At 55.0% G+C, this 48,443-nt stretch carries 44 protein-coding genes, 1 tRNA gene and 2 pseudogenes (1 of these 47 only partly in view); 25 read left to right on the forward strand and 22 right to left on the reverse strand.

Going from position 1 to position 48,443, the window contains the following annotated elements; translation table 11 throughout:
• The 3 genes from pdxR to map form a co-directional block, all read left to right on the forward strand.
• On the forward strand, positions 1 to 25 hold the end of the coding sequence (pdxR, locus tag ACT3T6_RS11900; RefSeq protein WP_193054133.1) for a MocR-like pyridoxine biosynthesis transcription factor PdxR. The gene continues 1,382 nt to the left of window position 1, outside the view; the window shows 25 of its 1,407 coding nt (coding positions 1,383-1,407); its start codon lies beyond the left edge, outside the window; its stop codon occupies positions 23 to 25.
• Between the two features lie 113 nt (positions 26 to 138).
• The gene (locus ACT3T6_RS11905) at positions 139 to 345 is read left to right on the forward strand and encodes a ParD-like family protein (RefSeq protein ID WP_087105660.1); all 207 of its coding nucleotides are present in this window, start codon (positions 139 to 141) and stop codon (positions 343 to 345) included.
• Positions 338 to 1,111 carry a type I methionyl aminopeptidase gene (gene map, locus ACT3T6_RS11910; protein WP_172116455.1) on the forward strand — a complete coding sequence of 258 codons (774 nt, stop codon included), beginning with the start codon at positions 338 to 340 and terminating at the stop codon, positions 1,109 to 1,111. Before ACT3T6_RS11905 ends, map begins: the two co-directional genes overlap by 8 nt.
• A 153-nt stretch (positions 1,112 to 1,264) precedes the next feature.
• Here the strand turns inward: map and ACT3T6_RS11915 are convergent, their stop codons facing one another.
• The 4 genes from ACT3T6_RS11915 to ACT3T6_RS11930 all read right to left on the reverse strand — a co-directional run bounded on the left by ACT3T6_RS11915 (position 1,265) and on the right by ACT3T6_RS11930 (position 5,610).
• Positions 1,265 to 2,026 (reverse strand): alpha/beta hydrolase, encoded by a 762-nt coding sequence (locus ACT3T6_RS11915; protein WP_193054134.1) that lies wholly within the window; start codon positions 2,024 to 2,026, stop codon positions 1,265 to 1,267.
• Positions 2,027 to 2,038: 12 nt separating this feature from the next.
• Entirely contained in the window at positions 2,039 to 3,268 is a 1,230-nt protein-coding gene (gene kynU, locus ACT3T6_RS11920) for a kynureninase (protein ID WP_193054135.1), read from the reverse strand.
• 68 nt (positions 3,269 to 3,336) lie between these two features.
• The gene (gene kynA, locus ACT3T6_RS11925; protein ID WP_193054136.1) at positions 3,337 to 4,173 is read right to left on the reverse strand and encodes a tryptophan 2,3-dioxygenase; all 837 of its coding nucleotides are present in this window, start codon (positions 4,171 to 4,173) and stop codon (positions 3,337 to 3,339) included.
• 3 nt (positions 4,174 to 4,176) lie between these two features.
• Positions 4,177 to 5,610: a M20 family metallopeptidase gene (locus ACT3T6_RS11930; protein WP_193054137.1), complete on the reverse strand. Its 1,434-nt coding sequence runs from the start codon at positions 5,608 to 5,610 to the stop codon at positions 4,177 to 4,179.
• A gap of 357 nt (positions 5,611 to 5,967) precedes the next feature.
• Here ACT3T6_RS11930 and ACT3T6_RS11935 point away from each other — a divergent pair, with 357 nt between their 5' ends.
• Positions 5,968 to 6,870, forward strand: coding sequence for a LysR family transcriptional regulator (locus tag ACT3T6_RS11935; protein WP_193054138.1), 903 nt, complete (start codon positions 5,968 to 5,970; stop codon positions 6,868 to 6,870).
• A 57-nt stretch (positions 6,871 to 6,927) separates the two neighbouring features.
• Here ACT3T6_RS11935 and ACT3T6_RS11940 read toward each other — a convergent pair whose 3' ends face one another.
• Positions 6,928 to 8,361 (reverse strand): YfcC family protein, encoded by a 1,434-nt coding sequence (locus tag ACT3T6_RS11940; RefSeq protein WP_193054139.1) that lies wholly within the window; start codon positions 8,359 to 8,361, stop codon positions 6,928 to 6,930.
• 616 nt (positions 8,362 to 8,977) lie between these two features.
• On the opposite strand from ACT3T6_RS11940, the gene ACT3T6_RS11945 reads away from it, so the two are divergent.
• The 11 genes from ACT3T6_RS11945 (at position 8,978) to ACT3T6_RS11995 (ending at position 18,680) form a co-directional block, all read left to right on the forward strand.
• On the forward strand, positions 8,978 to 9,400 hold the full coding sequence (locus tag ACT3T6_RS11945) for a GFA family protein (RefSeq protein WP_193054140.1): 423 nt from the start codon (positions 8,978 to 8,980) through the stop codon (positions 9,398 to 9,400).
• Positions 9,401 to 9,463: 63 nt separating this feature from the next.
• Complete coding sequence (locus ACT3T6_RS11950; RefSeq protein ID WP_193054141.1) at positions 9,464 to 9,877, forward strand: DUF2784 domain-containing protein; 414 nt, start codon at positions 9,464 to 9,466, stop codon at positions 9,875 to 9,877.
• Entirely contained in the window at positions 9,870 to 11,189 is a 1,320-nt protein-coding gene (locus ACT3T6_RS11955) for a S8 family serine peptidase (protein WP_193054142.1), read from the forward strand. The genes ACT3T6_RS11950 and ACT3T6_RS11955 overlap by 8 nt, the downstream gene beginning before the upstream one ends.
• A gap of 13 nt (positions 11,190 to 11,202) precedes the next feature.
• The gene (locus ACT3T6_RS11960) at positions 11,203 to 11,442 is read left to right on the forward strand and encodes a hypothetical protein (RefSeq protein ID WP_193054143.1); all 240 of its coding nucleotides are present in this window, start codon (positions 11,203 to 11,205) and stop codon (positions 11,440 to 11,442) included.
• A gap of 104 nt (positions 11,443 to 11,546) precedes the next feature.
• Positions 11,547 to 12,032, forward strand: a complete 486-nt coding sequence (locus ACT3T6_RS11965) for a VOC family protein (protein WP_193054144.1) — start codon at positions 11,547 to 11,549, stop codon at positions 12,030 to 12,032.
• Between the two features lie 50 nt (positions 12,033 to 12,082).
• Positions 12,083 to 12,601 carry an MgtC/SapB family protein gene (locus tag ACT3T6_RS11970; RefSeq protein ID WP_193054145.1) on the forward strand — a complete coding sequence of 173 codons (519 nt, stop codon included), beginning with the start codon at positions 12,083 to 12,085 and terminating at the stop codon, positions 12,599 to 12,601.
• 179 nt (positions 12,602 to 12,780) lie between these two features.
• Entirely contained in the window at positions 12,781 to 13,503 is a 723-nt protein-coding gene (locus ACT3T6_RS11975; protein ID WP_193054146.1) for a ZIP family metal transporter, read from the forward strand.
• Positions 13,504 to 13,677: 174 nt separating this feature from the next.
• A complete protein-coding gene (locus ACT3T6_RS11980) occupies positions 13,678 to 14,988 on the forward strand; it encodes a DUF945 family protein (RefSeq protein ID WP_193054147.1) in 1,311 nt (436 codons plus the stop codon).
• 362 nt (positions 14,989 to 15,350) lie between these two features.
• Positions 15,351 to 15,944: a LemA family protein gene (locus tag ACT3T6_RS11985; protein WP_172116468.1), complete on the forward strand. Its 594-nt coding sequence runs from the start codon at positions 15,351 to 15,353 to the stop codon at positions 15,942 to 15,944.
• Between the two features lie 31 nt (positions 15,945 to 15,975).
• Positions 15,976 to 17,928 (forward strand): M48 family metallopeptidase, encoded by a 1,953-nt coding sequence (locus ACT3T6_RS11990; protein ID WP_193054148.1) that lies wholly within the window; start codon positions 15,976 to 15,978, stop codon positions 17,926 to 17,928.
• Between the two features lie 431 nt (positions 17,929 to 18,359).
• A complete protein-coding gene (locus ACT3T6_RS11995; protein ID WP_193054149.1) occupies positions 18,360 to 18,680 on the forward strand; it encodes a DUF1330 domain-containing protein in 321 nt (106 codons plus the stop codon).
• 53 nt (positions 18,681 to 18,733) lie between these two features.
• Here the strand turns inward: ACT3T6_RS11995 and ACT3T6_RS12000 are convergent, their stop codons facing one another.
• Positions 18,734 to 19,555 carry an FMN-dependent NADH-azoreductase gene (locus tag ACT3T6_RS12000; protein WP_412767872.1) on the reverse strand — a complete coding sequence of 274 codons (822 nt, stop codon included), beginning with the start codon at positions 19,553 to 19,555 and terminating at the stop codon, positions 18,734 to 18,736.
• Between the two features lie 2 nt (positions 19,556 to 19,557).
• Between ACT3T6_RS12000 and ACT3T6_RS12005 the strand changes: the two genes are divergently transcribed.
• Positions 19,558 to 20,463, forward strand: coding sequence for a LysR substrate-binding domain-containing protein (locus ACT3T6_RS12005; RefSeq protein ID WP_193054150.1), 906 nt, complete (start codon positions 19,558 to 19,560; stop codon positions 20,461 to 20,463).
• A gap of 115 nt (positions 20,464 to 20,578) precedes the next feature.
• Here ACT3T6_RS12005 and ACT3T6_RS12010 read toward each other — a convergent pair.
• From ACT3T6_RS12010 to tnpC, 13 genes and pseudogenes are all read right to left on the reverse strand, one after another.
• Positions 20,579 to 20,674: transfer RNA gene (locus ACT3T6_RS12010), tRNA-Sec, on the reverse strand.
• A 51-nt stretch (positions 20,675 to 20,725) separates the two neighbouring features.
• A pseudogene (selB, locus tag ACT3T6_RS12015) lies at positions 20,726 to 22,615 on the reverse strand (selenocysteine-specific translation elongation factor); the annotation flags it as partial.
• Positions 22,612 to 24,087 carry an L-seryl-tRNA(Sec) selenium transferase gene (selA, locus tag ACT3T6_RS12020; RefSeq protein ID WP_193054151.1) on the reverse strand — a complete coding sequence of 492 codons (1,476 nt, stop codon included), beginning with the start codon at positions 24,085 to 24,087 and terminating at the stop codon, positions 22,612 to 22,614. The gene selA and the pseudogene selB, both read right to left, overlap by 4 nt.
• Positions 24,088 to 24,172: 85 nt before the next feature.
• Complete coding sequence (gene fdhE, locus ACT3T6_RS12025; protein ID WP_287076750.1) at positions 24,173 to 25,099, reverse strand: formate dehydrogenase accessory protein FdhE; 927 nt, start codon at positions 25,097 to 25,099, stop codon at positions 24,173 to 24,175.
• Positions 25,096 to 25,803, reverse strand: coding sequence for a formate dehydrogenase subunit gamma (locus tag ACT3T6_RS12030; RefSeq protein WP_172116475.1), 708 nt, complete (start codon positions 25,801 to 25,803; stop codon positions 25,096 to 25,098). The genes fdhE and ACT3T6_RS12030 overlap by 4 nt, the downstream gene beginning before the upstream one ends.
• On the reverse strand, positions 25,800 to 26,717 hold the full coding sequence (gene fdxH, locus ACT3T6_RS12035; RefSeq protein WP_193054152.1) for a formate dehydrogenase subunit beta: 918 nt from the start codon (positions 26,715 to 26,717) through the stop codon (positions 25,800 to 25,802). Before fdxH ends, ACT3T6_RS12030 begins: the two co-directional genes overlap by 4 nt.
• Positions 26,718 to 26,732: 15 nt before the next feature.
• Positions 26,733 to 29,795, reverse strand: coding sequence for a formate dehydrogenase-N subunit alpha (fdnG, locus tag ACT3T6_RS12040; protein WP_193054169.1), 3,063 nt, complete (start codon positions 29,793 to 29,795; stop codon positions 26,733 to 26,735).
• Between the two features lie 153 nt (positions 29,796 to 29,948).
• Positions 29,949 to 30,347 carry a hypothetical protein gene (locus tag ACT3T6_RS12045; protein ID WP_226913519.1) on the reverse strand — a complete coding sequence of 133 codons (399 nt, stop codon included), beginning with the start codon at positions 30,345 to 30,347 and terminating at the stop codon, positions 29,949 to 29,951.
• Positions 30,348 to 30,525: 178 nt separating this feature from the next.
• Positions 30,526 to 31,485, reverse strand: a complete 960-nt coding sequence (locus ACT3T6_RS12050) for a nucleotidyl transferase AbiEii/AbiGii toxin family protein (protein WP_193054153.1) — start codon at positions 31,483 to 31,485, stop codon at positions 30,526 to 30,528.
• A 46-nt stretch (positions 31,486 to 31,531) separates the two neighbouring features.
• Entirely contained in the window at positions 31,532 to 32,152 is a 621-nt protein-coding gene (locus ACT3T6_RS12055; protein WP_226913521.1) for a type IV toxin-antitoxin system AbiEi family antitoxin domain-containing protein, read from the reverse strand.
• A gap of 281 nt (positions 32,153 to 32,433) precedes the next feature.
• Positions 32,434 to 34,092 (reverse strand): DNA topoisomerase, encoded by a 1,659-nt coding sequence (locus tag ACT3T6_RS12060; RefSeq protein ID WP_226913527.1) that lies wholly within the window; start codon positions 34,090 to 34,092, stop codon positions 32,434 to 32,436.
• A 267-nt stretch (positions 34,093 to 34,359) separates the two neighbouring features.
• Entirely contained in the window at positions 34,360 to 35,721 is a 1,362-nt protein-coding gene (locus ACT3T6_RS12065) for an IS1380 family transposase (RefSeq protein ID WP_193054154.1), read from the reverse strand.
• A 174-nt stretch (positions 35,722 to 35,895) separates the two neighbouring features.
• Positions 35,896 to 37,335 carry an IS66 family transposase gene (gene tnpC / locus ACT3T6_RS12070; RefSeq protein ID WP_193054155.1) on the reverse strand — a complete coding sequence of 480 codons (1,440 nt, stop codon included), beginning with the start codon at positions 37,333 to 37,335 and terminating at the stop codon, positions 35,896 to 35,898.
• 266 nt (positions 37,336 to 37,601) lie between these two features.
• Between tnpC and ACT3T6_RS12075 the strand changes: the two genes are divergently transcribed.
• The 8 genes from ACT3T6_RS12075 to ACT3T6_RS12110 all read left to right on the forward strand — a co-directional run bounded on the left by ACT3T6_RS12075 (position 37,602) and on the right by ACT3T6_RS12110 (position 44,790).
• Positions 37,602 to 38,639 carry an ABC transporter substrate-binding protein gene (locus ACT3T6_RS12075; protein ID WP_193054156.1) on the forward strand — a complete coding sequence of 346 codons (1,038 nt, stop codon included), beginning with the start codon at positions 37,602 to 37,604 and terminating at the stop codon, positions 38,637 to 38,639.
• Between the two features lie 104 nt (positions 38,640 to 38,743).
• Complete coding sequence (locus ACT3T6_RS12080) at positions 38,744 to 39,817, forward strand: ABC transporter ATP-binding protein (RefSeq protein WP_193054157.1); 1,074 nt, start codon at positions 38,744 to 38,746, stop codon at positions 39,815 to 39,817.
• Entirely contained in the window at positions 39,810 to 40,679 is an 870-nt protein-coding gene (locus ACT3T6_RS12085; protein WP_193054158.1) for an ABC transporter permease, read from the forward strand. Before ACT3T6_RS12080 ends, ACT3T6_RS12085 begins: the two co-directional genes overlap by 8 nt.
• A complete protein-coding gene (locus tag ACT3T6_RS12090) occupies positions 40,676 to 41,485 on the forward strand; it encodes an ABC transporter permease (RefSeq protein WP_193054159.1) in 810 nt (269 codons plus the stop codon). The genes ACT3T6_RS12085 and ACT3T6_RS12090 overlap by 4 nt, the downstream gene beginning before the upstream one ends.
• A gap of 92 nt (positions 41,486 to 41,577) precedes the next feature.
• Complete coding sequence (locus ACT3T6_RS12095) at positions 41,578 to 42,714, forward strand: NAD(P)/FAD-dependent oxidoreductase (protein ID WP_193054160.1); 1,137 nt, start codon at positions 41,578 to 41,580, stop codon at positions 42,712 to 42,714.
• A gap of 37 nt (positions 42,715 to 42,751) precedes the next feature.
• Complete coding sequence (locus ACT3T6_RS12100; protein ID WP_193054172.1) at positions 42,752 to 43,042, forward strand: (2Fe-2S)-binding protein; 291 nt, start codon at positions 42,752 to 42,754, stop codon at positions 43,040 to 43,042.
• Complete coding sequence (locus ACT3T6_RS12105; RefSeq protein WP_193054161.1) at positions 43,032 to 44,396, forward strand: FAD/NAD(P)-dependent oxidoreductase; 1,365 nt, start codon at positions 43,032 to 43,034, stop codon at positions 44,394 to 44,396. The genes ACT3T6_RS12100 and ACT3T6_RS12105 overlap by 11 nt, the downstream gene beginning before the upstream one ends.
• Positions 44,397 to 44,430: 34 nt before the next feature.
• Positions 44,431 to 44,790, forward strand: coding sequence for a RidA family protein (locus ACT3T6_RS12110; protein WP_193054162.1), 360 nt, complete (start codon positions 44,431 to 44,433; stop codon positions 44,788 to 44,790).
• Between the two features lie 131 nt (positions 44,791 to 44,921).
• On the opposite strand, the pseudogene ACT3T6_RS12115 reads toward ACT3T6_RS12110, so the two are convergent.
• Positions 44,922 to 45,108: pseudogene (locus ACT3T6_RS12115) on the reverse strand (IS630 family transposase); the annotation flags it as partial.
• A 488-nt stretch (positions 45,109 to 45,596) separates the two neighbouring features.
• Here ACT3T6_RS12115 and ACT3T6_RS12120 point away from each other — a divergent pair.
• A complete protein-coding gene (locus ACT3T6_RS12120; RefSeq protein ID WP_193054163.1) occupies positions 45,597 to 46,511 on the forward strand; it encodes a LysR substrate-binding domain-containing protein in 915 nt (304 codons plus the stop codon).
• A 64-nt stretch (positions 46,512 to 46,575) separates the two neighbouring features.
• Here the strand turns inward: ACT3T6_RS12120 and ACT3T6_RS12125 are convergent, their stop codons facing one another.
• Both ACT3T6_RS12125 and ACT3T6_RS12130 read right to left on the reverse strand, forming a co-directional pair.
• A complete protein-coding gene (locus ACT3T6_RS12125) occupies positions 46,576 to 47,544 on the reverse strand; it encodes a site-specific DNA-methyltransferase (RefSeq protein ID WP_287076739.1) in 969 nt (322 codons plus the stop codon).
• A 38-nt stretch (positions 47,545 to 47,582) separates the two neighbouring features.
• The coding region (locus tag ACT3T6_RS12130; RefSeq protein ID WP_444625950.1) for a DUF4391 domain-containing protein at positions 47,583 to 48,443 on the reverse strand (861 nt) is incomplete at its 5' end.

Raw genomic sequence — 48,443 nt, forward strand, 5'->3', positions numbered from 1 at the left:
ACTGATTGCTCGTCATCGCCAATAGTGTGCCTGCAGTTGAAAAACCACTCTTATTGAACGTCGGCTTCGCCAGGTCGCTTGCTGCGTGTTCTTATCTTAATATATGCTTTATATACGTTTCATATATCAAGGCATTCCATGGGTATCGTAAAAATCAACGACCAGCTACACGAAGATATTCGTAAAGCCAGCTCGGTCATGGTGCGTTCGATCAACGCACAGGCGGAGTATTGGATTAAAGTGGGCATGCTGGCAGAGGCTAATCCAGGCATGACCTTCACCGACATTATGCGCGAGCAGATGCAACAGGCAGACATTGAAGTAAGGCAGGTGATCGGTGGATAACGTACCGCTGAAAAGTGCAGAAGAGTTGACGCTGATGCGCGAAGCAGGACGCTTGCTGGCTCAGGTGTTTGGTTATCTTGATACGTTAATCGAGCCGGGTGTCACCACCATGCAGATCAACGATTGGGCCGAGCGTTATATCGTTGATGAGCTAAAGGCTCGCCCGGCCAGCAAAGGGCAATACGATTATCAATATGTGCTGAATGCGTCTGTGAACCAGGTGGTGTGTCATGGCGTTCCCTCCGAGACACTCACGCTAAAATCGGGCGATATTGTTAACATTGATATCACGCTTGAGAAGAATGGCTATATTGCCGATTCAAGCAAGATGTACATGTTGGGTGAGGTAAAGCCCATTGCCAAGCGCCTGGTCGATAAAACCTATGAGGCGCTGTGGAAGGGCATTCACGCGGTTAAGCCGGGGGCAACGCTGGGTGATGTAGGCCATGCGATCCAGCGGCATGCGGAACAGAACGGCTACTCGGTGGTGCGTGAATATTGCGGCCACGGCATCGGCCAGGAGATGCATGAAGAGCCGGAAGTCGTGCACTACGGAAAGCCAGGGCACGGCGTGGTATTGAAAGAGGGCATGGTATTCACCATCGAACCCATGATTAACCAAGGCAAAGCCAAGGTAAAAATCAAAAAAGATGGCTGGACAGTCGTGACCAGTGACAAGTCGTTATCCGCGCAGTGGGAGCATACAGTGGCAGTGACGGCCGAGGGTGTTGAGGTGCTTACTTTGCGTGATGAAGAGCGTGTTTAATTTTAACCAGTTAGGCGATGCAAGGTGACCTATCAAGTCATCTGAAAACTAGCCGGGCGGACGTGAAAGCAGGCTTTTGAGAGACAGTGGTATTAAAAACTCCATGCCGTCGCTAGAAAGTAACGGCGTGGTTATTGTGAGCTCGGCTAGCGCTTACAAATACTCCAGCACATCAAAGTGATCGCACCCCGGCAGCTCAATTAGCTCTGCTTGGACGTTGGCTGCGCGTAGCAGCGCTATAAAATTGTGTCCCTGCTGATGAAACGCGGGCGGGTCGTTTTCGGCAATCACAACCTGGCAGGTGGGCAGCGCGGTCAGCTCGCCAAACTGAGGGCTAAGTGCGCGTGCCTGTGATTTGGTCAGCTTTAGAGGGTCGTTAACGTAGGTTTCTACCAGCGGCGTAAGGTCATAAACACCGCTGACCAGCACCAGCTTATCAATAGGAACCCTGCCGCTAACGGCTACCCAGTAAGCCAGTTGGGCGCCCGCGCTATGGCCTCCCAGGGTGATGGACCACACGCCGCCGCTTTCTGCCAGCGCGTGGTAGGCCGCTTCTAGCCCCTGAATGCACTGAGTCATCATGTTTTCAATGGTGTGGGTCGGGGCCAGGCCATAGCCAATTGAGGCGAAGGCTATTCCCCGTGCCAGATAGCGCTCGGCCAGAAAATCCGTGGCAGTGTGGTCAAGCTCCTGCCAGTAGCCACCGTGAATGAATACCATCAAAGGCCACGGGCCTTCTCCCTGCGGAATAAACAGGTTAAGGCACGCCGCCGGGTGGTCGCCATAGGCGACCGTTATCGGTGGGTGGCGGTCCCTTAGCGTGCGTCCGGCATCCGCCTGACGTGTAAGAGTGGATTCAAACTCTGACGCAAAATGGCTCGGTGAGTAGGCCAGATCCGGCGTTAGCTTTGTCATGCGTGCTCTCTATCAGGTGACGGCGCTAAGCACGTGAAATTCAGGATTTTGATACTCGCCGCTTTCGACTACCTCGCGGAAGTGCTGCGCGGCCTGCCACACATCTTCGTAGCTTAAATAGAGCGGGGTGAAGCCGAAGCGCATCAAGCCCGGCTCCCGATAATCACCAATCACGCCACGCGCGATCAGCGCTTGCACAATGGCGTAACCGTTTTGGGCATCTACCAGTGATACCTGGCTGCCACGCTGGTCGGCTTTCGGGGTAATGTCCTCGATACCGTGGGCCTCAAAAATATCTGCCAGGCACTCGCGGAACAGATTGCTCATGGCCAGGCTTTTTTCACGCACGGCCTGCATATCGACGTCAGCCCAGATAGCTAACGACGCTTCGAGGGCTGCGTAAATAATCGCTGAGTGTGTACCGGTACGAAAACGCGAGATGTCATCGGCGGGTGCGTAGTCGGCCTGAAAGGCGAAAGGTGAGGTATGGCCATGCCAGCCCGAGAGCGGTTGCCACGTGCTATCCAGGTGGTCGCGGTGCACGTAAAGAAAAGCGGGCGCACCGGGGCCGCCGTTCAGGTATTTATAGGTACAACCTACAGCATAGCGTGCGCCCACGCCGTTAAGATCGACAGGTAGCGCGCCAGCAGAGTGGGCTAAATCCCAAATGACCTCGGCGCCATGTTCATGAACCAGTTGAGTAGTGGCTGCCATGTCGCGCAGTTTGCCCGTGCGATAGTTGACCTGGCTAAGCACCACCACAGCCACGCCTTCCAGGTGCGCAGCCAGGTCGTCACCTTCGGGCATAAAGCGATGTTCACAGCCGCTAACCCGGCAGTAGCCTTGGGCAATGTAGCCGTCAGTGGGGAAGTTGCCGCCTTCACTGAGTACCGTGCGGCAATCATCCTGGCGCTTGTCGAGGATATAGCCCAATAGTTTGAAAATATTGAGCGTGATGTTGTCCGTGACCACCACTTCACCGTGCTGAGCACCAAGCACCGGGGCGAGCAGGTGTCCCAGCCGTTCGGGCGCATCAAACCAGCCCTGGTTCCAGCCTTTAATCAGTTGGGTACGCCACTGCTCCATGGTGTCATCAACCGCTTGCTTGGCCGCGACCGGTTGCGCACCAAGCGAGTTGCCATCCAGGTAGAGAACACCTTCTGGCAGGGCAAAGTGGCGTTTGAAATCTGCCAGTGGGTCTTGGCGGTCCAGCTCACGAACGGTATCCAGGCTCACGCGCATATCGGTACTCCAGCAAAAATGTCGTCACACAGGTGAAAAGTGGGGTAAGGCTTATTGGGCTCTTGCTGTTAAATAGATGTCCTTACGCTCCAGAGTTCCGGGAAGAACTGCAGGTCGAGTGCCTTGACCAGGTAGCTCACGCCCGACGAACCACCGGTGCCACGCCGGTAGCCAATAATGCGCTCCACCGTTTTCATGTGGTTAAAGCGCCAGCGCTGGAAGTTGAATTCGACATCCACCAGCTTTTCGGCCAGTTCGTATAGGTCCCAGTACTTTTCACTGTTGCGATAGATCTCCATCCACACCGCTTCGACGTCGCTACTCGCGGTGTAGGGAATGCTCCAGTCGCGCTGGGTGATGTTGTCTGGAATATCAAAACCCCGGCGGGCCAGTAGCTGCAGCGAGACGTCATAAAGGCTGGGCGAATTAAGCGCATGCTGGAGTTTTTGGTAGTGCTTGGGCTTTGAACGGTGAGCTTCGATCAATTTGGCGTTTTTGTTACCCAGCAAAAACTCAATTTCCCGGTACTGATAGGACTGAAAGCCCGAGCTTTGCCCAAGGCTGTCCCGAAAGCTCAAGTAATCGGCGGGCGTCATCGTTACCAGCACTTCCCAGGCGTTGATGAGCTGTTCCTGGATGCGAGATACGCGTGAGAGCATTTTGAACGCAGGGCTCAGGTTGTCATCGGCAATATGCCTGGCCGCCGCGTGGGCTTCGTGCAAGCAGAGCTTGATCCATAGCTCCGACACTTGATGAATCATGATAAAGAGTAGTTCATCGTGCTCTTCAGAGGCCGGGTTCTGGCAAGCCAGCAAGGGCTCAAGGTCAAGGTATTGGCCGTAGCTGATATCCTGGTCCCAGTGGATGGCTTCGTTATCAACGCTGTTCTTTTTTGGAGTTTCCATCACTTAATATGCCTTTGCCGCGTCATGAGTGGTTAGCGCTTGTGCTTGAGGTTCGCCTAAATCCCAGAAGATCCCGGCGGCTAGTTTTAGCCCTTGCTCGACAATGGTTTCCAGCAAGTGCTCATCGGGGGCGTGCTGATTGCATGACGGGTAGGAGTGGGGCAGCCAAACGGTGGGCAGATTAAGCACGTCTGAAAAGCAGTGATTGGGAATCGTGCCGCCCAGGTTGGGTAAAATATGGGGCGCTTCATTCAGGCTGTTCTCGGCCGATTGAGCAACAAAATTCACCCATGGGTGATTGGGGTCCAACCGAGTCGCCGCGTAACCGCCTAAGAACGTCAGTTGGATATCGTTAAAGCCATGGGCATCCAGGTGCTGGCGCAGGTTACTCTCCACCGCTTGCCAGTCGGTGCCTTTTACAAAGCGCAGCTGTAGTACCGCTTCCGCGTGCTCTGGAATCGCACCGACAGGCTTGTCGGTTCTGCCCGCACTTAAGCCAAGAATTTCAAACGTGTTGGCCCCGTATAAACGCTCGCCATCCGCCAGGGTTTCTTCACCCCACGCTGGGTTAATCGTGGGGTCGGAGGCACCGCCGCCTACCGGCAAGTCGCGCACTAACCGGGAGACGTCTTCTGTAATAGACGGTGCCTTGAGAAAGTCGGCCAGAATTTTGCCACTTGGGGAAAGTAGCGTGGCGAGCGCATTGCACAGCACAACCGCCGGGTTGGTAATAACCCCTCCCCAGTTACCAGAATGGCGGCCGCCATTGCCGGTGTTAAGCGACAGTTTGAGCTGAACAACGCCGCGAGAACCCAAAAAGAGGGTAGGCATGTCGTGGCGGATTCTGGGGCCATCAGAGGCCAGAAAAAGGTCGGATTTAAGCGCTTGCTGATAGGCAGCACAGGTTTCTTCCAAACCCGGTGAGCCTATCTCCTCGCTCATTTCAAACAGCATTTTTACGTTGTAGCCTAACCGACCCTTACGAGCGTTAATCACAGCTTCCAACGCGGTTAAATTGACGCTGTGCTGGCCCTTGTTATCGGCGGTGCCGCGACCATAAACACGGCCTTCTTTAAAGGTTAGCGTCCATGGGTCAATACCGTTCGCCCATTGCTCTTCCTGGCCATCGGTAACGTCACCATGGCCATAAAGCAACAACGTGGAGCAGGCGGGGTCCTCAATGCGCTCCCCAATCAGCAGGGGAGGAAAGCCGGGTTTCGGGTTCTCGATAATCTGGCAGGTGAAGCCCAGCCTTGAAAGCAGCGGGCCAATTTCTTGTTCAAGGTACGCGTTGAGTGTATCGGCACAGGCGGGGTCCTGGCTGACCGTGCGCATGGCAATACGTTTTGCCAGCGTCTTATAAAAATTACCGTTTGAAAGCTCATCACTCGCTAGCTGAATCGCCTGTTCCCGTTTTGAACGCTGCGGTGTTGTCATGGTGCGCCTTTTTATCATTGGGCTTTTAGTGGTCGTTGAGGTGAGCCTAGCCCTTGCTCTTGTTTGCAGCAATCATTAAGATTTCAAACTACCTTTCTAACTATTAGAAATCACCGGTAGATGTTTGAACCGCTACCGATAGTGCTTTCACCCTGCCAGGGTTTGTACGAAAAGTCGCTGAGCGAAGGCCAGACAAGGCAAAAATCAGTAAAAAACGGACCGGGCTCGCGCACGAGTTTACATGTGTAAATGAGTATTTTGATCGGACTCGCGCACGAGCTGGTTTTTAACGCCGTATGGGCGAGCGTAAGCAGTTTTCGTACAAAGCCTAACAGGCAGGTCATCAATGAGGCCGTTATGCAGGATCTCCACTTGCGCTACTTTCAAAGCGTTGCGAAAACGGGCTCGTTGTCCGCTGCCGCTGAAGAGCTGCACGTCGCTGTTTCAGCGGTTAGCCGCCAAATCACCAATCTTGAGCAGCGCCTGGATATCAAGCTGTTCAACCGCCAGCCGCGGGGTATGCAGTTAACCGAAGCAGGCAAACTGCTGAACGCCTATGCACTGCGTAACCAGTTAGAAGTTAATAGCGTTATCGATGAGATGCAGGATGCAATGACACGCCAACGCCAAACCATTGTGGTGGCTTGCCCTGATGGCATGGCGTGGCACTTTCTTCCCAGTGTTATTTCGCGCTTTATTACTCAGCATCCTGATATTCGGTTTGATCTGCAGATGGCCGATTCAGCGCGTGCTTCTGAATTGGTAAAAGAAGGCAGTGCTGATATCGCCTTAACCTTTAGCCTCTCGCCGGATATTGGCGTAAAGGTGGTTTCAAGCCATAACGCCGCGATTAGTGCCCTTATGTCGAGTGAGCACCCGTTGGCAGTTAATGACGTTTTGTATGTAAAGGATTTATGCGACTACCCGCTTACCATGTCGCTTAATGGCTCGACAATGCGCTATCTGTTTGATGTCGCCTGTAGCTTGTCCGGTATTAAGGTATTCCCAAGCTTCTCCTGCGATTCACTTGGCGCGACCTATACCATGGTCAGCGAGCATCCCAATATGATCGGGTTGTGTAGTGCCGTGGCGGTAAGCGGTAAAATGCATAAGGATGGGCTGGTTTTAAAGCCGCTACACGAGCCCCAGCTTTCTCAGCGAAGCCTTCAGGTACAGGTGATGGCTGAACGCTATCTGCCTGCTCATATCGAGGCGTTTTTAGTTGTTCTGGAAGAGAAGCTGACGGCCGTTGTCTGTTGAGCGCATACCCGTTAGATGCCAAGCCACCCATTATGGGTGGCTTGGAAGCGAACCTGCTTAAAACGGACCGTAGTTAATCGCAACGGCAACCCCGACAAACGCGCCGCCGATGACAATCCAAATCAATACCAGTGGTAGCACGAATTTGAACCACTCCACGTAAGAAACGCGGGCGATCGCCAGGCACGCCATCAAGGTGCCAGAAAGCGGAGTAATAATATTGGTAACGGCATCGCCCAGCTTGAAGGTGATGAAGGTCGACTGGCGGGTGACTTCCAGCATATCGCCAATGGGAACCATAATTGGCATCACGATAGCGGCCTGGCCGGTACCCGAAGTAATCAATCCGTTAAATACCAGGTTAAACACGTATAAAAGCTCCATGGCGACAATCTTGCCATGACCATCTAAAGAGCTTGCGACGCTATGTACGAGGGTGTCGATGAGCTGTGCTTGTCTAAGCAACACGATGACAGCGGCGGCGACACCCACCACCAATGCACCGTACATGACTTCGCTTGCGCCATTCATCAGGCGTTTTACAAAATCGTTGGGAGACATTCTGCCGATCAGTGCCGTGGCGATCCCCACCATTAAAAACGTGGCAGAGAGTTCGGTGATTCCCCATCCGAAGTTAAAACCGCCGTACAGGAAAAACACAAAGGAAGCGGCAAATATCAGCAGCACTAACTTATGAGAAAAGGTAAAGGGCGGCAGAGCGCCAGGCTCATGTGTGGCTTCGGTGTTATCAAAGGCGTCTGCTCCCATCACGCTATGGGCCGGGTTCTGCTTGATACGTTTGGCATAGCGGCAGATGTACACCGTGGTAACGGTCAAAAAGACAATAAAGATAACGCCACGGTATATAAATCCGGAAAACAGCGGTAGCTCGGCAATGGTTTGCCCGGCAACGGTAACGGTCGGGTCAAAAACGCCTGCACCGAAGCCTGCGTAGGAGCCTAAAAAGATAATGGCCACGCCTACAACGGGGTCAAGCTTCATTGAGCGGGCAAGAAACAGTCCGATAGGAATAAAGGCAATGGCCAAGTTGGCACCTACCCCAACCGATGCAAGCGTTGAGAACGTAGCGCAAAAGATAAAAATAAGAACATTTCGACGGCCATTGGCCTTGCTAATGAGTTGGTGAATACCTGCGCTGATGGCGCCTGTTGACTCAATCACCTTGAGCACGCCGCCGACCATCATGATTAAGAAGATCAGTGGAGCCGCCGCCACCAGGCCTTTTTGAATAGCGGTAAACAGGTCCATTACGTTCAGGGGCGCTGCAGTAATGTACTGAAAGCTATCGGTGGCGACCTGCGTCAGGCCATTGTTGTTGGTTCTTTCGTAGCTTCCTGCGGGGATTATATAAGAGGCGAGCAGTACCAGTACCATAAAGCTAAACAGGATGATGAACACATCCGGCATAGGGCGTTTTTTCTTCATTGTTTGTGCCTTTTCTGGCGCGCCTTTACTCAGCTTCGTTGTCATATTCGTCTTCGCGGTCAGAGGGTTATCGTTTTATTGGTGGCGCTACTCTAGGCAGTATGTGCGACTCAAACGCTCAACGACAAGCGATACGGGTAGTTATCACTGTCGTATTTTTTAAACCGTGTGCATGGCCGAGGGGGTAGGTAGGCCGAAGCGGTTTAGTGTGAGGCGTAGCATCGGGTGGTGACGTTTTGTGTACTTCCACGAAATAGGTTAGGTAGAAGGTCCATAGCGCCTGGTTCGCAGGTGGTGAAAGGGCCACCTTTATGTTGTTTTAAATCAACCTACCAAGGAAGCCCATGGCTAACAATTGTGCATTTATCAAATGTGTTTTCTATTTTAGGCAAGCACGCTTGGCAGTCAGAAGGAAGCATCCGAGCAACCCAATAAAGCCGCTAAACGGTCGATTCAAAATGCCCGCTCAACGATGTTTTATGTCGCTGTAGATAACAGGTCTGCGGGCCATATCGCGCAATTTTACGCGTTAACAGCGCATAGCCAAGCGGCCTGCTACTGTCTATATAGAACCTGCTACTGTCTATATAGAAAAGGTGGGGTTTAGGGTTCGCTCTATTAAGCATGAATAGACGGTGTTACGTATCTAACGGAGGATCATATGCAATCCAACATTGAGCATCGGGGTAGCTGTCTCTGCGGTGAAGTGCAGCTTTTAACTCATTTAGACAGTCATCATGTGGCGGTTTGCCACTGCAGCCTTTGTAGAAAGTGGGGTGGAGGGCCGCTGTTTGCGGTTGAGTCCCAAAACGAGGTGGATTTCCAGGGGGCTGAGCATATTGCTATCTTCAGCTCCTCAGAGTGGGCCGAACGCGGTTTCTGCAAGCAGTGTGGGACGCATCTGTTTTATCGGTTAAAAGAGGGCGGGCACTATGCTATCCCTGTGGGGCTTCTGGAGGATAACGGCCAGTGGCAGCTTGAGGAGCAGATATTTATTGAGCAAAAACCAGCGTTTTACTCGTTTTCTCAAGCCACCAGAGACTTAACCGGCGAGGAGGTTTTTGCTCAGCATACTGGCAATTAAGAGGTTTCGTGGCCACTGCAAACACTGGCTACCTCCTCTGCCTATGCTTCACTTGGGAGAGATATGGCCCCTTCACTACTTCTGCTCATGGCGGATACGATATTAGTCGTTCATGTGCTGTTTGTTGTCTTTGTCGTCTTCGGGTTGCTGGCTATTTATGCCGGTTATTTTTTAAGGTGGCGATGGGTGCGAAATAAGAGATTTCGTATTTTGCATTTGTCCGCTATTGGGTATGTAGTGGTGCAGTCCTGGTTGGGCGCGGTTTGCCCGCTTACTACGTGGGAAATGGCCTTGAGAGAAGAGGCCGGCACAGCAACCTATACGGGATCCTTCATTCAGTACTGGTTGCAAAGCCTGCTTTACTACACGGCGCCGGAGTGGGTGTTTGTGCTGCTTTATACGGTTTTTGGTAGCTTGGTGTTATGCAGCTGGTTTTTAGCGCGGCCAAACCAACAGAAAGGAAGCGATGATGGCTAATAAATCTAAAAGCAACGGAAGCGAAAGCAATCCCTCTGGCAAGAGTGACTCATTAGCCACAATTTCGTGCGGTGCTGAACAGCTGCTTGTGGCTGCTCTTGAGCGAGGCGTTAATTGTCTTGAAACCGGGCGTTTTCTTATCAGTTATCGTGAAGGGCGAATGGAAGAGGGCATTAAGTCTCTCAAAGCTCAGATGTTTCGAGTGGCCGACGCGCGTGACTTTGCTGACCAAGCCGTCAGTTTGGAAGACGTCGGTGATGCGGAGGTTGTGGTGTTCCCAGAGCTTGGGGTTGCGCTTGTTGGTAGTGACGCTTTACAGCTGCATGGGATGAGTCTCAAAGACCCTATTTCAGCCGATAGCCCAATAGAAATTATTGAGCCAGAGTATTTTGCCTTTTCCGAAAATTCAGAGTATCTGCGAGGCTTTTTGCGGGCCGCGAGTACGATTGCTCGCGATCTTGGCGCTGATGTTGATCTGGATGAAGCCCAAGACAAGCCTGAGCCAGGCAAGCCAGAAACGACCTGGGGATTGATTCAATGCAATGTGTTGCAAAGCCGGTGGAGTGGGGCTGGGATTAAAGTAGCCGTGCTGGATACCGGGATGGACCTTGGCCATCCTGACTTTGTAGGTAGGGAGTTTATTACCCGCTCATTCGTAGGAGAGCCGGTTCAAGATATCAATGGTCACGGAACACACTGTATCGGCACGGCCTGCGGCCCCAGGATGCCTTTCGAAAATGCTCCTCGCTACGGTATCGCATCCGATTCACAGGTGCTCGTTGGAAAGGTGCTCACCAACTCGGGTAGCAGTACGGGGGCGGGAGTACTTGCGGGAATGAATTGGGCGATCGCCAATCGATGTGACGTCATTTCGATGTCGCTGGGCAGTCAAAGTCCTGTGCAAGCTGCCTACACCCACGCGGGTGCTGCGGCTCTGCGTAAAGGGTGCCTGATTATTGCTGCCGCAGGAAACTCTTCTGCCCATACGGGAGCGCCTGCCAACTCATCTACTATCATGTCGGTTGCATCTATTGACGCCAACTTAAAGCCTTCGAGCTTTTCTAACGCAGGCAAAATCGAAATTGCCGCGCCGGGCGGCGACATTTTTTCGTCCTGGCCCCGGCCGGTACACCATAAAACGATTAGCGGAACCAGTATGGCGACGCCCCACGTTGCAGGCTGCGCCGCTCTTTGGGCTGAGTCAGATGCCTCGCTGCGCGGTATGAAACTCTGGCAACGGCTGTTGGATTCTGCAAAGCCTTTACCATTCTCTGGTTCCCGTGTTGGGGCCGGATTGTTACGGGCACCTTAGATGAGGATGATCGATGCCGACAATAGCGCTTTGGATAATCACTATTTCTGAAGATCAATCGATCAATGACATAGCCTCGCGCCTTAGTGACGAAGGGCTCACCATCAGAGAGGTGTTTGAGGAGATTGGGTGCATCACCGGGGCGGCAGATGACGTTACCGTTGAGCGGCTTAAAAAGGTCAACGGAGTGGTGGATATTGCCCCTGATATGCAGCTCGATATAGGCCCGCCAGGTGCTGATAAGACTTGGTGATTCCTCAGCAATCATCTTGGGAGGAGCTGTTAAAGGAGAGTGGGTGCGCCGCATTAAAGTGTCATACCCATCATTGGCTGTTTCGTTTTCATTGGAGAAGTGTCATGGCAACACCAGCAAAGAATACGGTTTGTCTTTGGTTCGATGGTCGTGCAGAAGAAGCCGCACGCTTTTATGCAGATACCTTTCCTGATTCGTTTGTTAGTGCCGTTCACCGCGCGCCGGGAGACTTTCCATCCGGTAAGGAAGGGGATGTGTTGACCGTTGAGTTTACCGTGCTGGGCATTCCTTGCCTGGGGCTTAACGGTGGGTCTGGGGTTACGCATAGCGAAGCGTTTTCCTTTCAGGTCTCAACCAATGATCAGGCCGAAACGGACCGCTATTGGAACGCGATAGTGGGTAATGGCGGGCAAGAAAGCGCGTGTGGTTGGTGTAAAGATAAATGGGGCGTGTCTTGGCAGGTAACGCCTGTGGCGCTGATTGAAGCGATCACTGCCGCGGACCCTGCCGCTGCTAAGCGCGCGTTTGCAGCGATGATGCAGATGAAAAAAATCGATATTGCCACCATTGAGGCAGCACGTAACGGTTGAATTAGATAAAAGATGTTCACTCATCGCGCTTTAACGACAGGGCTGAGGCAATGGAGTCAGTGAGTAATATTGTTATTTCTGAATTTTCTGATTTTAATGACCTAAGTGAATTTATTATTGTAGTGACTCGATTGCTAATGGCTGCTTTTCTCGGTGGTCTCTTGGGGCTTGAGCGTGAACAGAGCGGTAAGCCAGCTGGAATACGTACCCACATGCTTGTGTGCATGGGGGCGGCGTTATTTATATTAATTCCGCAGCATGCAGGCATTTCAGATGCAGAGATGAGCCGGGTCATTCAAGGTGTTATTAGCGGCATTGGTTTTTTATGCGCTGGAAGTATTATCACCCGTAAGAATGATCTATTTGCTACCGGGCTTACCACGGCGGCTGGTATTTGGTTTACAGCGGCTATAGGTGTCGCCGTTGGACTTGGGCGTGAGCAAACGGCCGTTTTGTGTACCGTGCTGGCCTGGACAGTGCTGTATGTGGTGCCTTTCTTCTCACGCGCAATAACCAAGAAAAGGCCTGTGGCTTCAGGATCGAAAGAAGATGATTCTGGTAACAAATAAGCGTGAGACGCACCCCGTTAATTTGCGGCATTCATGGCCTTATGGACCTTCATAAGCTGAACAAACGCAAGGGACGAAAAAGACACGGCTCGGTCCTCTGAAACGCTTGGGAGGCAGCGAGAAATACCGGACAAACCGGTGAAGCAACGATGGTTGAAAAGAGGCTAATCTGACATTTTATGGCTGAAATTATCACTATCCTTCTTTTATCATTAATGGCAGGTGCCGCAATGCCCATCGGGGCATTATTAGCTAAGTTTGACCTGGTTCATCCCTCCCTTTTAGGGGATTCCTGGCGACATTTTATTATTGCTTTTGGTGGTGGAGCGCTGATGTCAGCGGTCGCTCTGGTATTGGTACCTGAAGGTGCTAGTAAGTTACCGCTTGTACCGGCCGCCTTGTGTTTTGCTGCTGGTGGGGTATGTTTTTACTTCCTTGATGCCTACTTAAAAAAACTCAATAGCTCGGTAGGCCAAATGGTGGCAATGTTATCTGATTTTATCCCTGAAGCGATTGCCTTGGGTGCTGCCTTTGCAGCAGGCGAAGGCACAGGGTTGCTGCTTGCACTATTAATGATTTTACAAAATCTGCCTGAGGGTTTTAACGCTTACGAAGAACTGAGCAATAATAATACTCAACTATCTTCCAATAAAATCATACTGGCATTTAGCGGTTTGGCATTAGTGGGGCCCATCTCAGCAGCAACCGGCTATTACGTATTGGCACAGTACGATGTGTTAATGGGAGCGCTAATGCTATTTGCGAGTGCAGGTATTTTGTACCTTGTTTTTCAGGATATTGCCCCCGGGTCCAAGCTCGAACAACATGGAATGCCGGCAATCGGTGCTGTCGCTGGGTTTCTGCTTGGGTTGATGGGTAACATGGTACTTCTTGCTTCCTGATGGCAAATAACCGCAAGCAGCGCAATGTATATGACTATGCGGTTTAATGGCGAAGAATAAGAGTCTTCGCCTCGCTTTTTCTTTCTTTAATAGCTAGCCATGAACTGAATTAACAGTGGGTTTTTATTCTTAAATACAGGATAATTAATAATCATTTTTATTAAGGATAGTGATATGCCCGCAACTTCCAAGACGTTAATTTTGACCGCTGCTGGTGTTGTAGTGCTCGGGGCAGGGGGATATATAGGCGCCCAAGCGGTGGTGGGTAATGAGGTGGAAAAAGCGCTAGCCCAAACCTTTGCGCAGTTGGATGATTCTGTTTCCTGGTATGCAAGCGACGTAACGATTGATAAATCGTTGTTCAATACAACGGCGACGGCAACGATCGGTATGGAAGGTGTTGAAAATGCCAATGCCCAGGTAAATCTGCTGGTGGATCACGGCATTATTAATAGCCCGATTACCGGCACGATTCATCCCAACGAGCAGTTTCTAAGCGGGGATATCGACGTTGATTTGGTCGCTACTCGCAGCGCCGTCACGGGGCAGTTGACGGCCGGTTCGTTAAGCGGCGTTGAGTTTGACGGCACTCTGCACGACCTGGTAGTGGATCTTGATCTTGAAGATGAAGACGTTTGGAAGGTAGACGGCCAGGCACGTGAAATTGTTGTCAATGACGAGAACGACTCGTTTCGGATCGTCTCGCCACGCTTTGAAAATAGCTCCCAGGAAGCGTCGAGCCTGATACATCAACGTCTGGAAATACCCAAAATTGAGTTTTTGGCGGAGGGCGTCAATGTTTATATAGATGGCATTGAGCTTGAGGCCGAGTCTGAATCCGTAGGTGATAGCCAAATCGTCAATTCAGGCGGCCGTTTTAAGATAGCCGATATCGGCGCCGACGGCACCTCAATGGGCAGCCTGTCACTTGATATCGATGCCAAGAACTGGGATATGTCAGCATTTCAGGCGCTTCAGGAAGCCTATGCACCGCTGGAAAGCATGCGTGCAGAGTATGAAGAGACCGGTGTACGCGGCGATGAGCAGGAAGAGCGTGAACTACTGATTCAGTCTATCGAACGAGGCTATGATGTCCTGATTGCGAGTCCCTCAATGGCGTTCCAGCCGCTGGAAGCGCACGTCACCCTGCCCATGCTGGGTATCGATTTTAATCCCCGCATTACGGCGGATATCCGCTTTGATGGTGAAGAACTTTCCAAGGAGGCGCTATACAGCGCTTTATGGGATAACCGTTTGCCGTTACCCGAGCAGCTTCAGGCATCGCAAGATAGGATGAGCACACCGGAGGCGCAAGAGTACCTCCAAAACCGCTTGAGCCTGGATATTGGCGTAACGACACCTCCCCAGATGGTACTTTCACTCATTCCCATGCCTTATGCTCTGTTAATCGATCCGGACTTTGAAGAGCAGACGTTGACCTGGCAAGACGGCGTCCTGACGGTTAATGGTGAAGAAGTGATGTAAGCAAGGCTTGTATCATAAGCACTACGCCATATGGAGTGGCGTAGTGTTAAATCAAAGGTATTAAGGTCACTGCACTAAACAAATTTGTACCGTATTGAAACTTTCGGTCAATGGAAAACATCCTTATCAGGTGATAACGCAGTGGTTGAATCCCGCTACCATGCAAGTACATGTGTTTAAAAGCCAGAATATCTGGTTTGATCCCTCGCCTTATATCAATACGAATACGATTGCTGTCTTTATCGAGCAGAATGATCCCCAGAAATATCACATGGATATAGAGTTTTTGCCTAAACTCGCCAAGTAAAGCCGTCAGGTCGTGATGCGTAATAGTTTTTTATTAACCACAGGAAGGATCAATTATGGTTTTAACTATCATTATCGTAGCGATAATAGCGGTTATCGCGTTCTACCTTATCGGTGTGTACAACCGACTTGTCTCACTGCGAAACCGTTTTCAAAACGCCTTTGCTCAAATTGAAGTGCAGCTAAAGCGCCGTCACGACTTGATACCTAACCTGGTCGAAACCGCCAAAGGGTATCTCAGCCACGAACGCGAAACGCTTCAGTCGGTGATTGAAGCGCGCAATTCAGCAGCGGCGGGGCTCAAAGCGGCGGCTGCCAACCCAGGGAGCGCCAAAGCGATGGCCGAATTGGGCGGGGCAGAAGGTGCGCTAAGCCAAGCGATGGGGCGGCTTAATGTGGTGATGGAAGCTTACCCGGACCTCAAGGCCTCTGAAAACATGCAGCAGCTCTCTGAAGAGCTTACCAGTACCGAAAACAAGGTCGCTTTTGCCCGCCAGGCGTTCAACGACGCTGTCATGCAATACAACACTTACCGCCAGAGCTTCCCTCCGGTGGCCGTAGCTGGCCTGTTGGGGCATGGCGAGGACGCCTCCTTCCTGGAATTCGAGGACAGCGCCCAGATTCAGTCAGCGCCTAAAATATCGTTTTGAAGCGTTCTTGAACCCACAAGGATAGGTGTGCATGGATTTCTTTACGGCTCAGGACAACGCCCGGCGTAAAACCGGGCAGCTGGTTGTTTTATTGATAGCGGCGGTAATCGCCCTGATAGCGGTCACCACTGTCGTGATCGCAATCGTCGTGCATTTCATGAGAGATGACCGAGGCAGCGTGACAGCGAATAACCTGTTGGCTGCGCTATCCCCAGAACTGGTAGCCGTGGTTGCGCTTGGCGTGGTGGCGTTAGTGGGGCTCGGCGGGCTTTTCAAGCGCTCTCAGCTGCGTCGCGGCGGCGGTAAAGTAGTGGCCGAGGCGCTGGGCGGACGAGAAATCAGCCCCAGCACCGAAAACGCTAACGAGCGCCGTATTCTCAACGTGGTGGAAGAAATGGCAATTGCCTCGGGCACGCCGGTTCCACCGGTTTACCTGCTTCAGGAAGCGGGTATTAACGCTTTCGCCGCCGGGTATGATACCAGCGATGCAGTGATCGGGATCACCCAAGGGGCGATCGATCACCTCAACCGCGAGGAGCTACAAGGCGTGGTTGCCCATGAATTTAGCCACATTCTGCATGGCGATATGCGCTTGAATATGCGTTTGATCAGCGTACTTCACGGTGTGCTTTTGATCGGTCTTTTAGGCTATATTCTGCTGCGCAGTACGGCGACGCGTGGTCGAGCTGTGCGGCGCAACAATTCAAATGGCAAAGGCGCTGTCGTCGTACTTGCCCTGGGTGTTGCCCTGGCCGTCATTGGCTATGCGGGCACGTTTTTTGGCAACTGGATCAAGGCGGCAGTGAGCCGCCAGCGAGAATACCTGGCCGACGCCTCCGCTGTTCAATATACGCGTAACCCCAATGGCATCGGCCAAGCGTTAATCAAGATTGGCTCCCTTACGCAGGGGGCCAGAATAGAAGCCTCCCAAGCGAGCGAATATAGCCACCTGTTTTTCGGCCAGGGCATGAAGCTTGGCTTCACTCGCTTATTGGCGACCCACCCGCCGATACGCCAGCGCATCAAACGCGTTATGCCAAGCTGGAACGGTGAATTTAACGCGCCGCTCAGTGCGCCTTTTGACGGTGACGTGGAAAAAGCGGGAGGTGAGTCAACGGTTGGCTTTGCAGACACCCCCTCCGCCCACGCTTACTCCAGCGCAGCAACCATGAACGGCACCTCGGCCCGCATGGCGATTGCCTCAATGGGGCAACCCGGCCCACGCCATTTGGCCCAGGCACGTACCATGCTCAATGCATTGCCTACGCGGCTCGTCGATGCCGCCCACGATCCTTACGCAGTACGCGCATTAATGTACGCACTGCTGCTGAGCCAGAATATCGAGGTGCGTAAGCAGCAACTGGCATCACTTCAGCAGACAGCCTTGCCGGATGTGTATCGTGAAGTCATGAATCATGCTGGCGACGTGTTAATGCTTAGAGACCAGCTTCGCCTGCCGTTGATGGAATTGGCGTTGCCAGCGTTAAAAAACCTGTCAGTGGATCAGGCCACGCATTTTCGATACTGCATGGTAGAACTGATCAATGCGGATAGTCAGGTCAGCCTGTTTGAGTGGACGCTGTATCACTGGCTGGTTCATCACCTGGGCCTGGGCAAGAAAGGTAGTGGCTCTGCTGTTCGTAAGCTGAGCGATTTACAGCAAGAGTGCCAGCGGCTGCTCAACGTGCTGGCCTGGGCAGGGCAGAGTGACCCCGAAAAGGTAAGCGCTGCGCTAGATGCCGCTGAAAAAGAACTGCCGTTTGCACTAAACGTAAAAAGAGAGGCCCCTAATATCAAAACGCTGGGCCCCGTAGTCAGCCGCTTGCGTCGTTTACGACCGCAACAGAAGCCTGCTGTTCTGCAGGCCATGGCCCGCTGTATTGAGCATAGCGGGCAAATAAAGCCCGCAGAGGCCGAGCTGTTTCGCGTCATCGCCGATATGCTGGAATGCCCCATGCCGCCGCTGTTGATAGAGAGTGATTGAGCGTCGCCATTCTCAAGGCGGAGAGTATCCATAGTATGAATGAGGCAGAGTCCTTGAACCGAGCGACTAACGAGAAGATAGTGCTCTGCTCATACAGTACTGATTGGCCAACTCTGTTTGAAGAGGAACGGGCTCGGCTGCTGCCTCTTTTCAACTTCCATGGAATATAACGCCTCTCTGATCGATAGGCGTTGGGCGGCGAAATATAGGTTGGATAGAGAAGCGTATACAGTAGCAAAAAGGGACTTTATTTGCGAAACACTGAATGGTGGCCTCTAACCAGTGCAGCGTCATTGGTTTAATCAAAATTAAATTTCTGGAAAGTTATTGTCAGTTAAATTGATATAGTGATAAGTGGGTTCGTTATTTAAAGTGTTTGCTCTAGGCTTTCGTTGTTTAGAAAATTATTTCGTCTAATCAAGGGGGGGATGATGCCTGCCTACGCTGTTGCTCTCATTCGAGAAACTCGATTCGATCCTGAGGTTAAACAATATTTAGAGCGTATCGACGCAACGCTCGCTCCTTTTTCAGGTAAATACCTCGTGCATGGGGGGCCATACACGCCACTTGAGGGCTCGTGGGCTGGCGATATGGTCGTCATTGAGTTTCCTACTATGGAACAAGCTCAAGGGTGGTATGACTCTGATGCTTATAAGGCGATTCGCCCATTTCGTACCCGGCATACCGAGGGCGATGTGCTGTTGGTTCAGGGCGTGCCAGAGGGGCATAAAGGTGCGGATATCCTGGGTTAGCGATACCCGCACCTAACGCGCCGACCTTGATAGTAAGAAGCTGCTTCCTGCTTTTAAGCCGGTTCAGATATTTGTGTGTCTCGCCATGTCATCACCTGCAACTCATCAACGAGCCGTTCGACTTTACTTATTGCGTCAGCAACTGACTTCGCCAATACCTCCCCGCCCACTTCCTGTCCTTCAATGGCGATATAGTGAATTTGAGTGATGCCAATAAACTTCAGTGCAGTGGCTAAATTGGGCTCCAGGTGGTTGATGTGCGCCATCTTTCCACCGATATCAAAGCCTATCCCGCCTCTGGCGGTAAGAACAACCGCATGCCTTGGCCGGTCAGCAAGCTTTGGAACGTAAGGATCAGTCGGGTTACTCTCATCGATATCCACCGTTCGACCAGGGCGCACTACCTGATCGACCCATGCTTTTAGGGCGGCAGGCATGCCGAAGTTATAGAACGGCGTGCCGATCACTACGACATCTGCGGCGATTAATTCATCAACCAGCTGGTCGCTTTCTGCTAATGCACCCCTCATCCAGGGTGCCCGCTGTTCTCCAGGCGTGAAAGCCGACGCGATCCAGTCGTGGTTAAGAAAGGATGGCGGGTGTTGGCCTATATCTCGATAGGTGATCATGTCTTGCGGGCGGCGTAATTGCCATTGTTTGGCAAACTGATCGGTAAGGTGACGGCTGTGAGAGCCATGATTGTCTGTTCCTGCAATACCCGGGCGGGCGCTGGCGTCTATATGTAGGATATGTGGCATGATAGTCTCCTGTTCTGAGATGAACTCATCTATGATTAACAACAGACGTAGCTTAGACTTGGCTTGTGAGCCGTAACAAACGATCTTTTCTTGCAGGTATAGATGAGTAAAACTCATTCATGAATTCTCGACGATTACCCTCGCTTTCGGCACTTCGCGCTTTTGAAGCGGCTGCTCGCCATGAAAGTGCTAAACAGGCGGCGCTGGAACTTTCAGTTACCGCCACCGCCATTAGCCATCAGGTTCGCGGGCTTGAAGAGGCTCTGGGCATTGCGCTGTTTGTACGCAGGCCCAGGCAACTGGAATTGACGCCGCAAGGCCGCGAGCTGCAGCAGGTGCTGGAATCTTCATTCGACAATATCAGCAACACCATTGAGCGCTTGAGTACCATGCCCGAGCGCAGGGGCATTACGCTGACAACCACACCGGTGGTGGCCGTGCGTTGGTTGTTGCCCTGGGTTTGCATACTGCGCGAATCTCACCCAAACATTGACCTGCGAATCCATGCGTCCCACGAGCCCGTTGCGTTAGATGGGGTAACCGCCGACCTTGCCATTCGGCATGGCGATGGACGCTGGCCAGGGTTAGTAGCCGAGAAGCTGTTTGATACCACGTTGATTCCGGCGTGTAGCCCACAGCTTGTTCAGCATGCAGGGGAGGATCTATCGAAGTATCCGTTGATTCACTTTCGACCCCAGGGAGTAATTATATCGCCCATGGATTGGCCGGGTTACCAGAAAACCGCCCAGATTCCAGGGTTGAATGTCGGCGCCGGGCTGGCTTTTTCTGACGAAAGCCACGCTATTTCAGCGGCTGTGGGAGGGCAGGGTGTCATGCTGATGAGCCGTCAACTGATTGAAGATGAGCTGGCCGAAGGGCGCCTGGTACACCCTTTTGGCCCTGAACTTGAAGACCGAGCCTTCTTTTTGGCCTACCCGGAAAACCGCCGCAACGATCCAGCGATGTTGGCGCTTCGCGACTGGGTGATGGCAGTGCCTGGCAGGCTATCAACGCCTTCGGCTTGATAGTATCGTATTTTATACCGTTATCTTGCGTGACCTGATGCTTCGCCGTCTGTGAGTTTCATGGCGGAGTCTGATTTGGCTCAAATAGCGAGGCTGGGGGAAGCGTCAAAAAGAGTGGCGGAAGAGCGTGGGAGTCGAACCCACCAAAGACTGCTGGCAGCCCCTGCCAGATTTGAAGTCTGGCCGCCCCACCGGGGGTCGATCCTCTTCCTTGAGCGGTTGCCTGGTTCCACAGGGCAGTACGGCGAATGTAGCGTTCATCTTGCACCCGGCGTGTAAAACCTATCCTATCAAAGAATTCGAGAATATGAATGGCCAATTTGCGTCCGGTACCGATGCGGTTGCGGAATTCTGCGACGCGAATAGTGCCGTGCTCGTCCATCAGCTTACGCGCGATATTGGCCAGTTCATGTGTCGCTGAGGCGAGGTAGAAGTGGTCCTTGCGTACCTGGTAGAGCCTGCCGAGGCGAGCGCAGGCTGTTAGCACCTGGCGAACACGCTGTTCATCAAGCCCACCGCTTGCTGCCAGGTCGCGAACCCGGGGTGGCTGGAAGGGGGCTTCCGCGAGAAGAGGTTCGAGCCGTTGCCAGAGCGCCTCGTCATGTTCATTAAGTGCTGCGCGATGGCCAGGCAGAGAAATGAAGGGCCCATTGCTATCAAGCTGGCCCGCCTCGATCAGTTGTTTCAGCAGGCCGCGGAAGAGGGGAGCCGGTAACCGAGGGGCGGCCTGGCGATTTAGTCGCTCGCGCTCGGTCCCCAGCATGGCGGGTTCGTTCTGGTGATTACTGGCGACTACTTGGATAATCCGCTCTCTAAGCGATTCGATGGCTTCCCGGGAGAAAGCACTAACTTCGCCTTCGGCAGTGAGGACTTGACCTGCGGATGCCTCGACCAGCGGCGCTAGACCCTGAACGCTGATATTAAGATTACGCGCCATGCCAGAAAGATCCAAGCCTTCGGGATGGAGATCAAGCGCAGCACTCAGCGGTTCATGAAGATCATAAGGGGGCTTGGTGTTTGCGCATTCCGCCAGTGCCGCCAACCAGGCCAGGCGAGCGGGAGCGCGCTGACCACGGCGGGGTGGTTCGCCGTCCAGTGCGATTCCGCCGCCGAGAGTAATATGCCCACCATGATCACGGATGACGAAACGATCCCCCAGGCAGGCGTGTACCGGGCTATCACAGACCAGTTGCCCCAGCATGCTTTTGCCTGGTTCGAGTCGTTGCCCTTCGAGAAGCGAGACCCGCCCCATGAGATGGGCGGCCCCCAGGTGTATATGGACTGGCGTCCAGTGCTTGAGCGGTGGGGTAGAGTCGAGCAACCTTAGCTGGACGTCGAGGCGTTTGATGGGCGGCGTTTCCAGTGCATCGGCGACCACCCAGTCGCCGCGACGGATGCGATCTCGTTCCACCCCAGTGCCTGAAAGGTTGAGCGCTACCCGGTCACCCTGGTGTGCCTGATCGCTCTCGCGGTGCTGGCGCCGCAGCTGGCGTACTCTGGCCTTATGGCCGTCGGGTACCAGGCGCACCATGTCACCTTTGGCAATGTAGCCGCTGAGTGCGGTGCCGGTCACTACCAGGCCGGCTCCCGGCAGCGCAAAGACGCGGTCCACGCTAAGGCGGAAATGCCCATAAGCAGAGAGCGCATGCTGTTCGGCCGCCTGGGACCATAGCGTGTCACGCAGTGCCGCTACGCCTTCACCGCTATGGCTCGAGACGTCATACAGCGGCGCCTTGGCGAGCTGGGTACCTGCCAGCAGTTGGATGATCTCTTGTCTGACTTCCTGTCGCCGTAGTTCGTCGACTCGGTCGATCTTGGTCAGTGCTACCACGCCGCGGTCGACGCCGAGCAGGTCGAGAATTTGGACATGTTCGATTGTCTGGGGCATTACTCCATCGTCGGCGGCCACCACCAGCAGGGCCGTGTCGATGCCAGCACTGCCCGCGAGCATGTTATGCAGGAACCGATGGTGCCCGGGCACGTCGACAAAGCCGAGCTCGACGCCTGACGCGACTTCGGGATAAGCGAAACCAGCTTCGATGGTCAGCCCACGGGCTTTTTCCTCTTTGAGGCGGTCGGTATCGATACCGGTCAGTTGCTGGATCAAAGCGGTCTTACCATGATCGACATGGCCAGCCGTGCCGATGATCATGACGGGCCCTCTTTGTGCACGTCCTGCTGCAGGGCATGGTGGTTCTCGTAGCGCTGCTTCAATATCGAGAGTTGTGACGCGAAGGCGTCGACGTCTTCAGGACGGTATAGGCAGCGCAGATCGAGATAGAGGGCGCCTTCGCTAAGGCGGCCGATGACCGGACGGGGGAGTTGTCGAAACGCTGTCTCGATGCGTTTGAGGCACCGTTCCCTGGCGCGGCGGTCACCGTTTAGTGGGCGCCAGACCAGCGCGTAGCTTGGCAACCGGTCGACGGGGAGCGAGCCGCTGCCAAGCTGACTCACGCAGGGGGCCAGGGTAACATCGATGTCGTCGAGCAAAGCCTGGGCGGAGGAGAGTAAACGCTCGCCGGTCGCCGCAATCTCGACGTCAGTACGCGTCAACATTGCCAACGTGGGAATGTCTCGCTGGGGCGCGTCACTGTCACGATAAAGACGCAGGGTGGCTTCCAGGGCGGCCAGGGTCAGCTTGTCTAGGCGCAGGGCACGTTTTAATGGATGGCGCTTGATCGTATCGATAAGGTCACGGCGGCCAACAATGATGCCTGCCTGCGGGCCGCCCAGTAGCTTGTCGCCGCTAAAGGTGACGACATCGGCTCCGGCGGCGATTGCCTCGCGAGGTTGCTCTTCATGGGGCAGTCCAAGCGCGGAGAAGTCGGCTAGTGCGCCGCTGCCCAGGTCAACCATGAAGGGGACTCCCTGCGCGTGTGCAATGCTCGCCAGTTCGCGCTCGGGCACGCTCTTGGTAAAACCGGTGATGGCGTAGTTGGAGGTGTGTGCCTTGACGATCAACCCGGTGCTCTCGCCCATGGCGGCCTGGAAATCCTTGGCATGGGTGCGGTTAGTAGCGCCTACCTCATGCAGCCGACAGCCCGCCGCGGCCATGATGTCGGGCATGCGAAAGGCACCGCCTATCTCAATCAACTCGCCGCGTGAAACGACCGCCTCGCGGCCATCGGCCAGAGCGCTCAGGGCCAGTAGTACAGCGCCAGCGTTATTGTTGACCACGGTGGCTGCTTCGGCGCCGGTCAGCTCGCAAAGCAAGGGTTCCACTAGGCGGTCGCGGTCGCCACGGCCGCCGCTCTCCAAGTCGTACTCAAGTGCCATGGGATGGCGGGCGGCTTCGGCCATGGCCTCAATGGCGGGTTCGGCAAGTGGCGAGCGGCCGAGGTTGGTATGAATCACCGTACCGGTCAAATTGAATACGCTGCGGCTGTTAGGCCGTACCAGCTGTTCCAGGCGCTCAAGTACTCGGGCAGTGAGTGTATCGACAGAGAGGGCGGCAAGTTGATGCTCGGCAGCCTCGGAACTACCCGCAAGGCGCGAGCGCTCGCTCTCAAGGGTTAGGCGAATGGCCTGCCTGACCAGGTGCCCACCATGGCGCTGCTGGGCTTGCTGCAGAGTGGGGTGGGTCAGCAGAGTGTCTACGGCGGGCAGGCTGCGTCGAACGTCCATTGTTGTTTTCAATCCATGCCGGGATTCAAATCCCAAGGTATAGCATGGCTGAGCGCGGGTCGTCCATGGTCGCTCGGGGATGCCCTTATTCGCCAACGATGAGCAGCGGGTTGAAGCCGCTACGAAAATACTGCTTTTCCTCGGCAAGCAGAAGATCCAGCGCTAGGCTCGCAAGGTCATCAGCGAGGGGGTCAGCATGTGCATCGAGCTCACGTGGCATGATTTTGAGATAGGAGTGACAGTCGCCACAGGTCTCGGCCTGAGTGGGGAGCAGGCGCTCGCCGCTCTCGTCCTCAAGGCTCAGGTAGTCAAGCTTACCGCTCTGATCGCAGACGCTGCACTTGGAGCGCTCCAGATACCATTGTGTCGCGCATAGCCCACATTGCAGGTAACGCACCCCGCTGCGTTTAGAATCGATCTGAATGATGCTTGCCACCGGCAATGAGCCGCAACAGGGGCAGATCGAACGGGCCTCGGCGGAGGGGCGCTTTGGCGGTTGGGGCAGGGTGCGCGCCAAGCGCAGCCAGGCTACTTGCAATGCTGCTGCTATCAAGGGCATCAGCCCACGGCTTGCTTCAGGGCCGGGGCGCGCTTCCAGCACTTCCTGGGCAAGGCGGTCGATTTCCTCCCTGGGCAGCTTACGCAGGGTGTCGAGCAACGGCCGCTGCGCCTCACCGACATGCAAATCGAGGCCATCGAGAAGTGCTGCGAGTTCACTATGAAAATCGATGTCGCGGCAAAGCGCTTGGGTACCCAGCGGCGGCATGCCGTGCTCCAAGGCCAGCGCAAAGGCGTCCGGCTCGGGCAGCCACGCTGGGGTATTGTGCTCAAGTGCCCGCTGCTGTGCTTGGGAGAGCTGTGCCATAAAGGCCAGGAAATCACGCAGCGGTTCGATACGCTCGGAGAGGTCATGCAGGCGCTGTGCGCGCTGGGCAAAGTGCTCCTGCTCGGGCAGCACCACGGAGGGGGGATCAATAACGCCCATCGGGGCATTGCCATATGCGTGATTCACTTGGGCTCCTCTCTTGTCATGGTCGTGTGCGGCTGCTTGGTCATCTCGCGCTCCTTGCGCTCTTTGTCCATTTCCTCCTCGTACCATAAATCATGATGATGTTTCGCCCAAGGCTTGCTGACCCGGCCACGAATCATGGCGGTGAACGACCCCTTCACCCAGATACCCGAGTAAATGTGGATGATCAAGGTAATGATCGCGAGGAAAGCCACATAAGCATGCCCAACGGCGGCCAACCGACGTAGTGTGATGGGGACGGCATCGGCAAAGTAGGGTTGCCAGATGAGTAGACCGGTTACCAGCAACAATGGCACGCAGAGCACCATGATCCAGTAAACGAGCTTCTGCCCGGCATTGTTCTTACCTACCGGCGGCAGACGCTCGTCATGATTACTCAGCACGTCCTTGATCTGCTTGAGCCACTGAATGTCATGGCGCTTGATCAGGCTCACCTTGAAGAAGCGGATCACCATGATCACGAAAAATAGCGTCATACACAGCCCAATATACGGGTGCAGGATGCGCGTCATGATCGGGCCGCCGAACAGACCGGTTAACGACCAGAAGAAGGGGTGAAAAAAGGGCAGCCCACTGAGCACCAGCATCACGAAGCTGATCGCGACGAGCCAGTGATTGATGCGTGAAAACGCATCATATCGCAGGATGCCTGGATCGGATTTGGCATGCGGTTTCGGCTCATTCATGGCTGTTTCTCCTCAGGCTCCTCGTCCTCCACTCCTTCTTCCACCTCTTCCGGTGTTTCCTTGGGGCCTGCGGTGAGGTAGTGGAAGAACCCGGCAAATGCGGCAAGCCCGATAGCTGCTGAGGCCAGCGGCTTGGGTATACCTTTCCAACCCTCGACCAGAGGACTGATGCGCGGGTCCTTGGGCAAGCCGCTGTAGATCTCCGGTTTGTCGGCATGTTGCAGCACGTAGATCACATGGGTACCACCCACCCCTTGAGGATCATAGATACCGGCATTTTCAAAGCCACGTCCTTTGAGAAAATCGGTGCGCGTCTCAGCGAGATCGAACATGTCCTCCTTGGTGCCGAACATGATCGAACCGGTAGGGCACGATTTTACACAGGCTGGCTCCAGGCCATGAGAGACACGATCAGAACACAGTGTGCATTTATAGGCCTTGGAATCCTTTTTCGAAATCCGTGGAACATCAAAAGGGCAGCCAGTGACACAGTAGCCGCAACCGATGCAGTGCTCGGAGTTGAAGTCAACGATGCCGTTGGCGTATTGGACGATAGCGCCAGGTGCCGGGCACGCCTCAAGACAGCCCGGTTCGGCGCAGTGCATACAGTTGTCCTTACGGATCAGCCACTCCAGGTTGCCTTGCTCGTTCTCGTGCTCGTTGAAGCGCATTACCTGCCAAGAGTCGGGCGTAAGGTCAGTCGGGTTGTCGTATTCACCCACACATTCACCCACCTCGTCACGCAAGTCGTTCCACTCAGAGCATGCCACCTGGCATGCCTTGCAACCGATGCAGCGGGATACATCAATCAGCTTAGTGACAGTTTCAACGCTGCCGCTTCGCCTTTGAGGCGAGGGTACTGAGGTCGCTGAGCGGGCGATGATATTCTGCGAGTTGATTTGTTCCCCACGCATGCTCTCCTCCTTGCGTTATAGCTTTTCGACCCGTACCAGAAACGACTTGAACTCCGGCGTCTGGGTATTGGCGTCACCTACAGAGGGCGTCAGCGTATTGGTCAGGTGAGCCTGCTTGGTTTCGCCCAGATAACCCCAGTGAATCGGGATGCCTATCTGGTGCACCGTATGTCCCGCTACCTGCAATGGACGAATGCGTTTGGTCACCACCGCCACCGCTTCGATATGGCCGCGCTTGGAGCTGACGCGGACTCGGTCGCCTTTAGCAATGCCCAGTTCGTTGGCCAGGATTTCGCCAATCTCCACGAATTTTTCCGGCTGGGCGATGGCGTTCAAGCGGTTGTGCATCGTCCAGTAGTGGAAATGTTCAGTGAGGCGATAGGTCGTCGCCGCATGCGGAAACTCCTCGAAGGTGCCGAAATTGGCCCGATCCTGCTCGAACACCCGCGCGCCTGGATTGTTCTTGGCCAGTGGGTTGTTGGGGTGCATCGGGTTGTTGGCGATGGGCGTTTCAAACGGTTCGTAGTGTTCCGGGAAAGGCCCTTCGACCATGCGGTCACGGGCAAAGAACTGCCCTCGGCCCGTCTGGTTCATGATGAAGGGGCCCTGAGCTTCTGTCGGCGCAGATTCCACCGGGAAGTCGGGAACGTCATTACCCACCCATCGATTGCCGTTCCACCAGACGACCGCCTTGCGCTCAGCCCACGGCGTGCCGTCGGGGCGTGCGCTTGCCCGGTTGTAAAGGATTCGCCGGTTGGCCGGCCACGACCAGGCCCAGCCCAGTGTCTGACCGACGCCGTAGGGGTCAGAGTTGTCGCGGCGGGTCATCTGGTTGCCTTCATCGGTCCAGCAGCCGGCAAATATCCAGCAACCGCTCGCCGTGCTGCCATCGGCACGCAGCATGCCGAAATCCTCGATCTGCTCGCCCGCCCGACAGACAATATTGCGCTGCTCATCAACCACGTCTTCGAGTGCCCAACCGTTGTACTCCCGGGCTATTTCGTTAGCGCTTGGTTCTGCCGGGTAGCGATAGGGCCAGCTTAGATTGAGCAGCGCATCTGAAAAGACGCCGCCTTCGTCGCGATACATCTGCTGCATCCGCAAGAAGATGCCCGCCAGTATGGCGGTATCGGGAATCGCTTCGCCCGGGGGCGGTGCCGCTGCCCAGAACCATTGCAGCCAGCGTGAGCTGTTGACGATGGAACCGTCTTCCTCGGCAAACGCGGTGGTCGGCAAACGGAACACTTCAGTGTCAATCTCGGCGGTGTTCACATCGTTAAATTCGCCATGGTTCTTCCAGAACTCGGCGGTTTCGGTTCTTAACGGGTCGATGACGACCAGATACTTCAAGCGGGAAAGCGCCGCACTAGTCTTGGCCTTGTGCGGAAAGGCGGCCAACGGATTAAACCCTTGGCAAATATAGCCGGTGATGTCGCCATGGCTCATCCGCTCGAAAGTATACAGCACGTCATACAGGGGCTCGCTGAGCTTGGGCAGCCAGTTATAGCACCAGTTGTTCGCTTCGGTGGCCGCATCGCCGAACCAGGCCTTCATCAGACTGACATGAAAACGCTCGTAATAGCGCCAGTAGGACACTTCGCCAGGCAGCAGGTCCGGGCGTGAGCGGTCCAGGATATAGGCGTCGTAATCCTGCTCATCGGCCTCGGGCAGCGACATGTACCCAGGTAGTAAGTCCGAGAGCAGGCCTAGATCGGTCAGCCCCTGGATATTGGAATGCCCACGCAGAGCGTTGACGCCGCCCCCGCGCATGCCCATGTTGCCAAGCAACAACTGGAGCATCGCCGCGGTGCGAATGATCTGCGAGCCTATCGAGTGCTGCGTCCACCCCAGTGCGTAGAGGATCGTCATGGTCTTGTCGTCCACGACGGTCGCGGCGACCATGTCCCAGACGTGCAGAAGCTTGTCGCGGGGCGTACCGCACACTGAAGAGACCACATCAGGGGTGTAGCGGCTGAAATGCGCGCGCATCAATTGGAATACGCAGCGGGGGTGCGTGAGCGTATCGTCACGCAGGGCGTAGCCTTCGTCGTCGTACTCGTACCGCCAGGTCTCTTTGTCGTAGTCGCCATTCTCGGCGTTGTAGCCGGTGAATAGGCCATCCTCGAAGCCGAAATCCTCGCGCACGATGAGGCTCGCGTCGGTGTAGGCGCGCACATATTCATGGTGAATCTGATCGGTTTCGATCAAGTAGCTGATTAGACCGCCCAGAAAAGCGATATCGGTGCCGGTACGAATTTCCGCGTAGTAGTCCGCCACCGCTGCCGTGCGGTTAAAGCGGGGATCGACCACCACTAAACGGGCATCGTTATGCTCCTTGGCTTCCATCACCCAGCGAAAACCAACGGGGTGCGCCTCGGCGGCATTGCCACCCATGACGAGAACAAGATCAGCGTTGCGGATGTCGACCCAGTGGTTGGTCATGGCACCGCGACCGAATGTTGGGGCAAGACCTGCCACCGTCGGTCCGTGTCAGACGCGCGCCTGGTTGTCGAGTACCACCATGCCAAGGCTGCGGACTATCTTCTGTGTCAGGTAGGCCGTCTCGTTGGTCGAGGCGGACGCCGCTAGCATCCCGGTCGTGGTCCAGTGGTTGACGGTATTGCCTGCATCGTCCTCGGCGACAAAGTTGGCGTCGCGATCATCCTTCATGTGACGGGCGATACGTGTCAGCGCGTCGTCCCAGCTGATGCGTTTCCACTCATCGGTGCCGGGTTCGCGTACCTGAGGATACTTAAGGCGCGATTCGCTCTGGATGTAGTCGAGCAGCCCCGCGCCCTTGGGACACAGCGAGCCGCGACTGACCGGGTGATCCGGGTCGCCCTCGACATGGTAGATGCTATCAATGCTGTTGATCGCTCCATCGCCGCGGCTATAGAGCAGTACGCCGCAGCCCACCGAGCAATAGGTGCAGTTGCTGCGGGTTATCTTGGCGCCGGTAAGCTTGAACTGGCGAATTGAGGCGAGTGCGGGCTCGGGTGCAAAGCCCATCATGGCCATACTGGAGGTGGCCATGCCGACTGCCCCGAGTTTAAAAAACTGTCTTCGCGTAACCTTCAGAGTCATCACGGCCTCCTGTCGTTTTGTTCTGAATGTCGTCAATTCCTGAGATGACATATCCGTTAAGCATAGTGCGTCTGTTCTTGTTTGGCGGTGCGTCGCGGTGTCGTTTGTCCAATGAGAAGGTTGCCACTAGGGCTTACTGTTAACGGCTTATTCGGGCGAATCGGACGTGCTGCCCTGAGATTCACCGTCTTCCTGACGCCCACTGTCGTCGGCACCCAGCGGTTCATCCGGCAAAAGCGCCTCCTCGCGTTCAGGTGTCTCGGTTTCGTAGGTGGACCCAGCATCGGGCTGAGAATCAGGCGTCTGGAACATGGCATCGCCCCGGGATTGACCGCCACCGGTGGTCTCATCCTCCTGATCCATATTCGCCCCGGTAATGCCACTTGTGGTACCCGCCGTGCCGGTATCTATATTCGGCTTCTCGGGCATGGTGTTGGGAAGTACGCCGCTTTCACTCTGTGGAGCTGCTGGTTCGGAGGCTTGGAGCGTGATCATGGCGCCAGTGATTAGCAAGGCAACAAGGAGGGGGAGCGTGCGTCGCATCATGCTTGAACTCCTCGAATGAGCTAAGTCGAATGGGTCAAGACCTCTGCCGCTGAGCGATCCATACTGGCTACTATTTAAGGGCAGCGATATCGTATCTACCTTCTGTATAGACAGTCGCGCCGCTTGGCGCAAGAACATGGGTTAAGAGGTGTTCATCCCGTCATGGTTATTCTACTTCTTACTCCCTCTGGTACTTTTTCTCTTTGTAGAGCTCTTTTTTGGCTTGCTCGTACGCTTGGCTGGGCTGCGGACTCCATGGACCGGGTGGGTGCCAGATTTTGTGCACGGGATTAGCGGGTGTTTTCTCTATGACGGGGCCAAGAAATTCCAACACCGCTACGACAACCTCCGAAAACGCCTCCGGCACATGGTCTTGGCCAAGGCGCTTATGGAACGCCTGCCATTGTGGCTGCTTGCTGTCCACGAAAGCGGTAGAAAAAGGGTTAGTTTCAGGGAGTGCCGTATGTCGGTTAGCAAAGGTTCTTGTTATAGCGCCATCCAGGTTCGAAAGCGTGAAAGAGTGCTGCCGCGAAAGTATCCAAATATCGTAAAAGTCTTTCATGCGGCTGTTCAATTCACCCAGATGGACCATCGCCTGAAACTTCTCAGCAATGGATGATTCCGGTGTATAACAAAGAATTCTGTCGGTAGGGAAGCCTAGTAGGCCGGGAAATGTCTGCCAAGAAGGCAGCGGAAAAATAATGTCGCCAAAACCAATATCCAATTGCATGGGGATTTTGGCATTATCGAGAAATCCGGTAAACGTCACCCTAATCCCTTGATAGTCGGCGTCTTCGGTAATGGTTTCGGCTTTTAGCGTATTTAAGTCAAACGATAATCCATCATCCATTACGCCCGTAGCCAACACATCGCTCACTTGGGCCAGAATGGCATCTGGGCGATTGCTTGTTTGACCCAGCATATCGATATCACGCGTCGGCCGAATGTCCGGCCCCTGCATAACCCAAAGCAGTAGGGCACCCTTTAGCGTAAAACTGCGGTTATGAGTCGATTGGCTAAGCCGGTAAAGAAACCGCTCCATAGCGAAGTACTGTAGTAACTCTTGGAAGGGGCGTTTTTCTTCTCGGGATTTATTCAGCAACTTCTGGCGCACAGACGCGGCGATGTTTTTGGCCACCGTAGTCTCCTGTCATCTTGTTGGTTCGTTGACTGAGTGATTCCGCTCAAAGCCTGGCCTCTACATAGGGCGCCATCACCTTCGCAACGCGGCAGATGCTGGCGTATTCCATCAGTTTCCCAGGCCGGAATGTTTTACGGTTGCGGTAGAGCTCAAGCGCCTCCAGCACCACATCCATGCCGATACGGTTACGGAACTTAAAGCAGTCCGCCAGGGTTTTCTCCGGGTTGTAGACCTGTAGCGTGATGTCATCTACTTCTACCTGCTCGATGCCTGTGCTGAAGGCCTGCCCTGAGAACCGATAACCGGCCACCGGCGGATAATCCAGAACCGGCAGACGGGCATCCCGTTCCACCGCTAGATGCACTTGGTGAGGAATCTGGGTGGTAATGCCGTGCCAGTCTAGCGCCGAAATCAAGCAGAGCACGGCATGGGGAAAACGGGTGGCGGTGGCCACCAAATCTGGATTATCAATCGGGGGAAGGTCCGCCAGTCGATAGAGGCCACGGCTGACCGGCTCAATCAGCCCTTCATCACGAAGGCGATAGAACTGGTACCGGCTGATACCCAGTGTCAGGGCCTCACTCAGGCGAAGCTTACCGCCTTGCTGGCGGAACAGGGTTTGAAGTTGAGTCCGAAAAGATCGGGCGGAGCAGGATTCAGACAAAGTGTCACCACTTGTTTATATGTGGTGACACTTTGTCTGATCGCGCTTGAAGATTCAAGCGGCAGCTTCGTCGGGGGTGTTGGACTGGTCGAGCGCAAGCAGTTTCTTACAATGCGTAGCATCCATGGCGTACGTGAACTTTCTGTTCAGGCGATAATGAAATCGGGGCCTAGCTCTAATAAAAAAAAGGGCATGACAGGCTTTAGTGTAACAAGGTGTCTTATAGGTGTTGGGGGCCGTGTTTCATTAACTTGCTGGCGTCGCCAAAGTTGAAACCCCAGTCAGCGTTGCTTGGCAGGTTTGCGTTTCACATAGCTGGCGCGTTTGGTTTTAGTGCTTTTCCTTGGCTTTGCCGGGCTACCCGCTGCACCCTGAGCCGTTTGCAAACTCAGCCTGAGCTTTTCCGCATCGCTTTGATGAAGCAGGGCGCGAAGGTCTTCCAGCAGGGCCTGCTGAAAAGCGCCCGCATCATCCTGTTGTTCAGAAATGGCCCGCAGGCGCTGCTCCCAAAGGGCGGTGCGTTCCGGCGTGCTGACGGCGCTGGGTAGAGCGGCGATTAACGCGCTCCCCAGTTTGGTGGCACGTAGGGCTTTTTGTTGGCGCACCAGGTAGCCGCGCTGTACCAGGGTTTCGATGATACCGGCGCGGGTGGCTTCGGTACCCAGGCCATCGGTGTCCCGTAAGGTCTTGCGAACGTTCGGGTCATCCACGTAGCGGCCGATGTTCATCATCGCCTTGATTAGGCTGGCATCGGTAAACGGCTCGGGTGGGCGGGTTTCCTTTTCCTCTATGCCTGCACCCAGTGCTTTGCAGTGTTCATTTTGGGCAAGCGGTGGCAGCGGCGGTGATTCTTCTTTCGTGGTGAAAAGCGGTTTCCAGCCAGGGTCGAGAATACTTTGGCCGCGGGCACGGAACGCCTCGTTTAACAGCGTGAACTCGGCTTTCACTTCAAAGGTGCGCAAAGGGCGATAGAACTGGGCCATGACGTTGCGCACCACCAACCGAAACACGTGGCCTTCAGTGGCCGAGAGCTGGCTGAAATCAGCAGGCTTTCCGGTAGGCGCCAAGGCGTGGTGGGCACCCACCTGCTTGTCGTTCCACGCCTTTGAGCGCAGCGAGAAATCGGCACCATTCAGCCATTGCCTGAGCGTGTCATCATTTTGGCAGGCGCCGGTTAAACTGCGCTGGGCAAGGGCCAAGTGCTCTTCGGGCAGATAGCGACAGTCGGAGCGCGGGTAGGTGATCAGCTTGTGCTGCTCGTAAAGGCGCTGGCAAATATCCAGCACCATTTGTGCGGAAAGCCCAAAGCGTCGGGCGGCATCTACCTGAAGTGCGGAAAGCGAGTAGGGCAGCGGCGGCGCCTGACGTTTTTCCTGCTGGTCGAGCCTGGTGAGCTGGCCGGTTGCACCCGGCAATTGGGCGGCCAGTGCATCAGCGGGTGTGCGATCAATCAAGCGGCCTTGATCATCCAGCGGCTGGTGTTCCTTGGGTGCCCACCAAGCGCGTAGTTGGCCTTTTTCAACCTGTAAGTCCACCCAGAGCGGGTAGAACGGATGCGGCCTGAAATCTCGAATGGCGTTATCTCGGCGCACAATCAGCCCGAGTACCGGTGTTTGCACACGGCCAACGGAAAGTACACCATCGTGGCCCGCTTGGCGGCCGGTGAGCGTCCAGGCACGGGTCAAGTTGATGCCATACAGCCAGTCAGCGCGTGAACGCGCTTGCGCTGCCTGAAAAAGCGGCTGGAACTCCTGATTGGAGCGCAGTTTGGCGAGGGCGCGACTGACCGCTGGGCGGTTCAAATCGCTGATTAACAGGCGTTGAACCGGGCCGCGATACTTCAGGTGCTCGATCACTTCCTGCACCAGTAGCTGGCCTTCGTCGTTACTATTACAAGTACTAATTTGTGAAAAAGTGTAATTGTTTGATTTTTTTAGCATTTCCACCATTTCATACTTCCTTAGCTTTTCACAAAAACCTGAATCCGTGAAGCCGGCGCCGACACTTTCCCTATCACCGCCAGCGAGCATTTTTGATCATTCGCCCCGTGCAAGTTGGCTTTCGCAAGCCCGTTATTGCCAAAACCCACCGTGCTGATCGGTGCTGACGGCCCGTTTTGTCATGCCTTTCCACCCGCCAGGCACGACATATCTGGCGATCGCGTGTCGCTTGGAACTGCTTGTGGATAGAGTGTCGCCGATTGACGGTCAGCATGGCGTTCCTCGTGGATAACGCAGTCGGCTCCGCAGCGTCTTGAGCACCGTCATGCGCCCGATATCCTGCCCGAAGTCGAGGATGATCTGCCGTGCCTTGTGAATCACGAGAGCCGCACGGTACACCAACTCTTGTAGCACGGTGCGCAGCCGGCGCCGCTTGGCCGGGTGGCGAACCGGGCTCAGCTCGCCGGTCATGCCCAGCTGTCCCATCAGGCGCAGGATGTTGTAGGCCAACTGGGCGAGATGCAGGATCAGGTCGTTGGTGGCGAACTTGCCGGACGGCAAGCGCTCCAGGTCGAGATCGGTCTTGATCTCGCTGTGAAACTGCTCATGGGTGGCATGCGCCTGGTAGCGCTTGATCACCGCCTCCGGCGCCTCGTCCAGGCTGGTCCACCAGCCTTCCAACTCATAGTCCGGTTCGAGCAGCAACTGGCCATCGCGATCGGCGGTGCGCTCGACCAGGCGCATCACGCGTTGGACGACGTATTCGGTCTTGTTGTCGTCGTGGATCGAGACGGTCTGCGGCCACAGCGCCTGGTGCTTGCCAGGACGCAGCTCTTCCCAGTAGTCCGCCGCCACAGCCAACCAGGTATCCTGATCGGCCGTGGCCGAGCCGCGCGGGTTCCATTTGACGACATAGTCGAGCCGGCGCCCCTCGTCGGCAAAGACCCGGCGCTGCTGTTCGAGAAGCGCCAGGTGCGCCTGGCTGTCGAAGCCGCTGTCCTCGCGTAACAGGATCGGTTGCTTGGTCAGGCCTTGGGCGCGAGGCAGTACCCGCTCCAGGAAGGCGTTGCTCTCCTTCATGGTGTGCTGCTTGCCAGGCCGCAGTTCCAGACCCAGGCACCACCCTTCGTTGCCCAGATAGGCGGCGATCGGGGTGTAGCCATCGACCTTCTGGTAGGTCCGCGAGACGCCTTCCTTCTTCGAGTTGCTGTTGTCCATGACGAAGGTGTCGATGTCCAGGCAGACGTGCGTCGTCTCGGCGGTGATCGGTGCTTCGATCAGTGACAGCAGGGTCGTGGACCAGGTGGCGGTGCGCGCCTGCAGGTCGTTGGCGGCAAGTTTCTCCAGCCGCTGTCGCAGCGTCGCCGCGCTCGGCACCTTCTGCAGGGTCAGCAGTTGTTGGAAGGGCTTGTCGCGGCGGAAGTTCTCGACAGCGTCATAGTCGCTCATGCCCAGACACAGCAGGCCCAGGTAGCTCTTGATCACATCGCTGGTGCGCATGCCCAGCGTGGTGGGGAAGCGCCCGTCGATGCTATCGACGCCAGCGATCTCGAAGCACTGCCCGATGATGGACAGCCCGGCGTGGCTGGTGAGGGTGCGGCGACTGGCACGGAACTTGACGTTGGGCATGGCACTATCTGGGTGAATGGCGATATTCGCTATATTGCCATGCAGTTCAGTAGGTTAGAAGCATTTCTGGGGGCTGGTCTCACGGATTCAGGTGTGAGTCTATATAATTCCTCCTTGATATATCCTCGCAAGGCCAACAGGTGATTTATGCGAAATTTTTAGTAACTATTCAGGTCACGCTGCCTGATCCAGGCCGTCCCGACGCATGAATTCGGGCACTTCACCGGCAAACAACTGTTCCAGTGCGGTGTGCGCTGCCAGGCCCTGCTTGACCGCCTTCGAGAGGAAGCTGCGCATCCGGCAGAAGATCTCGGCACCTTCCCAGGAGCGGAAACAGCCTGAAATCTTCTGCTGGACCTTGGTCATCCGCAGGTCACGCTCCCCTTGGTTATTGGTGAAGGGCGCGGCGGGGTCATCGAGGAAACGCAGCACGTCGTCCTCGTACGCCTGGAGACGTTCGAGCAGGTTACGTGCCTTGGTACGTTTGGCACGACCGCGCTTTCCCGGTGGTGGTGGGATCGGTGGCGGACACTCGGTCTCACCCTCTGTCAGGCACTGCCGATAGCGGACTCGCCAGCGTTGCGCCTCTTCGGGCGAGAGCGTGCCACCGGCAGCGTCAACGGCCTGATGCATCTCCAGCAGCAGATCATGCAGCGCCTTGGCCCACTTTTGGTGGTCATTTTCCCAGGCCGCAGTCAATTCACGCAGGTGATGGGCGTTGCAAAGTGCGTGGCGGCAATCCGCGTAGCGGTAGTAAGGCTTCCAGTGATCATGCACCAGCACCCCCTGGACATAGGGCAGGATGCCGATGGCATCCATGGCCTCCTGACCTCGCTTGGCGTGAGGCGCCAAGTAGGTCAGGGCGTCATTCGAGGCGCTGTGCAGCCAGTAGCGCTTGCCGCCGACCTGCATCCCGGTCTCGTCGGCATGCACGGTCGCGGCTTGCCTCAGCGCCGGGATCGCCCACTCGGCAAACGCCTCGGCGCGCTGATAGGCCTCTTGATTGAAGGCGAACAGCGTGCCGGTGCTCAGCGATAGATCGCACTGTGAGGCCAGCAGCGCCTGGATGCGGGCATAGGGCAGCAACTGATACTGCGAGAGATAGACGACATGCGCCTTGAGACGTGGGCCATACTGGATCGGGCGGGTCACGCCGTCGGGAAACGGCGCCACATGGCGCCGCCCGAGATCGTCCTCCAGCACCTCGGCGCGATACTCGGTGACGACGGCCTGGATCACGATGTCTTGCACCTGGCGCGTTTCGATGCCGACCGAGCGATAGGTGCGCCCTTTGGGCAAGGTGCGGCGATCGACGCGCAACGACACGATCTCGTCGGGATCGGTGACCGGCGCCAGCGTCTTGCCTTCGTGACCCGGTTGCCCGCCAGGGCGACGCTCGCCCTTGGCCCGGGAACGGCGTTGGCGGTTGGGGTCTTGTGACGGCGGCTTGCTGCTGTTGCGGCTGCTGGTGGCCAGTCGGTCGGCCATCAGCTTGACCAGCAGCATCAGCACGTCGATGGCAGCACGCAAGGAAGGCGAGACCGTGTGGTCTTCCTTGAGCTGCTGCCGGACCCGTTCCAGGGCCTCGTCGACGTTGATATCGCTGATGGTCATGTCACCGCATAGACGTGCCGAAGGATCAGGCACACTATGCCAAAAAAATCAGGTGGTTGGCGACATGCCATCCGCAGCCACCTGAATAGTTACAATTTTTATACCTTCTACAAGAATCTCGTATCTTGATAGAGAAATTGGTATATCTTATTTGCATAACCCTGTTGCGACTTTTGATTTGCCCATATCCCGCCATCTCTATAATTTATAAAGAGCACCATCAGTGCCTCCCGATGACAAAAACAGTTAAGACAAAAGGAGACGTTATGAAACGAATCAGTGCGTTCACCATGTTAGCGGCATCTGCGGCTGTCACACCGCTTGCGCTTGCCGCGCAGGAAACCTTGTATTTTAGTGGTTATGCTGGAGATTTCCAGAGGGTATTCGAGGCCGAGATCGCGCCGGACTTCGAGGCTGCGCATGGCGTCGACATTGTCTACGTGCCAGGAAACTCGAGCAGTACGATCGCGAAGCTACAGGCGCAGGCAAATAACCAGGAGATTAGCGTTGCGCTTGTCGATAACGGGCCCATGCAGATGGCAATGCAGTTCGGCTTGTGCGACAGCGTTACCAACACTGTGGCCTTCGGCGACCTTTACGACATGGCGAAACCAGAGGCCTTCGATGGTAAGGCAGTGGGCATTGGTCTCGTCGCAACGGGAATTACATATAACAAGGCGAAATTCGACCGCGAAGGCTGGGCCGCGCCGACCTCATGGAATGACCTCATTGAGGACAAGTTCGAAAACCGGGTTACCTCGAATTCTATCACCGGCACTTTTGGCCTCAATGCCCTCCTGATGTTCGCGCAAATGAATGGCGGAAGCGAGGAGAATATCGAACCGGGCTTCGAGGCGATCCAAGAGAGACTGGCACCGAACGTCGTGACTTGGACCTCGTCAAATGCCGAAATGGCCCAGCTGTTCCAGAACGGGGATATCGATATCGGCGTTTGGGGCAGCAACCGGGCGAATGCATTGAAGGATACCGGTTTCCCGGTAGAGTTTGTCTATCCCAATGAGGGCGCACCAGCGATCATCGCCTCTGCCTGCGCTGTTGCGGGAAGCCCTCAACCGGATCTGGCGCAGGAACTCCTGAAATATCTCGTATCACCCAAGGTGCAGAAGAAGCTGGCCACGCAGGGCTTCGGCCCGACCAACAGGGCGGTCACGCTTGATGCGGATATTGCTGAGACGGTTCCTTATGGTGAGGACAAGCTGGCGAAGATGATCAGCATGGATTGGGAGGTCATAAACGCTAACCGTGCTGATTGGGCCAAGCGATGGGTCCGAACTATCGAATAAAATAGGGAAATTTGCTCTGCATCGGTGCGCCGAATGATATGAGGAAGTATGCCTGCATGCTTCCTCCCCCTCCGAAAAAACAAAATGTAACCCAGGTATAAAATATGAGTACACTCACCCTGCGTGGCCTGGCGAAGACCTATACGCCTAATGTCAGGGCCGTTAAGAATATTGATTTAGAAATAAAAAGCGGCGAGTTTGTCTCCCTTCTCGGTTCTTCAGGCTGTGGAAAGACCACCACGTTGCAGATGGTTGCTGGGTTCGTTTCCCCTTCAGATGGACAGGTTCTGTTGAATGGCGACGACATTACCAACCTGGAACCCAACAAACGCAACATGGGAATCGTCTTCCAGAGTTATGCGCTTTTTCCGCATATGACCGTTGCGCAAAACGTACGCTTCGGGCTCGAGATGCGCAAGGTCCCGGAAGGAGAGATTCGCAAGCGGGTGGCTGAGGCACTGTCGATGGTTCAGCTTGGCGGGCTGGACGACCGCTATCCTAAAGAGTTGTCCGGTGGGCAGTGCCAACGGGTGGCGATAGCCCGAGTCATTGCGATCCGCCCACATGTTCTTCTCCTCGACGAGCCGATGTCGAGCCTCGACGCGAAGCTGCGAAGTGAGATGCATGTCGAGCTACGCAACCTGCAGAAGCGGCTGGGGATCACAACGATCCTCGTTACCCATGACCAAGTCGAAGCAATGACCATGAGCGACAGGATCGCGGTGATGGCGAATGGTGTCATCGTCGAGTTGGGAACCCCCCAGGAAGTCTATGATATCCCAAGGACGGAATATACCTTCAACTTCCTTGGTCAGTCGAATACGGTCGAAGGAAAGGTGCTGGGCAATGATGGGGATTTCACGCAAGTACGTGTCGGGTCTAGCATACTCAACGTTCCGCTGCGAGACAAGAAGCTAGCGGGCGATGTGCGGTTATTCATCCGGCCTGAGCGTCTAATGCTGTCATCACCAGAAAGCGGAATAATTACGGGACGTGTCGTCACACGACTTTTTCTTGGCGGCACATGGACTTTCGAGATTGACTGCGATCATGGGCGATTGCGCGTAATTAATCTGAATGCGAGAGGAGGAAGGCAGCCTGACGAAGGTGATCAGGTAGGGGTTAGTTGGGACGAAGCCGACATGCAATCCGCATCAGAGGATCTTGCTCATGCCTGATACCGTTACCAAGAGAGTCGGACAACCTTGGCTTTTGTCATTTCCAGCGCTGGCCCTGTTTATGGGGCTGCTGATAGTACCCTTAGCACTGACTGCGATTTTGTCGTTCAACGCCTTTGACTCCATGGTCGGAACGCTGGATGAGTACACCATCGACAATTATATCGAAGTCCTGTCGGACGGATACTATTATGAGCTTTTCCTGCGAACAGCCCTAATGTCGGCCGGAGTGACACTTCTGTGCATTCTTTTGGGCGTTCCGGAAACGATCATTCTCTCCCGGATGCGGCCACGTTATCAGGGAGCTTTCTTTGTACTGATCCTAGGGCCATTGTTGATCTCGGTTGTGGTTCGCACGCTCGGCTGGTCGATTCTTCTGGGCCGAGAAGGCGTTATCAATCAATCACTGATCAATATTGGTCTGATCGATGCACCTTTACAGCTAATGTATACCATGACTGGCGTGGTCATCGTGCTGACTCATGTGATGCTTCCCTTCATGGTTATCGCCGTTTGGAGCACACTGCAAAAGCTCGACGGGCAAGTGGCGAATGCTTCGCTTTCACTGGGTGCAGGATCTTTCACGACCTTTCGGCGGGTGATCTTACCACAGCTTGTTCCAGGGATTCTATCCGGCTCGATCATCGTTTTCACCATGTCTGCATCCGCCTTCGCGACGCCTGCTTTGATCGGTGGACGCAGCGTTAAGGTCCTAGCAACCACGATTTATGACGAATTCCTCAAGACGATGAACTGGCCGCTGGGTGCAGCCATCGCGGTTTTACTTTTGATTGGTATCGTTTGTGTCGTCATCGGTAGCAACCGATATATGGAGCGAAAATTCAAGCAGGTGTTTTCATGAAAAACAGAGGTCTAGGTTCGAACGGGGTCGGTTCTCTCATCTTCCATACGCTCTTCACCCTGTTCATCATTTCGCCGCTCGTAGTCATCGTCTTAGTGTCGTTTTCCGACAAAGGGTATATCTCCATGCCCTTCGACGGCGCGTCCCTGCGCTGGTATTGGGCGATCCTCAGTGCACCGGAATTGGTGAACGCATTCCTTCTTTCGTTCTGGCTCGGGCTTGGAGCGGCAACCGTCGCCTCGATCGTGGCAGTTCCGGCAGCCATTGCTATCGCGCGATACCGCTTTGTCGGACGTGATGCACTAACCGCGTTACTGCTGTCGCCCCTGATGGTGCCGCAGGTTGTGCTTGGGGTAGCGTTTTTGAGCTTCTTTGCCTCTATGGGCTGGAGTGGGTCTTTCTTGGCACTGATGCTGGTTCATGCGCTGATCGTCGTTCCTTTTGCGCTGCGACTGACCCTCGGCGCGATCATCGGGCTCAATAGAGATACCGAACTCGCGGCACGCTCTCTAGGGTCGTCGCGGTGGATCACATTCCGACGCATTCTGCTACCGCTAATTCTGCCCGGTGTGGCCGGAGGATGGGTGCTCTCGTTCATTCAGAGCTTCGATGAGGTCACGATGACCGTCTTCATTGCGACGCCTGGTACGACGACGCTTCCGGTCGCGCTCTACAATCGAGTCGCTCTGCTGACGGACCCGGTCACGACTTCAGTTTCGTCGATCATGATCGTCGGCACGATGGGGCTGATGTTCATCCTCGATCGAATCGTCGGGATAGACAAAGTCCTGGTCGGAAAGAAGTAGACAGCTTCAACCTAGAACAATGAATTGTCCGTTGCATTGTGGCTGGCAGACAAGCCTGCCAGGAAGTCTCGGGCAACTGGAAAGGCTGAAAAATGAGCACAAAACAGTTAATGATCGTTGGCGGAGGGCTGGTTGGTGCCGCTATCGCCTATGGGGCGGCCAGTCGAGGACTGTCTGTTCGGATTCTCGACCAGGGAGATACGGCATTTCGCGCTTCGCGGGGAAATTTCGGCCTCGTCTGGCTCTCGAGCAAGGGCAGTGGAGTACCGAATTATGCTCGTTGGACCATGAATGCGGTGCAGCGCTGGGGCGACTTTCATCAGGAGCTGCTGAGCCTGACTGGGGTCGATTGTGGGCTGGTTCAGAAGGGGGGGTTCTGGCTCGGTTTCAGCGAAGAGGAGGTACAGCAACGTGCCGACCTTCTCGCGAAGATCGACCGCGAGGCGGGCGGCATCCCATTTCGGATGATGGAACCCGACGAAATACGCCAGTATTTGCCGGGCCTCGGTCCGAAGGTCGTGGGGGGCAGCTGGGGGGCGCATGATGGTATGACAAACCCCTTGCTGTTATTGCGCGCACTGCACTCCGGGCTAAAGGGTGCCGGGGCGGACCTCATCAGCGGCGTCGATGTTACCAAGATTGAGCATGACGCAGACAAGGGGCGCTTCACCGCCCGTAGCCGTGACGGGCAGAGCTGGACGAGCGACCGGATTGTCATCGCGGCAGGGCTTGGCATTTCGGATTTAGCCAAACAGGTTGGCATTCACGCACCTATCGTGACGACCCGTGGCCAGGTGCTGATTACCGAACGGCTGCAGCCCTTCATGGATTATCCGACTAATAAGGTGCGCCAGACCGGCGAAGGAACCGTGCAGATTGGCTCGACTAGCGAGGATGTGGGGCTGAATGATGGCACAACGGTCGATAAGATCGAATGGCTTGCTCGGCGTGCCGTTGACACATTCCCCGGACTAGCGAACGCGCGGCTTGTCCGGGCCTGGGGGGCGCTACGTCCGCTTACCCTGGACGGTTATCCGATTTACGAAGAGTCCGAGACCTGTCCGGGTGCCTTCGTGGCCGTTTGCCATAGCGGCGTCACCCTCGCTGCCGTACATGCCCATGTCGTCGGGCCGTGGATGGGGGGACTGAAGGATGCTCCTGCGGAAGCTGCCACTTTCCGAAGCGCGCGCTTCCTTGATAAGAACGCGAGGTCTGTCCGTGACTACTGAGACGCTTTATTCAATTCCCGCACGTCCCGATCAGAAGATGGTCAGTATCACGTTCGAGGGCGAGACGCTTCGTGTGCCAGAGGGGATCAGTGTGGCCGCGGCTCTCCTGAGCATTGGTCGAGGTGGTTTCCGCACTAGCATCGTTGGCGGCACGCCGCGCGCGCCTTATTGCATGATGGGTGTCTGCTTCGAATGTCTTGTGGAAATCGATGGGGTACCCGCACGGCAGAGCTGTCTGACTCTCGTTCATGACGGTATGACCGTAAGGCGTCAAGTGGGGGCTCCATCCTTGGATGCATTGGCTTGGGGAGGCAAAGATGACCACTGATGTGAAGGACCTCGTCATCGTCGGAGCTGGCCCAGCCGGCATGGCTGGCGCATCCGAGGCACGAACACTTGGGATGTCAGTGAGCGTGTTGGATGAGCAGAAGGCGGTTGGTGGGCAGATCTATCGACACGTCGAGGACGCACCTGAAGAACTTCAGGCGATTCTCGGGAAGGATTATGCCTCGGGTAGGGCCCTGGCTGACGAATTCCGATGCAGCGGTGCAAATCATATCCGTAATGCCACTGTATGGAACCTGACGGAGGACGGTGTCGTCGACTATGTAGCCGAAGACGGCGCGCGGACGATTTCGGCTACCAACGTCCTGATTGCTACCGGCGCAATGGAGCGGCCGATCCCGATTCCGGGCTGGACACTTCCCGGGGTGATGGGAGCTGGGGCGGGGCAGATCATGCTCAAGGGCGCGGGCGCGCTTCCCGCTGGACCGGTCATACTCGCCGGCTGCGGTCCGCTTCTCTACTTACTGGCCTGGCAATATCTGCGGGCAGGGGTGACGCTCGCCGGGCTGGTCGATACGACGCCTTTTTCGGCTTATGTCGCAGCACTCGGCAAAATCGATGGTGCCTTGAAGGGACGGAAAGACCTAGCCAAAGGTCTCGGCCTTATCTCGCAGGTAAGGCTGGCACGTGTACCGATCTATTCCGGAGCCGACAGCCTTGAGATATTGGGCCGCGATCGCGCCGAAGGTCTTCGCTTTCGCCACAGAGGCAAATTCCGCCAGATTTCCGCCGGACTGGTTCTGCTGCACCAGGGAGTGGTACCGAACACGCAGCTGAGTTGGGCGTTGCGTGCCGATCATCGCTGGGATGCCGCTCAGCTGTGCTGGACGCCTGTGACCGATGACGCAGGTCGCCTTGGGCAGTCGCGGGTGTATGTCGCTGGCGACAGCCGAAAGATCGTCGGAGCTCTGGCCTCGGCGGTGCAGGGGCGGCTTGCTGTGCTCGCTATGTTCGAACGCCTCGGGGGTAAGGCACAGCCCAAGCGCAAGGCTGAGCTTGAAGAAAAACTTTCTCGCTATACCGCACTGCGGCCCTTTCTTGACAGGCTCTACCGACCGCTCGATAAGCATCGTATTCCAGCCGACGATGTCACCATCTGCCGCTGCGAAGAGGTGACAGCTGGTGATCTTCGCGGCTATGTCGAACTGGGCTGTCTGGGGCCGAACCAGGCTAAGAGTTTCGGTCGTTGCGGAATGGGCCCTTGCCAGGGTCGCTTGTGTGGCTTGACCGTGACTGAGGTGATCGCAGATGCCCGGAAAGTCACGCCGGATGAGGTGGGATACTACCGCATCCGCGCTCCCATAAAACCGATCCATCTCAGCAGTTTCTCGAAGTGAATGCTCTGACTTCAATAAAAGAAAGGACAACGACATGAATGATATCACCCGCATCGAAACTGATCCGCGCCGCAGTCGGGCCGTCGTCTACAATGGCATGGTCTTCGTGGGTGGCATGACCGCCGATGATCGCAGCCTTGATATCACCGGCCAAACCAAGCAAACGCTGGAGAAGATCGAGAACTATCTCGCCAAGGCCGGGACCGACAAGAGCCGGCTGCTGACAGCACAGATATGGATCAAGGATCTTGAGCGCGATTTCGAGGCAATGAATGCCGTTTGGAATGCATGGACTGCGGAGAATGCGGCCCCCACTCGGGCAACAGCCCAATGTGATATGGGTGCGGCCGATGTCTTGGTCGAGGTCATTGTGACAGCCGCGGTTGGAGATTGACCAGACCTTATTGTTGACCATTTAGATGCCTCAACATAGGCCCTTCAAGTTCCCAAACGACGGGGACTATAACGACCTGTGTATGACATTTTCGAATGCTCAATATTGTGGTATTTCTCAAGCCTTCACAATTAATCTGGTCTGCCGGTGCGGCGGTCAAGAGCAGAAGCTGCTTGGCTAACCGACACCACTATTCCATCAGCGTTTTTCCTCCACTGGAATGGCTTGGAATCTTCATTGCGAGGCTTCCAAGTCTCTCACGCTGGTGTGCGCTTGCCGCTTGACCCACTTCTCACTTATTGTGGAAAAGAAACGCTTGAACCGTACCGGTTTTCTCGGAGGCCGACATTAACAGGCCGGCGGTCTCCGTGTCGGCTTCGGTATGCTTACGCGCCTCGAAGCGGTAGGTCCCCAGCGTTGGCCTAGGATAGGATGAGGGGGATCTCGATCAGCGTCCTGCCCTGGATGACAGAGGCTTCTGACTGGGGCTGGATCGCGGCATCCTTGGTGAACAAGTTAATTAGCGGCAGCCGGTACCGTAGTCGTTGAAGTAGTGGACGGGGTATGATCGCTTAATGTCATAAAAAGTTTATACGCCTCACTGAAAGGCGAGTGGTTGGTCGAACAGTGGTAGGCTTGCGGCTAAGCGACTCGGCGGGTTGAGAACGAAAACATCGAGAGGAATTCAACAGCTATCGTTTTCACTCTACACGGGGCTACTAGAAGCCTAGGTCGATCGAACTGTCGGCTTCAGCTTGAAAATATATCTGCTCTAACTTGACTGGGGCAGTTGCAGGGGATGAAGAATGCGGTTTTCTCATGTTGAGGCGTTTCGTGCGGTGATGACCTCAGGGTCAACGACTGCCGCGGCGAAAGTCATGCATACCTCGCAGCCGAATGTGAGCCGATCCATCGCTCAGTTGGAAAAGTTGACCGGCCTTCACCTTTTTGATCGGTCGCCCGGCCGGCTCGTTCCGACAAGTGAAGGGTTGGCCTTCTTCAAAGAGGTCCAGAGAAGTTTCAGTGGTCTTCGCTATCTCGAAGTAGCTGCTGCGCGGATCCGCCGGTTCAGTGGGGGATCGCTGTCATTGGCTGCGGTGCAGATTCTTGCGCTGGGGCTCGTTCCGCGAGCCATCACGAAGTTTGTCCAGGATCACCCGGAAACCAGCATTTCGATCAATATCGGACACTCATCTGCTATAGCGCAGTGGGTGGATGACCAGACATCAGATATCGGGATAGTATCGCAGGTGAGCGAGGCCTATGAGTTCGTGAGCGAGAAGATTTACGAGGTCGAAGCGGTCTGCGTCATGTCCAAGGGGCACCGCCTTGCCGAAAAATCGGTGATTACGCCAGACGATCTGGCCGAGGAACCCTTCATCTCGTTGCCGAGGAATGAGTTCGGCCAGTCGGAGGTGGAGCAACTCTTCAATGTTGCCGATGTATCGCGCAGGGTTAATCTTGAGACGTCCTACAGCCTCGTCACCTGCGCGCTTGTCGCGCAAGGGCTTGGCGTAGCGATCGTGAATCCCCTTGCTGCCTACAAGGAAAGGGGTTTGGTCATGCGGCCATTCATGCCAGCTATCATGCATCGCAGCTTTCTTATTTTCCACCCCAGCAGATCGAATGATCCCCTAATCGTACGGTTCGCGGCTTCGATAAGAGATGTCATCAAAAACGATCTAGGTGCGAACCTGGATGGATCTTTAAATCTATTATAAACGGCGAGCTGGTTTATGAGATGTCCCGGGCCAGGGGCCGGTCGGAGCTGACCCTTACCCCGATCTAGAATCGGTCATTGCTGGAAAATCCGACCTTGTTACCGCTGGAGAACACTGATCGATTGGGGTGGCCAAAACTGATGAGCGCTCGCTGAGTCACTGCATCAAAACCACTCCTTTTAGCGCGTAAGCTTTGCCTTGGCTGGCTCTTCTTCCCGCAAGGTGCCGCCTTCCAAGCTGGCTGAAGCGGCAACTTCTTGTACCTGGTTGCAGATTGGTTGCGGATTGAGTGCTCAAGAAGCTGAGAGTCCGAAACTTTGGCTATCATTTTAGATTTGTCATTAGGTTGATTGTGGCGTCGTCTCCAGCTGATCAAGGCCTCAAAATTCTCTTCCCCAAAGACTTCATCACAAACTTTTCTCAGATTAGAGACCTCTCCATCATCAATGGAAATGAAAATAACCCCATCATCTTTCAGTAGGCTTCGGGCCAGCTTTAAACGTGGGTACATCATATTAAGCCAGTCGGTATGATAGCGCCCACTTGTTTCCGGATTGCTGGATAAGTTGAGCCCTGATGTATCCACCTGCCCGGTAATCTCTTTGTAGTTTCGGATATTGTCCTTAAAGTTGTCCTTATAAACAAAGTCTTTACCTGTGTTATACGGTGGATCGATATATATCATTTTGACCTTTTTGTGATAGCTCTTTTGCAGGAGCTTGAGCACTTCAAGGTTGTCACCTTCAATAAAAAGATTCTGGGTCGTATCCCAATCGACCGACTCTTCTTTGCATGGGCGTAAAGTACCAGTGCTTGGCGTTTGTGCCAGCATCCGGGCTTTGCTTTTACCATTCCAGGTGAAGCTGTAGCGCTCTTCACGACCATCAATATAGTTACCCAGCACTTCTTTTAGAGCATCAAAGTCAACTTTTCCTTCGGTAAAGGCTTCTGGAAACAGCTCTTTGAGTTTGCTGATGTTGTCAGCGACGATGTCCATGCTTTTTGAGTCCACTTCTGGGATAACGTTTTTCACCTTGTTTCCTCTTGATTCTTCTGCTTTCTGCAATTCTGTTACAGGGCTTCAGCGATCTGCTTAAGTCGCTGTTCCTGCTGTTTAATCTGGGTATTCAGCACAACCTGCTGGCTGAACTCAGCCTGCTTGATCTGGGTACGTAGTTTTTTAATATCATTCTCGATACTGCGGTAACGATTAAGCTGGTCAGCTTGCTGTTGTGTAACTTCAGCGCTGGCCAGATGAAAGCGCCCGCTGATTTCAGCACACTGAAGGGCTTGTACACGGGCAATAATGGCTTGATAAAACTGCCAGAAATTGCTGTGTGGTAAACCGTTAAAGGTTAGGCTGTTTAGAAATTCCTGCCCGCTATCGGTAACATCACTTAACTTCAGCCAAGGGGATGTCATGAGTTGCTCAATGACCCACTTCTCTTTATCGGCCTTATTTGTGCGTTTATCGGCGAGGCAGAGTGCCAGTTGTTCGTTGGCGTTTTCATTTTCTTGCTCACATTCCCGACCGGTTACATCCGATTCGTCATTTTCTTCTGTGGCAGATGGTGTGCTGCTTTCTACGGCTTTGCGTTCAGAGAGCACAAAGAAAATGACCGTTGGGTAAGGTATCGCCCGGTTAATCAGTTGGCCTAGTCGCTCAGCATTTTTAGCGCTACTGAGCTCCACGACCAGAAAAGCCAACTCGCCATAGTCGCGCAGGTCGTCACTATAGGGCGCGATATTGATGGTGCTGGGCTTTAAGGTGTACAGCCAGCGGATTTTATCAACATCGTCTTTTAATGCCTTTTTGTCTTTGGCGTCCAGGTCGGCGTGTTCCTGAAACATCTTTTTGAACAGGGTTTTATTGAGCACACAGCCGTTGGGCACGCTCAAGCCTACCAGGAAGGTTTCGAATTGTGGTAATCC

The organism is Halomonas sp. 72 (genome assembly GCF_052379785.1).
GTDB classification, from domain to species: Bacteria; Pseudomonadota; Gammaproteobacteria; order Pseudomonadales; family Halomonadaceae; genus Vreelandella; species Vreelandella citrativorans.

What these genes read in the sequence shown, in the direction of transcription:
- ACT3T6_RS11905 (WP_087105660.1), top strand. Translation starts at nt 139, where the DNA reads ATGGGTATCGTAAAAATCAACGACCAGCTACACGAAGATATTCGTAAA.
- ACT3T6_RS11915 (WP_193054134.1), bottom strand. Translation starts at nt 2,026, where the DNA reads ATGACAAAGCTAACGCCGGATCTGGCCTACTCACCGAGCCATTTTGCG.
- kynU (WP_193054135.1), bottom strand. Translation starts at nt 3,268, where the DNA reads ATGCGCGTGAGCCTGGATACCGTTCGTGAGCTGGACCGCCAAGACCCA.
- kynA (WP_193054136.1), bottom strand. Translation starts at nt 4,173, where the DNA reads ATGGAAACTCCAAAAAAGAACAGCGTTGATAACGAAGCCATCCACTGG.
- ACT3T6_RS11930 (WP_193054137.1), bottom strand. Translation starts at nt 5,610, where the DNA reads ATGACAACACCGCAGCGTTCAAAACGGGAACAGGCGATTCAGCTAGCG.
- ACT3T6_RS11935 (WP_193054138.1), top strand. Translation starts at nt 5,968, where the DNA reads ATGCAGGATCTCCACTTGCGCTACTTTCAAAGCGTTGCGAAAACGGGC.
- ACT3T6_RS11940 (WP_193054139.1), bottom strand. Translation starts at nt 8,361, where the DNA reads ATGACAACGAAGCTGAGTAAAGGCGCGCCAGAAAAGGCACAAACAATG.
- ACT3T6_RS11945 (WP_193054140.1), top strand. Translation starts at nt 8,978, where the DNA reads ATGCAATCCAACATTGAGCATCGGGGTAGCTGTCTCTGCGGTGAAGTG.
- ACT3T6_RS11950 (WP_193054141.1), top strand. Translation starts at nt 9,464, where the DNA reads ATGGCCCCTTCACTACTTCTGCTCATGGCGGATACGATATTAGTCGTT.
- ACT3T6_RS11955 (WP_193054142.1), top strand. Translation starts at nt 9,870, where the DNA reads ATGGCTAATAAATCTAAAAGCAACGGAAGCGAAAGCAATCCCTCTGGC.
- ACT3T6_RS11960 (WP_193054143.1), top strand. Translation starts at nt 11,203, where the DNA reads ATGCCGACAATAGCGCTTTGGATAATCACTATTTCTGAAGATCAATCG.
- ACT3T6_RS11965 (WP_193054144.1), top strand. Translation starts at nt 11,547, where the DNA reads ATGGCAACACCAGCAAAGAATACGGTTTGTCTTTGGTTCGATGGTCGT.
- ACT3T6_RS11970 (WP_193054145.1), top strand. Translation starts at nt 12,083, where the DNA reads ATGGAGTCAGTGAGTAATATTGTTATTTCTGAATTTTCTGATTTTAAT.
- ACT3T6_RS11975 (WP_193054146.1), top strand. Translation starts at nt 12,781, where the DNA reads ATGGCTGAAATTATCACTATCCTTCTTTTATCATTAATGGCAGGTGCC.
- ACT3T6_RS11980 (WP_193054147.1), top strand. Translation starts at nt 13,678, where the DNA reads ATGCCCGCAACTTCCAAGACGTTAATTTTGACCGCTGCTGGTGTTGTA.
- ACT3T6_RS11985 (WP_172116468.1), top strand. Translation starts at nt 15,351, where the DNA reads ATGGTTTTAACTATCATTATCGTAGCGATAATAGCGGTTATCGCGTTC.
- ACT3T6_RS11990 (WP_193054148.1), top strand. Translation starts at nt 15,976, where the DNA reads ATGGATTTCTTTACGGCTCAGGACAACGCCCGGCGTAAAACCGGGCAG.
- ACT3T6_RS11995 (WP_193054149.1), top strand. Translation starts at nt 18,360, where the DNA reads ATGCCTGCCTACGCTGTTGCTCTCATTCGAGAAACTCGATTCGATCCT.
- ACT3T6_RS12000 (WP_412767872.1), bottom strand. Translation starts at nt 19,555, where the DNA reads ATGAGTTTTACTCATCTATACCTGCAAGAAAAGATCGTTTGTTACGGC.
- ACT3T6_RS12005 (WP_193054150.1), top strand. Translation starts at nt 19,558, where the DNA reads ATGAATTCTCGACGATTACCCTCGCTTTCGGCACTTCGCGCTTTTGAA.
- selA (WP_193054151.1), bottom strand. Translation starts at nt 24,087, where the DNA reads ATGGACGTTCGACGCAGCCTGCCCGCCGTAGACACTCTGCTGACCCAC.
- ACT3T6_RS12030 (WP_172116475.1), bottom strand. Translation starts at nt 25,803, where the DNA reads ATGAATGAGCCGAAACCGCATGCCAAATCCGATCCAGGCATCCTGCGA.
- fdxH (WP_193054152.1), bottom strand. Translation starts at nt 26,717, where the DNA reads ATGCGTGGGGAACAAATCAACTCGCAGAATATCATCGCCCGCTCAGCG.
- ACT3T6_RS12045 (WP_226913519.1), bottom strand. Translation starts at nt 30,347, where the DNA reads ATGATGCGACGCACGCTCCCCCTCCTTGTTGCCTTGCTAATCACTGGC.
- ACT3T6_RS12060 (WP_226913527.1), bottom strand. Translation starts at nt 34,092, where the DNA reads ATGCTAAAAAAATCAAACAATTACACTTTTTCACAAATTAGTACTTGT.
- ACT3T6_RS12065 (WP_193054154.1), bottom strand. Translation starts at nt 35,721, where the DNA reads ATGCCCAACGTCAAGTTCCGTGCCAGTCGCCGCACCCTCACCAGCCAC.
- tnpC (WP_193054155.1), bottom strand. Translation starts at nt 37,335, where the DNA reads ATGACCATCAGCGATATCAACGTCGACGAGGCCCTGGAACGGGTCCGG.
- ACT3T6_RS12075 (WP_193054156.1), top strand. Translation starts at nt 37,602, where the DNA reads ATGAAACGAATCAGTGCGTTCACCATGTTAGCGGCATCTGCGGCTGTC.
- ACT3T6_RS12080 (WP_193054157.1), top strand. Translation starts at nt 38,744, where the DNA reads ATGAGTACACTCACCCTGCGTGGCCTGGCGAAGACCTATACGCCTAAT.
- ACT3T6_RS12085 (WP_193054158.1), top strand. Translation starts at nt 39,810, where the DNA reads ATGCCTGATACCGTTACCAAGAGAGTCGGACAACCTTGGCTTTTGTCA.
- ACT3T6_RS12090 (WP_193054159.1), top strand. Translation starts at nt 40,676, where the DNA reads ATGAAAAACAGAGGTCTAGGTTCGAACGGGGTCGGTTCTCTCATCTTC.
- ACT3T6_RS12095 (WP_193054160.1), top strand. Translation starts at nt 41,578, where the DNA reads ATGAGCACAAAACAGTTAATGATCGTTGGCGGAGGGCTGGTTGGTGCC.
- ACT3T6_RS12100 (WP_193054172.1), top strand. Translation starts at nt 42,752, where the DNA reads ATGGTCAGTATCACGTTCGAGGGCGAGACGCTTCGTGTGCCAGAGGGG.
- ACT3T6_RS12105 (WP_193054161.1), top strand. Translation starts at nt 43,032, where the DNA reads ATGACCACTGATGTGAAGGACCTCGTCATCGTCGGAGCTGGCCCAGCC.
- ACT3T6_RS12110 (WP_193054162.1), top strand. Translation starts at nt 44,431, where the DNA reads ATGAATGATATCACCCGCATCGAAACTGATCCGCGCCGCAGTCGGGCC.
- ACT3T6_RS12120 (WP_193054163.1), top strand. Translation starts at nt 45,597, where the DNA reads ATGCGGTTTTCTCATGTTGAGGCGTTTCGTGCGGTGATGACCTCAGGG.